The 57,671-nt window shown below is 72.7% G+C and carries 24 protein-coding genes (2 of these 24 only partly in view); 11 read left to right on the top strand and 13 right to left on the bottom strand.

Going from position 1 to position 57,671, the window contains the following annotated elements:
• The 3 genes in view from KOI35_RS10060 to KOI35_RS10175 are tightly spaced (at most 22 nt apart) and all read left to right on the top strand, a layout consistent with a single transcriptional unit that may run on beyond the window.
• Positions 1–2,860, top strand: partial view of a type I polyketide synthase gene (locus KOI35_RS10060; RefSeq protein WP_215785886.1) — the 3' end only. It extends 24,395 nt beyond the left edge of the window; only the last 2,860 of its 27,255 coding nucleotides appear in the window; its start codon lies beyond the left edge, outside the window; the stop codon is at positions 2,858–2,860.
• Positions 2,861–2,882: 22 nt separating this feature from the next.
• The gene (locus KOI35_RS47215; protein ID WP_246612869.1) at positions 2,883–32,537 is read left to right on the top strand and encodes a type I polyketide synthase; all 29,655 of its coding nucleotides are present in this window, start codon (positions 2,883–2,885) and stop codon (positions 32,535–32,537) included.
• The gene (locus KOI35_RS10175; RefSeq protein ID WP_215785888.1) at positions 32,537–33,589 is read left to right on the top strand and encodes a DegT/DnrJ/EryC1/StrS family aminotransferase; all 1,053 of its coding nucleotides are present in this window, start codon (positions 32,537–32,539) and stop codon (positions 33,587–33,589) included. The genes KOI35_RS47215 and KOI35_RS10175 overlap by 1 nt, the downstream gene beginning before the upstream one ends.
• Before the next feature lie 65 nt (positions 33,590–33,654).
• Here KOI35_RS10175 and ccrA read toward each other — a convergent pair whose 3' ends face one another.
• The gene (gene ccrA / locus KOI35_RS10180; protein ID WP_215785890.1) at positions 33,655–35,037 is read right to left on the bottom strand and encodes a crotonyl-CoA carboxylase/reductase; all 1,383 of its coding nucleotides are present in this window, start codon (positions 35,035–35,037) and stop codon (positions 33,655–33,657) included.
• Here ccrA and KOI35_RS10185 point away from each other — a divergent pair.
• Positions 35,015–35,707: an endonuclease/exonuclease/phosphatase family protein gene (locus KOI35_RS10185; protein ID WP_215785892.1), complete on the top strand. Its 693-nt coding sequence runs from the start codon at positions 35,015–35,017 to the stop codon at positions 35,705–35,707. The genes ccrA and KOI35_RS10185 overlap by 23 nt on opposite strands.
• On the opposite strand, the gene KOI35_RS10190 is transcribed toward KOI35_RS10185, so the two are convergent.
• The 3 genes from KOI35_RS10190 to KOI35_RS10200 all read right to left on the bottom strand — a co-directional run bounded on the left by KOI35_RS10190 (position 35,704) and on the right by KOI35_RS10200 (position 41,558).
• Positions 35,704–36,474, bottom strand: a complete 771-nt coding sequence (locus KOI35_RS10190; protein WP_215785894.1) for a thioesterase II family protein — start codon at positions 36,472–36,474, stop codon at positions 35,704–35,706. The genes KOI35_RS10185 and KOI35_RS10190 overlap by 4 nt on opposite strands.
• A gap of 78 nt (positions 36,475–36,552) precedes the next feature.
• Positions 36,553–39,102, bottom strand: a complete 2,550-nt coding sequence (locus KOI35_RS10195; RefSeq protein WP_215785896.1) for a hypothetical protein — start codon at positions 39,100–39,102, stop codon at positions 36,553–36,555.
• Complete coding sequence (locus KOI35_RS10200) at positions 39,093–41,558, bottom strand: helix-turn-helix domain-containing protein (RefSeq protein WP_215785898.1); 2,466 nt, start codon at positions 41,556–41,558, stop codon at positions 39,093–39,095. Before KOI35_RS10200 ends, KOI35_RS10195 begins: the two co-directional genes overlap by 10 nt.
• Before the next feature lie 349 nt (positions 41,559–41,907).
• On the opposite strand from KOI35_RS10200, the gene KOI35_RS10205 reads away from it, so the two are divergent.
• Complete coding sequence (locus KOI35_RS10205; protein ID WP_308120887.1) at positions 41,908–42,603, top strand: 4'-phosphopantetheinyl transferase family protein; 696 nt, start codon at positions 41,908–41,910, stop codon at positions 42,601–42,603.
• Between the two features lie 6 nt (positions 42,604–42,609).
• Here the strand turns inward: KOI35_RS10205 and KOI35_RS10210 are convergent, their stop codons facing one another.
• Positions 42,610–43,458: a metallophosphoesterase family protein gene (locus KOI35_RS10210; protein ID WP_438870594.1), complete on the bottom strand. Its 849-nt coding sequence runs from the start codon at positions 43,456–43,458 to the stop codon at positions 42,610–42,612.
• A gap of 76 nt (positions 43,459–43,534) precedes the next feature.
• On the opposite strand from KOI35_RS10210, the gene KOI35_RS10215 reads away from it, so the two are divergent.
• Both KOI35_RS10215 and KOI35_RS10220 read left to right on the top strand, forming a co-directional pair.
• Positions 43,535–44,194, top strand: a complete 660-nt coding sequence (locus KOI35_RS10215; RefSeq protein WP_215785902.1) for a response regulator transcription factor — start codon at positions 43,535–43,537, stop codon at positions 44,192–44,194.
• A 19-nt stretch (positions 44,195–44,213) separates the two neighbouring features.
• Complete coding sequence (locus KOI35_RS10220; protein ID WP_215785903.1) at positions 44,214–45,611, top strand: sensor histidine kinase; 1,398 nt, start codon at positions 44,214–44,216, stop codon at positions 45,609–45,611.
• Here KOI35_RS10220 and KOI35_RS10225 read toward each other — a convergent pair.
• The gene (locus tag KOI35_RS10225; protein WP_308120889.1) at positions 45,601–46,530 is read right to left on the bottom strand and encodes a TAXI family TRAP transporter solute-binding subunit; all 930 of its coding nucleotides are present in this window, start codon (positions 46,528–46,530) and stop codon (positions 45,601–45,603) included. The two genes, KOI35_RS10220 and KOI35_RS10225, sit on opposite strands and share 11 nt — an antisense overlap.
• A gap of 140 nt (positions 46,531–46,670) precedes the next feature.
• Here KOI35_RS10225 and KOI35_RS10230 point away from each other — a divergent pair, with 140 nt between their 5' ends.
• Positions 46,671–47,282: a hypothetical protein gene (locus KOI35_RS10230; protein WP_215785907.1), complete on the top strand. Its 612-nt coding sequence runs from the start codon at positions 46,671–46,673 to the stop codon at positions 47,280–47,282.
• 5 nt (positions 47,283–47,287) lie between these two features.
• Here the strand turns inward: KOI35_RS10230 and KOI35_RS10235 are convergent, their stop codons facing one another.
• From KOI35_RS10235 to KOI35_RS10245, 3 genes are all read right to left on the bottom strand, one after another.
• The gene (locus tag KOI35_RS10235; protein ID WP_215785909.1) at positions 47,288–48,295 is read right to left on the bottom strand and encodes a glycoside hydrolase family 26 protein; all 1,008 of its coding nucleotides are present in this window, start codon (positions 48,293–48,295) and stop codon (positions 47,288–47,290) included.
• 61 nt (positions 48,296–48,356) lie between these two features.
• Positions 48,357–49,559 (bottom strand): fatty acid desaturase family protein, encoded by a 1,203-nt coding sequence (locus KOI35_RS10240; protein ID WP_215785910.1) that lies wholly within the window; start codon positions 49,557–49,559, stop codon positions 48,357–48,359.
• Between the two features lie 8 nt (positions 49,560–49,567).
• A complete protein-coding gene (locus KOI35_RS10245) occupies positions 49,568–50,638 on the bottom strand; it encodes a ferredoxin reductase (RefSeq protein ID WP_215785912.1) in 1,071 nt (356 codons plus the stop codon).
• 111 nt (positions 50,639–50,749) lie between these two features.
• Here KOI35_RS10245 and KOI35_RS10250 point away from each other — a divergent pair, with 111 nt between their 5' ends.
• The 3 genes from KOI35_RS10250 to KOI35_RS10260 all read left to right on the top strand — a co-directional run bounded on the left by KOI35_RS10250 (position 50,750) and on the right by KOI35_RS10260 (position 53,253).
• On the top strand, positions 50,750–51,937 hold the full coding sequence (locus KOI35_RS10250) for a PucR family transcriptional regulator (protein WP_215785914.1): 1,188 nt from the start codon (positions 50,750–50,752) through the stop codon (positions 51,935–51,937).
• Positions 51,938–52,070: 133 nt separating this feature from the next.
• Positions 52,071–52,682 (top strand): DUF1269 domain-containing protein, encoded by a 612-nt coding sequence (locus KOI35_RS10255; RefSeq protein WP_215785916.1) that lies wholly within the window; start codon positions 52,071–52,073, stop codon positions 52,680–52,682.
• Position 52,683: 1 nt separating this feature from the next.
• Positions 52,684–53,253: an HdeD family acid-resistance protein gene (locus tag KOI35_RS10260; RefSeq protein WP_215785918.1), complete on the top strand. Its 570-nt coding sequence runs from the start codon at positions 52,684–52,686 to the stop codon at positions 53,251–53,253.
• A 6-nt stretch (positions 53,254–53,259) separates the two neighbouring features.
• Here KOI35_RS10260 and KOI35_RS10265 read toward each other — a convergent pair whose 3' ends face one another.
• The 4 genes in view from KOI35_RS10265 to KOI35_RS10280 are tightly spaced (at most 57 nt apart) and all read right to left on the bottom strand, a layout consistent with a single transcriptional unit that may run on beyond the window.
• Positions 53,260–54,447, bottom strand: a complete 1,188-nt coding sequence (locus tag KOI35_RS10265; protein ID WP_215785920.1) for a PucR family transcriptional regulator — start codon at positions 54,445–54,447, stop codon at positions 53,260–53,262.
• Positions 54,444–55,376: a tetratricopeptide repeat protein gene (locus tag KOI35_RS10270; RefSeq protein WP_215785921.1), complete on the bottom strand. Its 933-nt coding sequence runs from the start codon at positions 55,374–55,376 to the stop codon at positions 54,444–54,446. The genes KOI35_RS10265 and KOI35_RS10270 overlap by 4 nt, the downstream gene beginning before the upstream one ends.
• Positions 55,373–56,488, bottom strand: a complete 1,116-nt coding sequence (locus KOI35_RS10275) for a DUF4331 family protein (protein ID WP_215785923.1) — start codon at positions 56,486–56,488, stop codon at positions 55,373–55,375. The genes KOI35_RS10270 and KOI35_RS10275 overlap by 4 nt, the downstream gene beginning before the upstream one ends.
• Positions 56,489–56,545: 57 nt before the next feature.
• Positions 56,546–57,671 carry the 3' portion of a Dyp-type peroxidase gene (locus tag KOI35_RS10280; RefSeq protein ID WP_215785925.1) on the bottom strand. The gene runs 251 nt beyond the window's last position, so only the last 1,126 of its 1,377 coding nucleotides appear in the window; its start codon lies off the right edge, out of view; it ends in the stop codon at positions 56,546–56,548.

Raw genomic sequence — 57,671 nt, forward strand, 5'->3', positions numbered from 1 at the left:
CTCGCTCGGTGTCGAGCCGGACGCGGTCATCGGTCACTCCCAGGGCGAGATCGCCGCGGCCACTGTCGCGGGCGGCCTCACCGTCGCCGACGGCGGCATGATCATCGCGTTGCGCAGCCTCATCGCGCTCGACGCGCTCGACGGCGTCGGCAGCCTTGTCTCGGTGTCGCTGTCGCCTTCGGAGACGGCCGAGCGGGTCGCGAAATGGCCCGCCCTGCAGGTCGCGGCGTTCAACTCGCCGTCGTCCTCGGTGGTCTCGGGCCCGGTCGAGGAACTGACCGAACTGCAGGCCGACCTGCATGCCGACGGGGTACGCCACCGCCGGATCCCGGCCGCCTTCGCCTCGCACTCGCCGGCCGTCGAGGTCATTCGCGAGCGCGTTCTCGAGGCGTTCGCCCCGGCGCGGCCGCGCAGCTCGGAGATCCCGTTCTACTCGACGGTCACGGCCGGGCTGCTCGACACCGCCGAGCTCGACGCCGCCTACTGGTACAGCAACCTGCGCCAGACCGTGCAGTTCGAGCAGACCCTGCGCCTGCTGGTCGAGAACGGCCACCGCACCTTCATCGAGCCGAGCGCGCACCCGGTCATGACCAGCGCGGTCGAACAGATCCTGGAAGCGGCCGAGGTCGAGGGCGTCGTTCTGGGCTCGCTCAAGCGTGACAAGGGCGGCCTGACCCAGCTGTTCACCATGGCCGCGACCGGTTTCGTGCGCGGCCTGCCGGTCGACTGGAACCGGGTCGTGCCGGCGGGGCGGCGGGTTTCCCTTCCCACGTACGCGTTCCAGCGCCAGCTGTTCTGGCCGGAGATCGAGCACGCGTCGCCCACCACGGGTGACGCCGCCGACGCCGCGTTCTGGGAGGTCGTGCAGAACGGCGAGCTCGGCCTGGACGAGGGCGCGGTCCGCACGCTGATGTCGTGGCGCGACCGCAAGCGGGACGACGCGACGACCGACGGCTGGCGCTACCGCGATTCCTGGATTCCCGTACGGCCGCAGATCGCCCCCACGGGCCGCTGGCTCGTCGCGGTGCCTTCGGGGGTTGAGGCGCCGGAGATCGTGGCCGCGCTGGGCGCTACCCGGTTCGAGGTTCCCGCGGACATCGACCGCATGACCCTCGCGGCCCTGCTGCCGTCCGACGTGGACGGTGTGGTCAGCCTGCTCGGAATGGTCGCGGGCCTTGACGGCGCCGTGCCGCACGCGCTCACCGCGAACGTGCAGCTCGTCCAGGCTCTGGGCGACGCCGGGATCGACGCGCCGATCTGGGTCGCCACCCAGGGCGGCGTGTCGACGCGCGACGACGACCCGGTCACCAACCCCGAACAGACCACGGTCTGGGGCTGGGGCCGCGTCGCCGCCCTCGAGATCCCGCAGCGCTGGGGCGGCCTGATCGACCTGCCCGCCGTCATCGACGAGGCAGCGGCCGAGCGGCTCGCCGGCGTCCTGTCCGGCGACGAGGACCAGCTCGCGATCCGGGTCTCGGGCGTCGTCGCCCGCCGCCTGGTGAGCGCGCCGGCCACGCCGGGCGACCACGTCGACGGCTTCCGCACGAGCGGCACGGTGCTCATCACCGGCGGCACGGGCGGCATCGGCGGCATGCTCGCGCGCTGGGCCATCGAGCGCGGCGCCGAGCACTTGCTGCTCGCCGGCCGCCGCGGCCTGGAAGCCCCGGGCGCGGCCGAACTCGCGGCCAAGCTCAAGGCGAGTGGCGCCGACGTCACGATCGCGGCCGTCGACGTGGCCGACCGCGACGCGCTGGCCGCGCTGCTGGCGACGGTGCCCGAGGACCGGCCGCTGCGCGCGGTCATCCACGCGGCCGGGGTCAGCCACGGCGACGCCCCGGTCGGCGAGATCACCCACGCGCAGCTTGACGGGCTGATGCAGGCCAAGCTCACGGCCGCCCGGCACCTGCACGACCTCACAACCGACCTGCCGCTGGACGCGTTCGTCATGTTCAGCTCGGGCGCGGCGAGCTGGGGCAGCAGCGGGCAGGGCGGTTACGCGGCCGGCAATGCGTTTGCCGACGGCCTGGCCTCGTACCGGAAATCGCTCGGTCTGCCCGCCACCTCGCTCGCCTGGGGCACGTGGGGCGGCGTGGGCATGGCGACCGACGAGCGGATCCTGGAGCACCTGCTCAAGCGCGGCGTCGACGTCATGGACCCGAACCTGGCGATCGGCGTGCTGCAGCGGGCCATCGAGGACGGTCGCACCACGCTGACCGTCACGAACATGGACTGGGCCAAGTTCGCCCCGGCGTTCACGGCCAGCCGGCCCAGCCCGCTGCTGTCGGACATCCCGGCCGTACGGGCGGCGCTCGTGGTGGCCGAGCCCGCGGCTGATTCCGACGAATCGGTGCTGGTGCGCAAGCTGGCCGGTCTGTCGGCGGCCGAGGCGACCCGGGTGCTGCTGTCGGCCGTCCGGACCGAGGCGGCGGCCGTGCTCGGCCTGGAGAGCGCGGACGAGATGGGCGCCACCAAGGCGTTCCGCGACCTCGGCTTCGACTCGGTGACCGCGGTCGAACTGCGCAACCGGCTCCGCAAGCTGACCGGCCGCACACTGCCGGCCGCGCTCGTCTTCGACTACCCGACGCCGCGCGAACTCGCCGAGTACCTGCGCGGCGAGCTGGCGCCGGACGCCGGTGGGGCCGCGGCCGCGGACGACCCGGACGCCGAGATCCGGGCCGCCCTGGCCGCGATCCCGATCAGCAAGCTGCGCCGCGCGGGCCTGCTCGAGATGGTGCTCGAACTCGGCAACGCGGACGAGAAGACGAACGACGCGGAGGACGCCGGTGACGGCGAGGCCTCCATCGACGACATGGACGCGGCCAGCCTCCTGCGGCTGGCCATTGAAGGCACGACGGACTGACCGGGGAGCGAAGGACAGCGGAATGACGGACTCCACCAAGCAGTATGTCGAGGCGTTGCGTACCTCCCTGAAGGAGAACGACCGCCTGCGCCGGCAGAACGCTCAACTCGTCTCGGCCGCTGTCGAACCGATCGCGATCGTCGGCATCGGCTGCCGCTACCCGGGCGGGGTCGCCTCGCCGGAGCAGCTGTGGGATCTCGTCGAGCAGGGCCGCGACGCGATCGGGCCGTTCCCGGACGACCGGGGCTGGGACATCGAGTCGCTGCACAGCACCACCCACGAGGGCGGCTTCCTCAAGGGGGTGGCCGACTTCGACGCCGGGTTCTTCGGCATCTCGCCCCGCGAGGCCGTGGCGATGGACCCCCAGCAGCGGCTCGTCCTCGAAACGTCGTGGGAGGCCCTCGAGCGGGCGGGTATCGACCCGCTCTCGCTCAAGGGCAGCCGCACCGGCGTCTACCTCGGCACCACCGGTCAGGACTACGCGAGCCTTCTTGCCCGTACGGGCGAGGACAACACGGTCTACGCCACGACGGCCGCCGTGGCCAGCGTGCTGTCCGGCCGCGTGTCCTACTTCGCCGGTCTCGAAGGCCCGGCCGTCACCGTCGACACCGCGTGCTCGTCGTCGCTGGTCGCCACCCACCTGGCCGTGACCGCGCTGCGCCAGGGGGAATGCACGCTCGCCCTGGCCGGTGGCGTCGCCGTCATGACCACCCCGACCGCGTTCGAGGCGTTCACCGCCCAGGGCGGCCTGGCCCCCGACGGCCGGTGCAAGTCGTTCGCCGAGGGCGCCGACGGCACCGGCTGGAGCGAAGGTGTCGGCCTGCTCGTCCTCGAACGGCTCTCCGACGCGCAGCGCAACGGGCACAAGGTGCTCGCCGTCATCCGCGGCTCGGCAGTCAACCAGGACGGCGCGTCCAACGGGCTCACCGCCCCCAACGGGCCGTCGCAGCGGCGGGTCATCCGGGCCGCGCTCGGCAACGCCGGCCTGGGTTTTTCCGATGTGGATGCGGTGGAGGCGCACGGAACGGGCACCCGGCTGGGCGACCCGATCGAGGCCCAGGCGCTGCTGGCCACGTACGGGCAGGACCGGGTTTCCCCTTTGCTGCTCGGCTCGATCAAGTCGAACATCGGGCACCCGCAGGGCGCGGCCGGTGTCGCCGGTGTCATCAAGATGGTGATGGCGCTCCAGCACGGTGTGCTGCCGCAGACGCTGCACGTCGACGAGCGGACCTCCAACGTCGACTGGACCGCGGGCAACATCGAGCTCCTCACGTCGCAGCAGCAGTGGCCTTCGACCGGGCGTCCTCGCCGGGCCGCGGTCTCCGCATTCGGCGTCAGCGGCACCAACGCGCACGTCGTTCTCGAGCAGGCACCCGCGGTCGCGCCCCAGCCCTCGGTCGAGGCTGCGCCCAACCTCATCCCGTGGCTGCTTTCCGGCCGTACGGCGGTGGCGTTCGACGCGCAGTCCGCGCTCCTCGACGACTTCCTGGCCACCAACCCCGACCTGCGCCCGCTCGACGTGGCGTTCTCGCTGGCCACGTCGCGGGCGAGCCTCGAACACCGGGCCGTACGCCTCGACGGCGCCGACCTGGCGCGCGGCGTCACGTCCGAGGGCCTGCTGGCGTTCCTGTTCACCGGCCAGGGCTCGCAGCGGGCCGGCATGGGCGCCGCGCTGCACGCCCGTTTCCCCGTGTTCGCCGAGGCCTACGACGCGGTCGCGGCCGAGCTGAACCCGCATCTGGACCGCCCGCTCGGTGACCCCGGCGCGGACCTCGACCAGACCGGTAACGCCCAGCCGGCCATCTTCGCGCTCGAAGTGGCCCTGTTCCGCCTGGCCTCCTCGCTCGGCCTGAAGCCCGATTACCTGGCCGGCCACTCGATCGGTGAGATTGCTGCGGCCCATGTCGCCGGGGTGCTGTCGCTGGCCGACGCGTGCACGCTGATCGCGGCGCGGGCCCGGCTCATGCAGGCGTTGCCGGCCGGTGGGGCGATGGTGGCGATCCAGGCCGCGGAGTCGGCGATCTCCCTCACGCCGGGCGTCTCGATCGCGGCCGTCAATGGCCCCGACGCGGTCGTGATCTCGGGTGTTGCGGACGAGGTTCTTGCTATTGCGGCCGGGTTCGAGAAGACGAAGCAGTTGCGGGTGTCGCACGCGTTCCATTCGGTGCTGATGGAGCCGATGCTGGACGACTTCCGCGTGATCGTCGACGGTCTTACGTTCAACGAACCGCAGATCCCGGTGATATCCACAGGTGACGTGACGGATCCCGGCTACTGGGTCGCGCATGTGCGCGACACCGTGCGCTTCGCCGACAACGTCGCCACCCTGACCGAGGCCGGCGTCAACGGGTTCCTCGAGCTCGGCCCGGACGCGGTGCTCTCGGCGATGGTCGACGACGGCGTGCCGATGCTGCGCCGCGACCGCGACGACGAGCTGACGGTTCTGAGCGCGATCGCCCGCCTGCATGTCACCGGTGTCGACGTCGACTGGGCCGCGTGGTTCGCGGGCACCGGCGCCCGCCGGATCGACCTGCCCACCTACGCGTGGCAGCGCGACCGCTACTGGCCCAAGGTCCGCGCCGGCTTCGGCGACCTGCGCGCCGTCGGTCTCGGCAAGGTCGACCACCCGCTCTTCGGCGCCGGCGTGGAACTGGCCGGCACCACCGGATTCCTGTTCACCAGCCGCCTCGCGCTGTCGTCCCACCCGTGGCTCGCCGACCACGAGGTGCAGGGCCACGTGCTGCTGTCCGGCACCGCGTTCGTCGAGCTGGCCGTCCGCGCGGGCGACGAGGTCGGCTGCGGCCGCATCGAGGACCTGACGCTCACCGCGCCGCTCGTCATCCCGGCCGACGCGTCGGTGCAACTGCAGATCGCCGTCGACGCACCCGACGACAGCGGCCGCCGCGCGATCAGCATCCACTCGCGCCGCGACGACGTCTGGACCCAGCACGCCACCGGTTTCCTCGGGCTCGGCGCGACGTCGCTGCCGTTCGACGCCACGACCTGGCCCCCGGCCGACGCCACCGCGGTGGACATCGAGGGGGCGTACGAACGCTTTGCCTCCGGCGGTTTCGTGTACGGGACCACGTACGCGGGCCTGCGCGCGGTGTGGACCCGCGGCACCGAGGTGTTCGCCGAAGCCGCCCTCGAGTCCGGCGCCGACGCGTTCGGCCTGCACCCGGGCCTGCTCGACGCCTGCCTGCACGCCGCCGGGCTGGCCGACTTCGGCGCGATCAGCCGGGGCGGGCTGCCGTTCGCCTGGCGGGGCGTGTCCCTGCACGCGGCCGGCGCTTCCCACGTACGGGTCCGGCTCCGTCTCGACGGCGACGCGATCGACCTGGCCGTAGCCGACACCAACGGCGCCCCCGTCGCGACCGTCGAGTCCCTGGTCGTCCGCGAGATCAGCGCGACCCACCTCGACGGCCCGGCCGCGATCAGTCGGGACTCGCTGTTCCGCATCGAGTGGACGCCCGTCACCCCCGGCCCCGCCGCCACCAGCCTGGCCCTGCTGGGCGACGACCTCTTCGGCCTCGGCCTGCCCGCGTTCGATGCGGCCGCTTTCAGCGCTGCCGCGGCTGACGGCGGGCCCGCCGTCGCGCTTCCCGGCGTCGTTGTGCGCGCGGTGGAGACCGGCGGGGATCCGGTCATCGCGGCCCACGCCGCCACCACCGACGTGCTGACGACGGTCCAGCAGTGGCTCGCCGACGAGCGTTTCGAGGACACCCGCCTGGTCTTCCTGACCCGTGGGGACGGCCCGGCCGCCGCCGCGGTCGCCGGTCTGGTCGGGTCGGCCGCCTCGGAGCACCCGGGCCGCTTCGCCCTGATCGAGCTGGCCGTCGACCCCTCGCTCACCGCTCCGGCGCCGACCGGCGATGCCGCCGCACCCGCGAGCTCTTCGTCGTCGGCCTCGGTGATCGGCGCGCTCGCTACGGCCGTGACCGTTGACGAGCCGCGGCTCGCGTTCCGCGACGGGCAGCTTGTTGCGCCTCGGCTCGTGCGGGCCACCGTCCCGCAGCAGCCCGCGACCGTCGACGGGACGATTCTCGTCACCGGTGGCACCGGCGGTCTCGGCAAGCTCATCGCGCGGCACCTGGTCACGGACCTCGGCGTACGGGAAATCGTCCTGGCCTCTCGTCGTGGGGGTGCCGAGGAGTTCGTCGCCGAGCTGACCGAGCTGGGTGCGACGGCCACCGTGGCCGCCTGCGACGTCACCGACCGGGCCGCCCTCGCTGCCCTGGTCGAGCAGCACGGCATCACCGGTGTCGTGCACACCGCGGCCGTGCTCGACGACGGCGTCATCGACGCGCTCACCCCCGAGCGGCTCGCCACCGTGCTACGGCCCAAGGTGGACGCGGCCTGGCACCTGCACGAGCTGCTGCCCGACGCGACGCTGTTCGCGCTGTTCTCGTCGGCCGCCGCCAACTTCGGCGTGCCCGGCCAGGCCAACTACGCGGCCGGCAACGCGTTCCTCGACGCGCTCGCCCAGCACCGCCGGGCCGAGGGCAAGCACGCCGTCGCGCTCGCCTGGGGCGCGTGGGACCCCAGCACCGGCGGCATGACCGGCTCGATGACCGACGCCGACCTGGCGCGTATCGCCCGTACGGGATTGCCGTCGCTCTCGGCCGCCCAGGGCCTCGCGCTCTTCGACGCCGCGATCGCCTCCGCCCAAACCGCGGCGAGCACCGGCGCGGCTCTGAGCACCGACGCGGTTCCGGGTGACGGCGCGGTTCCGGGTGACGGCGCGACCGGCCGCGACGCCGCGTCGGCTGCCGACACGGCCGTCCTTCTTCCCATCCGGCTCGACCTGGCGACGCTGCGGACCCAGCCCGAGACCCCGGCCCTGCTGCGCGGACTCGTCCGGAGCCGGTCGCGGCGGCCCCGCACCGGGCAGGCCGACGGGTTCGCCCAGCGGCTGGCCGCCCTCGACCCCGAATCGCGCGTGGAGTCCCTGCTCGGTCTCGTCCGCGGCCAGGTCGCGTCCGTGCTCGACTACGCCGGCGCGGACAGCGTCGACCCGGCCCGCGCGTTCCAGGAGCTCGGCTTCGACTCGCTGACCGCGGTCGAGCTGCGCAACCGGCTGGCCACCGAGACCGGGCTGCGGCTGCCCGCGACGCTCGTCTTCGACTACCCGTCGTCGCTGGTGCTGGCCCGGCACCTCGACGAGGAGCTGTTCGGCTCGCTCGTCGTGGAGAGCGGCCCGACGACGACGGCCACCACGGACGACCCGATCGTCATCGTCGGCATGGCCTGCCGCTTCCCGGGCGGCGTCAGCACGCCCGAAGACCTGTGGAACCTCGTCCTCGACGGCACCGACGCGATCAGTGGCTTCCCGGTCAACCGTGGCTGGGACGTCGCCGGCCTCTACGACCCGGACCCGGACGTGCCCGGCCGCAGCCACGTCATCGAGGGCGGCTTCCTGCACGAGGCGGGCGAGTTCGACCCCGACTTCTTCGGCATGTCCCCGCGCGAGGCCCTCGCCACCGACCCGCAGCAGCGCCTGCTCCTCACCACGGCATGGGAGGCGGTCGAGCACGCCGGCATCGACCCGGCCACGCTGCGCGGCAGCCGCACGGGTGTGTTCGCCGGTGTCATGTCCAACGACTACGGCTTCCTGCTCGAGGGCGACGAGTTCGAGAGCTTCCGCGGCACGGCCAGCTCGATGAGTGTGGTCAGCGGCCGGGTCGCGTACACGCTGGGTCTGGAAGGTCCCGCCGTCACCGTCGACACCGCCTGCTCGTCGTCGCTCGTCTCCATGCACCTGGCCGCGCAGGCCCTGCGGCAGGGGGAGTGCACGCTCGCCCTCGCCGGTGGTGTCACCGTCATGTCGACGCCCGCGCCGTTCGTGGTGTTCTCGCGGCAGCGTGGCCTGGCCTCCGACGGCCGCTCGAAGTCGTTCGCCGACAGCGCCGACGGCGTGGCCTGGTCGGAGGGCGCGGGCCTGCTCGTGCTCGAACGCCTCTCGGACGCGCGCCGCAACGGGCACGAGGTGTTCGGCGTGCTGCGCGGCTCGGCCGTCAACCAGGACGGCGCGTCCAACGGCTTGACCGCACCCAACGGCCCGTCCCAGCGCCGGGTCATCCAGCAGGCGTTGGCTAGCGGCGGCCTGACGACGTCCGATGTCGACGTGGTCGAGGCGCACGGCACCGGCACGACGCTCGGTGACCCGATCGAGGCGCAGGCGCTGCTGTCCACCTATGGGCAGGACCGCTCGGGCGAGCCGCTGCTGCTCGGCTCGATCAAGTCGAACATCGGCCACTCGCAGGCCTCGGCCGGTGTCGCCGGCGTCATCAAGATGGTCATGGCGATGCGGCACGGCGTCGTCCCGAAGACCCTGCACGTCGACCGCCCGTCCCGGCACGTCGACTGGACCGAGGGCGCGGTCGAGCTCGTCACCGCCGAGGCCGAGTGGCCCGCGGTGGACCGCCCCCGCCGCGCGGGCGTCTCGTCGTTCGGCGTGAGCGGCACCAACGCCCACGTCATCATCGAGCAGCCCCCGGCGATGCCCGGCGACTCACCTGCGAACGCGCCCGTGCGGACGTCCGACGGTGTTGCGGCGGCGACTCCACCGGCCGTGGTCCGCACGATCGACGGCGTCCCGACGGTGGACGGCGTGGCGACGGTGGACGGCGTGGCGACGGTGGACAGCGTGGCGGCGGCGAAGATCCCGCTGATCGTGTCGGCCAAGACCGCGGCCGCTCTCGACGGCCAGATCTCGCGCCTGCCTTCGGACGCCGCGCCGCTCGACCTCGCGTACTCGCTGCTCACCACCCGCTCCCGGTTCGACCACCGCGCCGTCCTCATCGACGGCATCGAGGTCGCCCGCGGCAGCGTCACCGGCGCGCCGCTCGCGTTCCTCTTCACCGGCCAGGGCTCGCAGCGCGCCGGCATGGGCCGCGACCTCTACGCCCGCTTCCCCGCGTTCGCCGAGGCCTACGACGCGGTCGCCGCCGAGCTGAACCCGCACCTGGACCGCCCGCTCGGCGACCCCGAGGCCGATCTCGACCAGACCGGCAACGCCCAGCCCGCCATCTTCGCCCTGGAAGTGGCCCTGTTCCGCCTGGCCGAGTCGTTCGGCCTCAAGCCCGACTTCCTGGCCGGCCACTCGATCGGTGAGGTCGCCGCGGCCCACGTCGCCGGCGTGCTCTCCCTGAAGGACGCCTGCACGCTCATCGCCGCCCGCGCCCGCCTCATGCAGGCTCTGCCCACCGGCGGAGCGATGGTCGCGATCCAGGCCGCTCCCGACGAGATCGAGCTCACGGCCAACGTGAGCATCGCGGCGATCAACGGCCCGAACGCCGTCGTGATCTCGGGCGTCGCGGACGAGGTCCTGGCGATCGCCGCGCGGTTCGACAAAACGAAGCGTCTTACGGTCTCCCACGCGTTCCATTCGGTCCTGATGGACCCGATGCTGGACGACTTCCGCGTGATCGTCGACGGACTTACGTTCAACGACCCGCAGATCCCCGTCATCGCGTCCGGCGACATCACCACGGCCGACTACTGGGTCAACCACGTGCGCGACACGGTCCGGTTCGCCGACAACGTCGCGCGGCTGGCCGGCGCGAAGTTCCTCGAACTCGGCCCCGACGCGGTCCTCTCCGCGATGGTCGACGGCGGCGTGCCGATGCTGCGCCGCGACCGCGACGAGGAACTGACCACCCTGACCGCCCTGGCCCGCCTGTACGTCACGGGCGTCGCGGTGGACTGGACGAGGCTGACGACCGGCGGACGTAAGATCCCGCTGCCCACGTACGCGTTCCAGAACGAGTGGTTCTGGGCGCCGCCCGTCACCCGCGGTGCCGACGCCACCGAACTCGGCCTCACCGAGACCGGCAACCCGCTGCTCGGGGCCGGTGTCGAGCTGGCCGGCGCGCACGGCCACCTGTTCACCAGCCGCCTCTCCGTCCGCACCCACCCGTGGCTGGCCGACCACCAGGTCAACGGCCGGATCCTGGTGCCCGGCACGGCGTTTGTCGAGATGGCGATCCGGGCCGGCGACGAGTCCGGCGCCGACCTGGTCGAGGACCTGACGCTCACCGCGCCGCTCGTGCTGCCGGCCGGCGAGGCGGTGTCGATCCAGGTCACCGTGGACGCCCCCGACGCCAACGGCCGCCGCGTGTTTGCCGTCCACTCCAACCAGGACGGCGGCTGGGTCCAGCACGCGGCCGGCATCCTGGCCACCGCGACCACCCCGGCCGAGGCGTTCGACACGACCACCTGGCCGCCCGCGGGCGCCGAGCCGGTCGACATCACCGGCGTCTACGAGCGCCTCGCCGCCGCCGGTTTCGTCTACGGCCCGGTCTTCCAGGGCCTCAAGGCGGTCTGGCGCGCCGGCGACGACCTGTTCGCCGACGTGACCCTGCCCGACAGCGCCGGCGCCGAGGCGTTCGGCCTGCACCCGGCCCTGTTCGACGCCGTGCTGCACGCCGCCGGCTTCGGCATCCTCGAGTCCGGCGCGCTGCCGTTCTCGTGGGCCGACGTGCGCCTGCACGCCACCGGTGCCACCGCCGTACGGGCCCGAGTGACCCCGCTCGGCGACGGCGCGATGGCCCTCGCCCTGGCCGACCCGTCCGGCGCGCTCGTCGCTTCCGTCGGCGCGCTTGCCGTCCGCCCGGAAACCACGACCGAGACCACAACCGATTCCCTGTACGCCGTGAACTGGGTCCCCGCCTCCGCAGGCACCGAGGCCCCGGCCTTCACGACGTACGAGATCTCCGATGTGGCCGGCGCCCTCGGCCGTTTGCAGCAGGACGACGATCAGCTCGTCGCGTTCGTCTCGCGTCTTGGCGTCTCCACGGAGGGCAGCGCCGTTGCGTCCGCACAGCTCGACGCCGCGGCCGTACGGGGAATGGTCCGCTCGGCGCAGTCGGAGAATCCCGGCCGTTTCGTCATCGTCGAGAGCGACACCGACGACGACTCCCTGATCGCCGCGGCCGTCGCGACCGGCGAGCCTGAGGTGCGCGTCCGCAACGGCGAGATCCTCGTGCCCCGCCTCGCCCGCACCGCCCCCGGCACCCCGGTCGAGTGGACCGCCGACGACACGATCCTCATCACCGGCGGCTCCGGCGGCCTGGGCCGGATCGTCGCGCAGCACTTGCTCGACGCGGGCGCCGGCCACCTCGTGCTGGCGAGCCGCAGCGGCAACGGCATCGAGGACGAGCGGGTCACCAATGTGGCCTGCGACGTCAGTGACCGGACCGCCCTGGAGAGCCTGGTCGCCGAGCACTCCTTCACGGCCGTGGTGCACGCTGCCGCCGTACTGGAGGACGGGGTTGTCTCTTCTCTGACGCCCGAGCGGGTGGCCGCCGTCCTCGCGCCGAAGGCCGACGCCGCCCGCCACCTGCATGAGCTGCTGCCCGAGCTCAAGGCGTTCGTGCTGTTCTCGTCGGCTGCCGCCACGATCGGCTCGCCCGGCCAGGCCGCGTACGCCGCCGCCAACGCTTACCTGGACGCGCTGGCCGAGCAACGCCGCTCCGAAGGCAAGAGTGCCGTCTCGATGGCGTGGGGCGCCTGGACCGTCGGCCTGGCCGGCGACACCGACCTCGCCCGCGCCGCCCGCTCGGGCATGCCGGCGCTCGACGTCGAGCAGGGCCTCGCGCTGTTCGACGTCGCGATCGCCGCCGACCGGGCCGCCGTCCTGCCGTTCCGCCTCGACCTGGCCACGCTGCGGGCCCAGGGCGAGGTCCCGCCGCTGCTGCGCGGCCTTGTACGGGTATCCGCCCGCCGTCGCGCCAAGAGCTCGGCGGCCACCACCGGACTGGCCCAGCAGCTGCGCGCCAAGCCCGAGGCCGAGCGGACGACGTTCCTCACCGACCTCGTCCGCGTGGCTGTCGCCGCCACGCTCGGCCGTGACGGCGCGTCCACGGTGGACGCCAACCGCGCGTTCCGCGACCTCGGCTTCGACTCGCTGACCGCGGTCGAGCTGCGCAACCGCCTCGGCACCGAGACCGGCCTGCGCCTGCCCGCCACGCTCGTCTTCGACTACCCGACATCGTCGCTGCTCGCCGCATACCTGCTCGACGAGCTGCTCGGCGCCGACATCGTGGAGACCGCGCCGGTCGTCAAGGCGAACACCACCGACGACCCGATCGTGGTTGTGGGCATGGCCTGCCGGTTCCCGGGCGGCGTCAACTCGCCCGAGGACCTGTGGAAGCTCGTCCTCGACGGCACCGACGCCATCACCGAGTTCCCGTCGAACCGCGGCTGGGACGTCGACGGCCTGTTCAACCCCGACCCCGACCACGCGGGTACGACGTACACGCGGCACGGTGGCTTCCTGCACGAGGCCGACCAGTTCGACCCGGCGTTCTTCGGCATGAGCCCGCGCGAGGCGTTCGCGACCGACGCCCAGCAGCGTCTGCTCCTGCAGACCACGTGGGAGGCCCTGGAGCGCGCGGGCATCGACCCGGCAACGCTGCGCGGCAGCCGTACGGGCGTCTTCACCGGCGTCATGTACAACGACTACGGCCTGCTCCTGGCCGGCGGCGAGGGTGCCGAGGGCTACCAGGGCCAGGGCAGCTCGGGCAGCATCGCCTCGGGTCGCGTCTCGTACACGTTCGGCTTCGAGGGCCCGGCCGTCACGGTCGACACCGCCTGCTCGTCGTCGCTGGTCGCCATGCACCTCGCGGCCCAGGCCCTGCGGGCGGGGGAATGCTCGCTGGCCGTCGCCGGCGGCGTCACGGTCATGTCGACGCCGAACGCCTTCGTCGGCTTCTCCCGCCAGCGCGGCCTGTCGGTCGACGGCCGCAGCAAGGCGTTCGCCGACGGCGCCGACGGTGTGGGCTGGGCCGAGGGCGCGGGCCTGCTGCTCCTCGAGCGTGAGTCCGACGCGCGGCGCAACGGTCATCAGATCCTTGCTTTCGTACGCGGTTCGGCCATCAACCAGGACGGCGCGTCCAACGGCCTGACCGCCCCCAACGGCCCCTCGCAGCAGCGCGTCATCCGCCAGGCCCTGGCCAGCGCCGGTCTGCGCACGGGTGACGTGGACGTGGTCGAGGCGCACGGCACCGGCACCACGCTCGGCGACCCGATCGAGGCCCAGGCCCTGCTCGCCACGTACGGCCAGGACCGGGACGTGCCGCTGCTGCTCGGCTCGGTCAAGTCGAACATCGGCCACACCCAGGCCGCGGCCGGTGTCGCCGGTGTCATCAAGATGATCATGGCGATGCGGCACGGCGTCGTCCCGAAGACGCTGCACGTCGACGCCCCGTCGTCGCACGTGGACTGGGAAGAGGGCGCCGCCGAGCTGGTCACCGCCGAGACGGAGTGGCCCGCGGCGAACCGCCCCCGGCGTGCCGGCATCTCGTCGTTCGGTATCAGCGGCACCAACGCCCACGTGATCGTCGAGGCGGGCCCGGCCCCGCGCACGGCGGAGACGACGGAGGCGACCGGCCCGGCGCCGATGCTCGTGTCGGCCAAGTCCGCCGAGTCGCTCGACGCCCAGATCGCCCGCGTCGGCCTGGTCGACGCCGCCCCGGCCGACGTGGCCTTCTCGCTCGCCACCACGCGTGCCCTGTTCGACCACCGCGCGGTGCTGCTCGACGGAGCCGAGGTGGCTCGCGGCGTCGTCAGCGACGCCCCCCTCGCGATCCTGTTCACCGGCCAGGGCTCCCAGCGGCCCGGCATGGGCGCTCAGCTCCGCGACGCCTTCCCGGTCTTCGCCGCGGCCTACGACGCCGTGGCCGCCGAACTCGACCCCTACCTGGATCTGCCTCTGGGCGACGAAAGTGTCGACCTGGACCAGACCGGCAACGCCCAGCCCGCCATCTTCGCCCTCGAAGTCGCTCTCTATCGACTGGCCGAGTCCCTCGGCATCGAGCCCGACTTCCTCGCCGGTCACTCGATCGGTGAGGTCGCCGCGGCCCATGTCGCGGGCGTCCTGTCTCTCGAGGACGCGTGTGCCCTGATCGCGGCCCGCGCACGCCTCATGCAGGCCCTGCCGCCCGGCGGCGCGATGGTGGCGATCCAGGCCGCTCCGGACGACATCGAGCTCACCGCGAACGTGAGCATCGCCGCCATCAACGGCCCGAACGCGGTCGTGATCTCGGGCGCTGAGGACGAGGCCCTGGCGATTGCGTCGCAGTTCGACAAAACCAAGCGTCTTACGGTCTCCCACGCGTTCCATTCGGTGCTGATGGACCCGATGTTGGACGACTTCCGCGTGATCGTCGGCGGACTTACGTTCAACGACCCGCAGATCCCGATCGTGTCCACAGGTGACGTGACGGATCCTGAGTACTGGGTCAGCCACGTCCGTGACACCGTGCGGTTCGCCGACAACGTGGCGCGGCTGGACGGCGCGAAGTTCTTCGAGCTCGGCCCGGACGCGGTGCTGTCGGCCATGGTCGACAACGGCATCCCGGCCCTGCGCCGCGACCGCGACGAGGTCTCGACGATCCTCGGCGCGTTCGCCCGCCTGCACGTCACCGGCGTCGGCATGGACTGGGCGAAGCTGACGACCGGCGGCCACCGGGTCGACCTGCCCACGTACGCGTTCGAGCAGCACAGCTTCTGGCCCACCGCGGGCGCGGCCCCCGCCGGCGACGTCTCGCTCGCCGGTCTGCAGCCCGCCGGCCACCCGATGCTCGGCGCGGTCGTCGAGCTCAGCGGCGACGACGGCCACCTCATCACCGCGGCGCTCGGCGTCGGCGGCCACCGCTGGCTCGCCGACCACGTCATCATGGGCCGCACGATCCTGCCCGGCGCGGCGTTCGCCGAGCTGGCCATCCGGGCCGGCGACGAGGTCGGCTGCGACCGCCTCGACGAGCTGACCCTGACCGCCCCGCTCGTGCTGCCCGAGCGCGGCACGGTCCAGATGCAGCTGCGCGTCGGCATGCCGGGCGCGGACGGCCGCCGTACGGTGGGAATCTTCTCCCGCTCCGACGACGCCTGGCTCCAGCACGCCACCGGCACGCTCAGCGCCACGACCGAGGCCGCCGCCGAGTTCGACACCGCCGTCTGGCCGCCGCGCGGGGCCGAGGCCGTCGACCTGACCGGCGCGTACGACAGGTTCGCGGCCGGCGGTTTCGACTACGGCCCGGCGTTCCAGGGCCTGCGGGCGGTCTGGCGCGAAGGCGGCGACGTGTACGCCGAGGCGGCCCTGCCCGAGGGCGTGACCCCCGACGGCTACGGCATCCAGCCCGCCCTGCTCGACGCCGTGCTGCATGCCGCGGGCTTCGGCGAGGGCGCCCAGCGTGGCCTGCCGTTCACGTGGGAGGGCGTCACCCTGCACGCGACCGGCGCGTCGTCCGTACGCGTCCGGCTGCGCCCCGACGGCGACGCCGTGTCCATCGCGATCGCCGACCCGACGGGCGCCCCGGTCGCGACGATCGCCTCGCTGGTGACCCGCGCGGTCGACGGCGACCAGCTGTCCGGCCCCGAGCCGCTCTACGTCGTCGACTGGGTCGCTGTGAAGGCCGGCACCGACACCCCTGACTACGAGATCGCCGGCGGCGACCTGTCCGAGGCCCTGACCCGCCTGCAGCAGGACGACGACCGCCTCGTCGTGTTCGTCTCCCACCCCGACGAGCTGGCTGCGGCCCCCGTACGGGGAATGGTCCGCTCGGCCCAGTCCGAGAACCCCGGCCGGTTCGTGCTGGTCGACACCGACGACGACGCGCTGATTGCCGCCGCCGTCGCGACCGGCGAGCCCGAGCTGCGCATCCGCAACGGCGAGATCCTCGTGCCCCGCGTCGCCCGCACGACGGCCGGGGCAAAGGTTGCCTGGACCGACGGCGACACGATCCTCATCACCGGCGGCTCCGGCGCCCTGGCCCAGGTCATCGCCCGGCATCTGCTCGACCAGGGCGCCGGCCGAGTGGTCCTGGCCAGCCGGAGCGGCACCGGCATCGACGACGACACCCGTGTCACCACCGTGGCCTGCGACGTGTCCGACCGGGACGCCGTGGCCGGCCTGGTCGCCGAGCACGACTTCACCGCCGTGGTGCACGCTGCCGCCGTCCTCGACGACGGTGTCATCGCCGCGCAGACCCCCGAGCGCATCGCCGCCGTGCTGCGGCCCAAGGCGAGCGCCGCCCGGCACCTGCACGAGCTGCTGCCCGACCTCAAGGCCTTCGTGCTGTTCTCGTCGGCGGCCGGCACGTTCGGCAACCCCGGCCAGGCCGGTTACGCCGCCGCCAACGCCTACCTGGACGCGCTCGCCGAGCACCGGCGTGCTGAGGGCAAGCCCGCCGTGGCGATGGCCTGGGGCGCCTGGGAGGGCGTCGGCGGCATGGTCGGCGAGATGAACGACGTCGACCTGGCCCGCATCCGCAACTCCGGCATGCCGCCGCTGACCGTCGAGCAGGGTCTGGCGCTGTTCGACACCGCGCTCACCGCCGACCGGGCCGCCGTGCTGCCGCTGCGCATCGACCTGCCCGGCCTGCGCGCCCGCACCGACCTGCACCCGATGCTGCAGGGCCTGGTCCGCAGCCGTACCCGCCGTTCGGCCGCCGGTTCCCAGCCCGCCCGCGATCTCATCCAGCGGCTCGCCCCGCTGGCCGAGGCCGAGCGCCTGGAGACCCTGCTCGACCTCGTACGCCTGGAGGTCGCGGCCGTGCTGGGCCACGCCGGACCGGCCACGGTCGACCCGGCCCGGGCGTTCCGCGAGCTCGGCTTCGACTCGCTCACCGCCGTCGAGCTGCGCAACCGCCTCGGCACGGTCACCGGCCTGCGCCTGCCGTCCACGCTCGTCTTCGACTACCCGACGGCGACCAGCCTCGCCGGCTACCTGCACGACGAGCTGTTCGGCGCTCTGCTGGCCGAGGAAGCCGCACCGGTCACGACGCCCACGACCGACGACCCGATCGTGATCGTCGGCATGGCCTGCCACTACCCGGGCGGCGTCAACTCGCCCGAGGATCTGTGGAACCTCGTCCTCGACGGCACCGACGCGATCACCGAGTTCCCGGCCAACCGCGGCTGGGACGTCGACTCGCTGTTCAACTCCGACCCGAACCACCCCGGCACCACGTACACGCGGCACGGCGGCTTCCTGCACGACGCCGACCAGTTCGACCCGGCGTTCTTCGGCATGTCCCCGCGCGAGGCCCTGACCACCGACTCGCAGCAGCGCCTGCTCCTGCAGACCACGTGGGAGGCCCTGGAGCGCGCGGGCATCGACCCGGCCGGGCTGCGCGGCAGCCGTACGGGCTTCTTCACCGGCGTCATGTACAACGACTACGCCCACATGCTCGACCCCAAGGACTTCGACGGCCAGCGCGGCACCGGCAGCTCGCCGAGCATCGCATCGGGCCGCGTCTCCTACACGTTTGGCTTCGAGGGCCCGGCCGTCACCGTCGACACCGCCTGCTCGTCGTCGCTCGTGGCCATGCACTGGGCCATGCAGGCGCTGCGGGCGGGGGAGTGCACGCTCGCGCTCGCCGGCGGCGTCACGGTCATGTCGTCGCCCGGCACGTTCGTCGAGTTCTCCCGCCAGCGCGGCCTGTCCGCCGACGGCCGCTGCAAGCCGTTCGCCGACCAGGCCGACGGCGTGGGCTGGGGCGAGGGCATCGGCATCCTCGTGCTCGAGCGCGAATCGGACGCACGGCGCAACGGCCACACCATTCTTGGCCTCGTACGCGGTTCGGCCATCAACCAGGACGGCGCGTCCAACGGACTGACCGCCCCCAACGGCCCGTCCCAGCAGCGCGTCATCCGCCAGGCGCTCGCCAGTGGCGGCCTGACCACCGCCGATGTGGACGTGGTTGAGGCGCACGGCACCGGCACGACGCTCGGTGACCCGATCGAGGCCCAGGCGCTCATCAACACGTACGGGCAGGATCGCGACCACGCCCTGCTGGTCGGTTCGGTCAAGTCGAACATCGGCCACTCGCAGGCCGCGGCCGGTGTCGCCGGTGTCATCAAGATGGTCATGGCGATGCGGCACGGCACGGTCCCGCGCACACTGCACGTCGACGCCCCGTCGTCGCACGTGGACTGGACCACGGGCGCGGTCGAGCTGGCCACCGCCGAGACGCCGTGGCCCGAGCTGGGCCGCCCGCGCCGCGCGGCCGTGTCGTCGTTCGGCATCAGCGGCACCAACGCCCACGTCATCATCGAGGCCGTCCCCGACGCCGCCATCGAGCCTGCCGGCAACAAGACCACGGTCATCGCGGCCGGCGGCAACAAGGTCATCGACGCCGACGGCAGCGAGGCCGTGACGACCGAGGCTGCGACGACCGAGGCTGCCCGCCCGGTGCCGATGATCGTGTCGGCCAAGTCTGCCGCCGCCCTGGACGAGCAGATCGCCCGCCTCGGCCTGGTCGACGCCGCCCCGCTCGACATCGCCCACTCGCTCCTCACGACGCGGGCCCGTTTCGCCCACCGCGCCGTGCTGCTCGACGGCGCCGAGATCGCCCGCGGCACCACGACCGACGGCCCCCTCGCCATCCTGTTCACCGGCCAGGGTTCGCAGCGCGCCGGCATGGGCCGCGAGCTGTACGCCCGCTTCCCGGCCTTCGCCGAGGCGTGGGACGCGGTCGCCGCCGAGCTGGACCCGTACCTGGACCTGCCCCTGGGCGATGCCGATGCCGACCTGGACCAGACCGGCAACGCCCAGCCCGCCATCTTCGCCCTCGAAGTGGCCCTCTACCGCCTGGCCGAGTCCCTCGGCATCAAGCCGGACCACCTGGCCGGCCACTCGATCGGTGAGGTCGCCGCGGCCCACGTCGCCGGGGTGCTCAGCCTCGAGGACGCGTGCACGCTCATCGCGATGCGCGCCCGCCTGATGCAGGACCTGCCCGCAGGCGGCGCGATGGTCGCGATCCAGGCCGCCCCGGACGAGATCGCGCTGACCGCCAACGTGAGCATCGCGGCGATCAACGGCCCGCGGGCAGTCGTGATCTCGGGCGCCGAGGACGAGGTCCTGGCGATCGCTTCGCAGTTCGACAAAACCAAGCGTCTTACGGTCTCCCACGCGTTCCATTCGGTCTTGATGGACCCGATGTTGGCCGACTTCCGCGCAGTCGTCGGCGGACTTACGTTCAACGATCCGCAAATCCCGATCGTGTCCACAGGCGACGTGACGGATCCCGAGTACTGGGTCAACCACGTCCGCGACACCGTCCGGTTCGCCGACAACGTCGCCAAGCTCGAAGGCGCCAAGTTCCTGGAGCTCGGCCCCGACGCGGTCCTGTCCGGCATGGTCGACAACGGCATCCCGATGCTGCGGCGCGACCGGGACGAGGTCCGCACGACGATGACCGCCCTGGCCCGCCTCAGCGTCACCGGCGTGCCGGTCGACTGGGCGAAGCTGACCACGGGCGGCAAGAAGATCGACCTGCCCACGTACGCCTTCGAACGCCACAGCTTCTGGCCCAGCGGCGCCGCCCCGATCGGTGACGTCGACGTCGCCGGTCTGCAGCCCGCCGGTCACCCCATGCTCGGCGCGTTCCTGCACACCCCCGACGGTGGACTCGTCGCGACCGGCCGCATCGGCATCGCCCGCCAGTCCTGGCTGGCCGACCACGTCGTGCACGGCTCGCCCGTCCTTCCCGGCACCGGCTACGTGGAGCTGGCCCTGCGCGCTGCCGAGGAGGCCGGCTGCGGCGTCCTCGACGAACTGACCATGTCGGCCCCGCTGGTGCTGCCCGCCCGCGGCACCGTGCAGGTGCAGGTCGTGGTCGGCGCGCCCGACGACCGGGCCCGCCGCTCGCTCGGCATCCACTCCAGCCCGGACGGCCAGATCTGGACACTGCACGCGCTGGGCACCCTGTCCGACGCCGTGCTGCCCGCGCCGGACGAGCTGACCGCGTGGCCGCCGGCCGACGCGATCGACGTGCCGGTCGACGACGCGTACGAGATCCTGCGCGAGTCCGGCTTCGCCTACGGCCCGACGTTCCAGGCCCTCCGTGCGGCCTGGCGGGTCGGCGAGGACCTGTTCGCCGAGGCGGTCCTGCCCGAGGACGCCGGCGCCGACAAGTACGGCCTGCACCCGGCCCTGTTCGACGCGGGCATGCACGTCGCGATGATCGAAGGTGTGCGCCTCGGCGGCGAGGACACCGTCATCCCGTTCGTGTGGAACGACGTACGCCTGCACGCCGTCGGCGCCCCCGCCGCCCGCGTCCGCCTGGCTCGCGGCTCCGGCAGCCTCGGCATCACCGTCGCCGACGTGACCGGCCGCCCGGTGCTGACCGTCGGCGCGATGGCCGGTCGCCCGATCGCCGCCGAGCAGATCGGCACGGCCCCCGAGCCGGTCTACGGCATCGACTGGCAGAAGCTGACCGCCGAGATCCGCGACGACATCCCGGTCCTCGACTGCATCACGCCCGGCGGCGACGTGCCAAGCGCCGTCCGTGCGCTCACTGCTCAGGTGCTGGCCGCGCTGCAGAACGCCGAGGGCCCGCTCGTCATCAACACCCACCGCGCGGTCGCCGTGCTGCCGGGTGAGGACGTCGACGTCGTCCAGGCGCCGATCTGGGGCCTCGTGCGTTCGGCCCAGGCCGAGACGCCGGGCCGGTTCACGCTCGTCGACACGGCGGGCCCGGGCGAGCGTCCGGTCGTCACGGACGAGCCCGAGGCGGCCGTACGCGACGGCGAGCTCCACGTGCCGCGCCTGCGCCGCATCGCAGAGCCGGCCACCCCGGTCGCGTTCGACGGCACGGTGCTCGTCACGGGTGGCACCGGCGGCATCGGTGCCGCGGTCGCTCGCCATCTGAAGACCCTTCCCGGCGTACGCGGCCTGGTCCTCACATCGCGCCGCGGCCTCGACGCCCCGGGGGCCGCCGAGCTGGCCGAGGAACTGGGCGCCCGCGTGGTGGCCTGTGACGTCGGCGACAAGGCGGCCGTGGCCGAGCTGCTCGACGGCATCGACGACCTCACCGCGGTCGTCCACGCGGCCGGCGTCGGCGACAACGGCCTGCTCGCCGCGATCACGCCCGAGCGCCTCGACACTGTGCTCACGCCGAAGGCCGACGCCGCCTGGCACCTGCACGAGCTGACCGCGGGCCGCGACCTGGCCGCGTTCGTCCTGTTCTCGTCGGCGGGCGGCCTGGTCCTCACGGCGGGCCAGGCCGGTTACGCGGCCGCCAACGTGTTCCTCGACGGTCTCGCCGCCCACCGCCACTACCGCGGGCTGCCGGCCACCTCGGTCGCGTTCTCGCTGTGGGACGTCGAGGGCGGTCTCGCGCAGTACATCGGCGACGCCGACCGCACCCGCATGGCCGCTCAGGGCCTGCCCGCGGTGTCCGGGGACGAGGGCCTGGCCCTGTTCGCGTCCGCGCTCGGGTCGCCCCGGCCCACGGTCGTCACGGTCAAGGTGGACACGGCCGCGCTGCGGGCCCGCACCGACACGGTTCCGGCGCTGCTGCGGGGCCTGGCTCCCGGCGTACGGCGGGCCGCCGCGGCCGTGGCGGACGGTGCCCTCACCCGTACGGTCGCCGGTCTGATCGGAGCCGAGCGCACCCGCGCCCTCCTGCAGCTGGTCCGCACCGAGGTCGCCGCCGTGCTCAGCCACGCCGGCCCCGAGGCGGTCGAGCCGGCTCGCCCGTTCCAGGAGCTCGGCTTCGACTCCCTGGCCGCGATCGAGCTGCGCAACCGCCTCAACACCGTCACCGGCCTGACGCTGCCCGCCACCATCGTCTTCGACCACCCCAGCTCGCAGGCCCTGGCCGCGTTCCTGGAGGGCCTTCTCGAGGGCCCCGCCACGCTGGAAGAGAAGCAGCCGGCCGTAAAGGTCGACATGGATGAGCCCATCGCGATCGTCGGCATGGCCTGCCGCTACCCGGGCGGCGTCAGCTCGCCCGAGGACCTGTGGCGACTGGTCATGGCCGAGACCGACGCGACCGGCGACCTGCCGTCCGACCGCGGCTGGGACCCCGACCTCTACGACCCCGAGATCGGCAAGGACGGCAAGAGCTACACCAAGCGCGGCAGCTTCCTCTACGACGCCGCCGACTTCGACCCGACGCTGTTCGGCGTCGCGCCGCGCGAGGCGCTGTTCATGGACCCGCAGCAGCGCCTGCTGCTCGAGGCGTCGTGGGAGGTCATGGAGCGCGCCGGCATCGATCCGGCCTCGCTGCGCGGCACCGACACGGGCGTCTTCGCCGGCGTCATGTACCACGACTACGCGCTCAACACGTCGCCCTCCGGCACGTCCGGCGGCAGCGTGGTCTCCGGCCGCGTCTCCTACACGTTCGGCTTCGAGGGCCCGGCCGTCACCGTCGACACCGCCTGCTCGTCGTCCCTGGTCGCCTTGCACCTGGCCGCCCAGGCCCTGCGCAGCGGCGAATGCTCCCTGGCCCTCGCGGGCGGCTCGACGGTCATGGCCACGCCCGGCATGCTCGTCGAGTTCAGCCGCCAGCGTGGTCTCGCCCCCGACGGACGCTGCAAGGCGTTCGGCGCGGGCGCGGACGGCGTGGGCTGGTCCGAGGGCGTCGGCGTCCTGCTCGTCGAGAAGCTGTCCGACGCGCGCCGCAACGGGCACGACGTCCTGGCCGTCATCCGCAGCACCGCGGTCAACCAGGACGGCGCCTCCAACGGCTTCACCGCCCCCAACGGCGCGTCCCAGCAGCGGCTCATCCGCCAGGCGCTCGGCACCGCGGGCCTGACGGCCGCCGACGTGGACGTCGTCGAGGCGCACGGCACCGGCACCACGCTCGGTGACCCGATCGAGGCGCAGGCCCTGCTCGCCACGTACGGGCAGGACCGCGAGACGCCGCTGCTGCTCGGCTCGATCAAGTCGAACATCGGCCACCCGCAGGCCGCCGCCGGCGTCGCGGGCATCATCAAGATGGTGCAGGCCATGCAGCACGGCGTCGTGCCGCGCACGCTGCACGCCGACGAGCCGTCGCCGCACGTCGACTGGGCCGCGGGCTCGGTCTCGCTCGCGTCGGCCACCGTGCCGTGGCCGTCCGTAAGCCGTCCGCGCCGTTCCGGCGTCTCGTCGTTCGGCATCAGCGGCACCAACGCCCACGTCATCCTGGAACAGCCCGATGCGCCGGCTCCCGCGCCGGCGCCGGTCCAGGAGCCCCCGGGCACCCTCCCGCTGCTGCTCTCGGCCGCGACCCCCGAGGCGCTGCGGGCCCAGGCCGAGCGCCTGGCCCCGGTCACCGACGACCGCAACCCGCTCGACGTCGCGTGGACGCTCGCCACGACCCGCTCGGCCCTCGAACACCGGGCCGTCGTGCTCGGCGACGGCCTGCGCGAGCTGGCGTCCGGCATCAACTCGGCCTCCGTCGTCACCGGGCGGGCCAAGCCCGGCGGCGCCACCGCGTTCCTGTTCACCGGCCAGGGCTCGCAGCACGCGGGCATGGGCGCGGCGCTGCGGGAGAGCTTCCCGGTCTTCGCCGAGGCCTACGACGCCGTGGCGGCCGAACTCGACCTCTACCTGGACCTGCCGCTCGGCGACCCGGGCGCCGATCTCGACCAGACCGGCAACGCCCAGCCCGCCATCTTCGCGCTCGAGGTGGCCCTGTTCCGCCTGGCCGAGTCGTTCGGCGTCAAGCCCGACTACCTGGCCGGCCACTCGATCGGTGAGGTCGCCGCGGCCCACGTCGCGGGCGTGCTGTCCCTTGAGGACGCGTGCATGCTCATCGCCATGCGGGCCCGTCTCATGCAGGACCTGCCCGCGGGCGGGGCCATGGTGGCGATCCAGGCCGCCGAGGACGAGATCCCGCTCACCGACAACGTCAGCATCGCGGCGGTCAACGGCCCGAATGCGGTCGTGATCTCCGGCGCCGAGGACGAGGTCCAGGACATCGCGGGCCTGTTCGAGAAGACGAAGCGGCTCATGGTCAGCCACGCGTTCCACTCGGTGCTGATGGACCCGATGCTCGACGACTTCCGCGATGTCGTCGCCGGGCTCACGTTCAACCCGCCGACGATTCCGCTGGTGACCACCGGCGACGTGACCGACCCGGCGTACTGGGTGGATCACGTGCGCGACACCGTGCGGTTCGCCGACAACGCGGCCACCCTGCGGGCGCGCGGCGTCACCCACTTCCTCGAGCTGGGCCCCGACGCCGTGCTGTCCGGCATGGTCGAGGGCGCGGTGCCGATGATGCGCCGCGAGCGCGACGAGGAGCTCACCGCTCTCACCGCGCTGGCCCGCCTGCACGTCGAGGGCGTGCCGGTCGACTGGACCCCGCTCATCGCCGGGGGCCGCAAGACCGACCTTCCCACGTACGCCTTCCAGCACCAGCGTTTCTGGCTCGAGGCGACCACCGGTGCCGACCTGGGCGCGGCCGGCCTCGCTCCGGTCGACCACCCGCTGCTCGGCGCCGTGCTTCGCGCCCCCGACGGCGGCGCGGTGTTCACCGGCCGGGTCTCGCTGAGCACCCACCCGTGGATCGCCGACCACACCGTGCTCGGCAGTGCCCTCGTCCCGGGCTCGGCCCTGGTTGAGATGGCCCTGCGCGCGGGCGAGGAGGTCGGCGGCGCCGCGGTCGAGGAACTGGCCCTGGCCGCGCCGCTCGTGCTGACGGGCGACGAGACCGTACGCCTGCAGCTCACCGTCGACGCGCCCGACGCGTACGGGCGCCGTCGTTTCGCCATCCACTCGCGCACCGGCGAAGCCTGGCTGCAGCACGCGTCCGGCGTGCTCGCCGCGCAGGCCGCCGCGCTCGCGTTCGACCTCGCCGCCTGGCCCCCGCCCGGTGCCGAGCCCGTCGAGAACGCGGACCCGTACGGCACGATCGCGCAGAGCGGCTTCGGCTACGGCCCGGCGTTCCAGGGCCTGCGGGCCGTGTGGCGCGACGGCGACGTGCTCTACGCCGAGGTGTCGCTGCCCGAGGTCGCGGCCCCGGCCGGCTTCCTCGTGCACCCGGCCCTGCTCGACGCCACCATGCACCCGGCGATCCTGGTCGGCACGGGTGACCAGGCGGTCATCCCGTTCGCGTGGAACGACGTACGCCTCGCGGCCGTCGGCGCCACCGACGTGCGGGTGCGGGTGACCCACCTGCCGACCGACAACAGCATGCGCATCGAGGTCGCCGACGCCGCCGGAAACCCGGTCCTGGCCGTCGGCACCATGACCGGCCGCCCGGTGTCCGAGCAGCAGTTGCGCGCCACCGAGCCGGTCTACGCCGTCTCGTGGCGCCCGCTCACCGTCGCCGCGGGCGGCGGTTCCGCCGGGTGGTGGGGCACGCTCGGCGATTCAGTTCCGCCGCTCGTCGCGTACGCCGGGAAGACGGCCACGGGCACAGTCCCGGCCGCGACCCGGACGCTCACGCACCAGGCGCTCGCAGTCGTGCAGGAGTTCCTGGCCGGGGACCGCTACGCGGACTCCCACCTCGTGATGGTGACCCGTACCGCGGTCGCCGTGACCGAGGGCGACCCGGTCGACGTCGCGCAATCCCCGATCTGGGGTCTGGTGCGCGCGGCCCAGGCCGAGAACCCGGGCCGCATCACGCTCGTCGACGTCAACGGCGATCCCAGCGACGAGACCCTGGCCGCCATCGCCGCGGCGGGCGAGCCCGAGGCCGCGATCCGCGACGGTGCGGTCTTCGTGCCGCGCTTCGCAGCTGTCACCGAGCCGGGCACCCCGCCCGCGTTCGACCCGGAGGGCACGGTCCTCGTCACCGGCGGCACCGGCGGGCTCGGCGCGGTCGTGGCCCGCTACCTGCTCGCCGAGCGCGGCGTTCGCGAGGTCGTGCTGACCAGCCGCCGCGGCCTCGACGCCCCGGGCGCGGCCGACCTGGCCGCCGTTCCCGGTATCCGCATCGAGGCGTGCGACGTCACCGACCGGGACGCGCTCGCGGCCCTGCTCGGCGGCATCGACAACCTCACCGCAGTGGTCCACGCCGCCGGTACGGGCGACAACGGCCTGATCGGCACCATGACGCCCGAGCGGTTCGACGCCGTGCTCGCCCCCAAGGCGGACGCGGCTTGGCACCTGCACGAGCTGACCGCGGACCGCGACCTGGCCGCGTTCGTCATGTTCTCGTCGGCCGGCGGCCAGATCCTCGCCGCCGGACAGGCCCCCTACGCCGCGGCCAACGTGTTCCTGGACGGCCTGGCCTCGCACCGCCACTCGCTCGGCCTGCCCGCCACGGCCATGGCGTTCTCGCTGTGGGACGTCGGCGCGGGCCTCGTCGAGTACCTGACCGACGTCGACCGCACCCGCATGGCCATCCAGGGCGTCCCGCCGGTGCCCGCCGAGGAGGGCCTGGCGCTGTTCGCGACCGCGCTCGACGCGGGCCACCCGGCGGTCGCCCCGATCCGCGTCGACACGTCGGCCCTAGGGTCGCGTACCGACTCCGTTCCGGCTCTACTCCGTGGACTCGCTCCGGCGGCCCGCCGGTCGGCCGCCCGCAAGGTCGCGCCCGTGACCGACCTGAACGAGGCGGACCTGCTCGACCTCGTCCGGGGCCAGGTCGCCGCCGTGCTCGGCCACCCGAACGCCGACGCGATCGAGCCCGACCGAGCGTTCAGCGAGATGGGCTTCGATTCCCTCGCCGGCGTCGAGCTGCGCAACCAGCTCAACGAGGCGACCGGCCTCAAGCTGCCGGCCACGCTCGTGTTCGACTACCCGAACTCGATCGTCCTGGCCGGGTATCTGCGCGACGAACTGTTCGGCGGGGTCACCGAGATCGCGGCCGACGAGCTGATCCCGATGGTCACCACGACCGACGACCCGATCGTCATCGTCGGCATGGCCTGCCGCTACCCGGGCGGCGTCGACTCGCCCGAGGCGCTCTGGCGACTGGTCGCGGGCGGCGGCGACGCCATCAGCGCCTTCCCGGTCAACCGCGGCTGGGACGTCGAGGGCCTCTACCACCCGGATCCGGACCACCCCGGCACCTCGTACGCCCGCGAAGGTGGCTTCCTGCACGACGCCCCCGAGTTCGACCCGGCGTTCTTCGGCATGTCCCCGCGCGAGGCCCTCGAGACGGACTCGCAGCAGCGCCTGCTCCTGCAGACCACGTGGGAGGCGATCGAGCGCTCCGGCATCGACCCGTCCACCCTGCGTGGCAGCCGCACCGGCGTCTTCGCCGGCCTCATGTACAACGACTACTCGGCCCTGCTCGAGGGCGCGCAGCTCGGCGGCGGCCAGATCACCGGCACCTCGCCCAGCGTCGCCTCGGGCCGCGTGTCGTACACGTTCGGCTTCGAGGGCCCGGCCGTCACCGTCGACACCGCCTGCTCGTCCTCCCTGGTCGCGATGCACTGGGCCATGCAGGCCCTGCGCGACGGCGAATGCACCTTGGCCGTCGCCGGCGGCGTCACGGTGATGTCGTCGCCGAGCGCGCTGATCGGCTTCTCCCGGCAGCGTGGCCTCGCCCCGGACGGCCGATCCAAGGCCTTCTCGGACGCGGCCGACGGCGTCGGATGGTCCGAGGGCGCGGGCCTGATCGTGCTGGAACGCCAGTCCGACGCCATCCGCAACGGTCACCACATCCTGGCCGTCGTGCGCGGCTCGGCGGTCAACCAGGACGGCGCCTCCAACGGCCTCACCGCCCCCAACGGCCCGTCTCAGCAGCGGGTCATCCGGCAGGCGCTGGCCGGCGCGGGCCTGCGCACGAGTGACATCGACGCGATCGAGGCGCACGGCACCGGCACCACGCTGGGTGACCCGATCGAGGCCCAGGCCCTGCTGGCCACCTACGGCCAGGACCGCGAGCGGCCGCTCCTGGTCGGCTCGATCAAGTCGAACATCGGTCACGCCCAGGCCGCGGCCGGTGTCGCCGGTGTCATCAAGATGGTGATGGCCATGCGGTACGGCATGCTGCCGCAGACCCTGCACGTCGACCAGCCCTCGACCCACGTCGACTGGACGGCGGGCGACGTCGAACTGCTCACCGAACAGCAGCCGTGGCCCGAGACCGGCCGCGCCCGCCGCGCCGGCGTCTCGTCCTTCGGCATCAGCGGCACCAACGTCCACCTGCTCCTGGAGGGCGCCCCCGCCACCCCGGCGACTGCGGCCCAGCCCAGCAGCGCGGCGAGCACAAGCGAGCCCGGCAGCCTGAAGGCTGGGGATGAGCGGGTCGTGCCGTGGGTGGTGTCGGCTCGTTCGGAGCGGGCGCTCGACGGCCAGATCGAGCGGATCACCGCGGTCACCGGGGAACGCCCGGTCGACGTCGGCTTCTCGCTGCTGACCACGCGGACCCGGTTCTCGCACCGCGCCGTCCTGCTCTCCACCCCGGACGGCGTCCGCGAGGTGGCCCGCGGCTCGGCCACCGACGGCCCGCTCGCCTTCCTGTTCACCGGCCAGGGCTCCCAGCGGGCCGGGATGGGCCGCGAGCTGTACGCCCGCTTCCCGGTGTTCGCCGAGGCCTACGACGCCGTGGCCGCCGAACTCGACCCCTACCTGGACCTGCCGCTGGGCGACGAGAACGTGGATCTGGACCAGACCGGCAACGCCCAGCCCGCCATCTTCGCGCTCGAAGTGGCCCTGTACCGCCTGGTCGAGTCCTTCGGTATCCGGCCCGACCACCTCGCCGGCCACTCGATCGGGGAGATCGCCGCGGCCCATGTCGCCGGTGTCATGTCGCTCGAGGACGCGTGCGCGCTGATCGCCGCCCGCGCCCGCCTGATGCAGGCCCTGCCGGCCGGCGGCGCGATGGTCGCGATCCAGGCCTCCGAGGCCGAGATCGAGACCGAGCTGACCGCCAACGTGAGCATCGCGGCGGTCAACGGCCCGAACGCGATCGTGATCAGCGGCGCCGAGGACGAGGTCCTGGCCATCGCGGCGAAGTTCGAGAAGACCAAGCGACTGACGGTGTCGCACGCCTTCCATTCGGTGCTGATGGAGCCGATGCTGGCCGACTTCCGCGCAGTCGTCGACGAACTTACGTTCAACGAACCGCATATCCCGCTGGTATCCACAGGCGACGTGACGGATCCCGGCTACTGGGTCGACCACGTCCGCGACACCGTCCGGTTCGCCGACAACGCAACCAAGCTCGAAGGGGCCAAGTTCCTCGAGATCGGCCCGGACGCGGTCCTCTCCGCCATGGTCGACAACGGTGTGCCCCTGCTGCGCCGGGACCGCGACGAGGAGACCACCGCGCTGACGGCCCTGGCCCGCCTGCATGTCTCCGGTGTCACGGTCGACTGGTCGCCGCTCCTCACCGACGGCCGGAAGATCGACCTGCCCACCTACGCCTTCCAGCGGGACGTGTTCTGGCCGGTCGCCGTGCACCAGGCGGGCGACGCGACCGGTCTCGGCCTGGCCGACGCCGCCCACCCGCTGCTCGGCGCGCTGCTCGACACCCCCGACGGCGCGCTGGTCGCCACCGGTCGCCTGTCGCTGAAGACGCACGCCTGGCTGGCCGACCACCGGGTGATGGGCGCGACCCTGCTGCCCGGCACCGCGCTGGTCGAGATGGCCGTCCGGGCCGGCGACGAGGCCGGGTGCGACCGCATCGAGGAACTCACCCTGGCCGCGCCGCTGGTGCTCCCCGAGACCGGCGCGATCCAGCTGCAGGTCACGCTGGGCACACCCGACGACCAGGGCGGCCGCACGATCGGCATCCACTCCCGCCCCGAGGGCGCCGACGGCGCCTGGATCCAGCACGCAACGGGCCGCCTGAGCACCGAAGCCGGCCGAGCCGCGACAAGCAGCGCCGACGACTTCGACGCGACGACCTGGCCGCCCGCGGGCGCCGAGGCCGTGGCGGTCGACGGCGGCTACGAGAAGCTGGCCGAGATCGGTTTCGACTACGGACCGGTCTTCCGGGGCCTGCGCGCCGCCTGGCGGTCCGGGGACGACATCTACGCCGAGGTTGCCCTGCCCGGCGAGAACAATCCGGAGCGGTTCGGGCTGCACCCGGCCCTGCTCGACTCGGTGCTGCACGCCTGGATGCTGGCCGGTGACGAGGACGGCGGCGGTGGCCTCCCGTTCTCGTGGAACGGCGTCTCGCTGCACACCGCCGGAGCCGGTTCGGTCCGAGTCCGGCTGCGCAAGTCGGGCGACGCCATGGCCATCGCCGTGGCCGACCCGTCCGGCCGCCCGGTCGCGTCGATCGAAAGCCTCGCGGTCCGCGCGGTGGCGCCCGGCCAGTTCGCCGGCCCCGACCGCGGCGAACTGTTCGAGCTCACGTGGACGCCGACACAGAAGACCTCGAAGACAGTCACCGCTGCGACTGTGCACGGCGACGACCCGTACGGGCTGGGAACGCTCTTCGAACGAGAGGGTGACGTCGTTCTGGTTCCGGTCGCGGGCCTGACCGACGTGCACTCGGCCACCGTCTGGGCGCTCGGCCTGCTGCAGGAGGAGCGGCTCGGCGGTGAGCGGCTGGTGTTCCTCACCCGCGGCGCCACCACCGGCGACGACCTGGCCGCGGCCGCGATCTGGGGTCTGGTGCGCGCGGCCCAGTCCGAGAACCCGGGCGTGTTCGGCCTGATCGACCTGCTGGACGACAACGTTCTCGCGCTGCCCGCGGCGCTCGCCCTGGACGAGCCGCAGCTGGTGCTGCGCGAGGGCGAGGTGCTGGCGGGCCGGCTCGCCCGCGCCGAGCGTCCGGAAGCGCCGGAACTGCCCGCGGGCACCTACCTTGTCACCGGTGGCACCGGCGGTCTCGGCCGCACGATCGCCCGGCACCTGGTCGACCGCGGGATCCGGGATCTGCTGCTGGTCAGCCGCAGCGGGGGCGCCGCCGATCTGGTCGCCGAGCTGGACGAGCGGGGTGCCCGGGTAACGGTCGCGGCCTGCGACGCCGGTGACCGCGAGGCGCTGGCGAAAGCGATCAGGGGCCACCAAATCACCGGTGTCATCCACGCCGCCGGTGTGCTCGACGACGGTGTCATCGGCTCGCTCACCCCGGAACGGCTCGACACCGTGCTGCGGCCCAAGGCGGACGCGGCCCGGCACCTGGACGAGTTGCTGCCCGACGCCGAGGTCTTCGCGCTGTTCTCGTCGGCCGCGGGCACGTTCGGCAACGCCGGCCAGGGCAACTACGCGGCCGCCAACGCCGTGCTGGACGCCCTCGCCGCCCGTCGCCGCGGGGCCGGGAAGCAAGCCGTCTCGATGGCCTGGGGCACCTGGGACCAGCCGGGCATGCTGAGTGAGAAGGACAAGATCCGGCTTTCCCGTACGGGCATGCCGCCGCTCTCGGTCGAGCAGGGCCTGGACCTGTTCGACGTCGCACTGGGCGCCGGATCCGCGGCAGTGCTGCCGCTGCGGCTCGACCTCGCGGTGCTGGGCGGTGCCCCGAGCGTGCCCGCCCTGTTGCGCGGTCTCGTCCGCAGCCGCAACCGTCGCGACACGGCCGCCCCGGAAGCGGCCGACGGCCTGATCGAGAAGCTCACCGCGATGGGCGAGGCCGAGCGGACCGGCGTGCTGCTCGACATCGTGCGGCGGCAGGTGGCGGTCGTGCTCGACCACGCCGGCCCGGAGACCATCGAACCCGACCTGGCCTTCAAGGAGCTCGGCTTCGACTCGCTGACCGCGGTCGAGCTGCGCAACCGACTCGGCGCCGCCACCGGCCTGCAGCTCAGCGCGACCGTGGTGTTCGACTATCCGACCGCCACCCAGCTCACCGAGCACCTGCTCGACGAGCTCGCGCTGGGCGCGCCCGACGTGGCCGGCGCCCTGCTGGCCGACCTCGACCGCCTCGAGCAGGTGCTGGCCGGCGCGAGCGTGGACGAGCAGCTGTTCCGTAAGGTGGCCGGCCGGCTCGACGTGCTGCGCAGCCGCTGGGCCGAGACCAAGTCGGCGGGGGAGCGGGACGAGGTGAACCTCGACTCGGCCTCCGACGAGGACATGTTCGCGATGCTCGACGAGGAACTGGGGAACTGATGTCGTATACGTACCAGGTGTCGAAGCCGTTTCTGGCCGAGCGGGAGCTGGAGTACGTCAGCGAGGCGGTGCGCACCGGCTGGATCTCGTCGCAGGGCCCGCTGGTGCCCCGCTTCGAGGAGGCGTTCGCCGCCTTCCACGGCAGCGCGCACGGGGTGGCCTGTTCGTCCGGCACAGCGGCCATCACGCTCGCGCTGCGGGCGCTGAACATCGGCCCGGGCGACGAGGTGATCGTCCCCGAATTCACGATGATCGCCACCGCGTGGGCGGTCACCTACACCGGCGCGACGCCGGTGTTCGTCGACTGCGGCGACGACCTCAACATCGACGTCAGCAAGATCGAGGAGAAGATCACCGCGCGGACCCGGGCCATCGTGCCGGTGCACATTTACGGCCGGAAATGCGACATGGAGCCGATCCTGCAGATCGGCTACGAGTACAACCTGCACGTGGTCGAGGACTCGGCCGAGGCCCACGGCGTCAAGCCGACCGGTGACATCGCCTGCTTCTCGCTGTTCGCCAACAAGATCATCACGTCCGGCGAGGGCGGCATCTGCCTGACCGACGACAAGCGGCTGGCCGGGCAGATGGCCCACCTGCGCGGCATGGCGTTCAGCAAGGAGCACAACTTCCTGCACAAGAAGGTCGCCTACAACTTCCGGATGACCAACATGCAGGCCGGCGTCGCCCTCGCGCAGACCGAGAGCCTGGACGAGATCCTGGCCCGGCGCGCGAAGATCGAGGCGTACTACGACGCCGGGCTGTCCGGGGTGGACGGCATCACGCTGCTGCCCAAGCGGGACGTGCTCTGGATGTACGACCTCCTCGCCGACCGCCGCGAGGAGCTGATGGACCACCTGGCCGCGGCCGGCATCGAGACCCGGCTGTTCTTCAAGCCGATGAGCCGGCAGCCGATGTACCTCGACGACATCTGGCCGACCCTGAACGCGCACCGGTTCGCCGAGCGGGGGCTCTACCTGCCCACGTACACCGGTATGACCGAGCAGGACCAGGACGTCATCATCGGCAAGGTGCGCGAGTTCTACGCCTAGAAAAAAGGCAAGACCGAGAGAAGAGGGCCGGTTCCCCGTACGGGAAACCGGCCCTCGAAAAATGGTCAGCGGAAGAGATTGATCTGCTTCTCGTACCGGGCCCGCATCTCGTGGTCCTCGACCCCGAGACCCGGTGAAGGAGCCAGGCACAGCACGCCCACCTTCCCGTCGTGCCGGTTGGCGTGCACCTTGGACACCGCCGTGCCGGTCTCGTCGAGCTTGTAGACGGCCGACACCGTCGGATGCACCATCCCGCGAGCGATCAGCCGGTTCGCCTCCCACGCCTCGCGGTAGTTGGCGAAGTGCGTGCCGACGATCCGCTTGAGCCGCATCCACAGGTGCCGGTTGTCGTAGACGTGGTCGTAGCCCGACGTCGACGCGCACGTCACGATGGTGCCGCCACGGCGGGCCACGTAGACGCTGGCGCCGAACGTCTCACGGCCCGGGTGCTCGAAGACGATGTCCGGGTCGTCGCCGCCGGTCAGATCGCGGACCAGGCCGCCGAACCGCTTCCACTCGCGCGGGTTCGGGGTGTGCTCGTCGCTCCAGAACTCCAGCCCGGCCGCCCGCCGGTCGATGACCAGTTCGGCGCCCATCGAGCGGACCAGTTCGGCCTTGCGCTCGCTCGACACCACGCAGACCGGGATGCCGCCGCCGTTGAGCACCAGCTGGGTCGCGTACGACCCGAGCCCGCCGGCCGCCCCCCAGATGAGCACCACGTCGCCCTGCTTCATCCGCGCGCCGTTGGGGGAGACCAGCTGCCGGTACGCGGTGGAGTGCACCAGCCCCGAGACGGCCGCCTCCTCCCACGACAGGTGCCGCGGCTTGGGCATCAGCTGGTTCGCCTTGACCAGGGCCAGCTCGCCGAGCCCGCCGTAGTTGGTCTCGAAGCCCCAGATCCGCTGCTCCGGGTCGAGCATGCTGTCGGCGTGCCCCTCGGGCTCGGTCAGCTCGACGTTGAGGCAGTGCGCGACGACCCGGTCGCCCGGCTTGACGTTACGGACCGCGACGCCGGTGCGCAGCACCACGCCGGAGAGGTCCGAGCCGACCACGTGATACGGCTGGTCGTGCTTGCGGGCGCCGGGCACGCTGGCCCCGTAACGGCTCAGGAAACCGAACGTCGGCATCGGTTCGAAGATCGCCGACCACACGGTGTTGTAGTTGATGCTGCTCGCCATCACGGCCACGAGCACCTCGTCCGGCCCCACTTCGGGCGTGGGCACCGCGCGTACGTGCAGCGCCTTGGACGGATCCCGGTCGCGCGTCGCCATGCCGGCGAACATCTCGGTCTCCTCGGCCAGCACGACCGCGCCCCGATACCACTCGGGAACCGGCAGCGCGCCGACCTCCTCGGAGGGGGCTCTCTCCAGGGTGTCCAGCAGGTCGTTCACGATTGTCCCCTTCCGCGAGTTAAGATCCGGTCCCGTGGTCTTCAGCCTGGCGAGCATCAACCTGCACTGCGGTCTCGATCACCGAGGCCGCCCCTTCGCGGTCAAGGACGCGATCGCGGCCCTCGACACCGATGTCGTTCTGGTGCAGGAAAACTGGTCCCGCACCGGCGCCGACAGCCTGGCCGCGCAGGCTGCGGCTGATTGCGGCTACACCGCGTACGGGGAAATCGCCCTGACCGACGAGGTCCGTCTCGCCGATCTGGAGATCTCCCGGGGTGCGGTGCCGGACGAGACCGGCACCTGGGGGCTGGCCCTGATGAGCCGCCTCCCCGCCTCGTTCCCGGCGGCCGTCGCGATCGGGTCCGCGCCGCGTGACGTGGTGGGGGAGCGCGCCGCCCAGGTGGCCCACATCGAAGGTGTGCGCCTGGTCAACGTCCACCTGACCCACCGCGTCCTGCACGGCCCCCGGCAACTGCGACGACTCGTGTCCGGCCTGAGAAGCGATGACCGACCGACCGTGGTGGCGGGCGACTTCAACATGTTCCGGCCCACGATCGCGTTCGGACACCCCTATCGGCCGGTCGTACGCGGTCGCACCTTCCCGGCGCAGCGCCCGCTCCTGCAGCTCGACCATGTGCTGGCCGGGCCGGGGGTGCGGGTGGTCCGGGCGGAGGTGCTGCCGTCGTGCGGCAGCGACCACCGGCCCGTACGCGTGGAACTGGGTTAGACCCCGGCCAGGGCGGACAGTTCGCGGTCGACCTCGGCCATCACCGGCGCCGGCTTCTCGACCAGATAGAAGTGCCCGCCCGGGAAGGACGCCAGCCGGAACGCACCGGTCGTGAAGTCGCGCCATTGCTCCACCTCGTCCAGCGTCGCCTGCGGGTCCTCGGTGCCGGTGAGCGCGGTGATCGCGGCGTCCAGGCGGCGGCCCGGCTCGCTGCGGTGGGTCTCGACCGCGCGGTAGTCGTTGCGGATGGCCGGCAGGGTGAGCCGGCGCATCTCCTCGTCCTCCATCAGGCTCATCGCCGTGCCGTTGAGCTTCTCCAGCTCGGCCAGGAACGTGGCGTCGTCCTGCAGGTAGATCTGCGCGTCGGGCCGTCCGGCCGAGGGCGCCCGGCGCCCGGAGACGATCACCGTGCGCGGGGCGTGGGTGCTGCCCCGCTGCTCCAGGCGCCACGCGACCTCGTACGCGAGAACCGCTCCCATGCTGTGGCCCAGGAAGACCGTGGGCTTGTCGCTCAGCTGGAGCAGCTCGTTGGTGATCCGGTCGGCCAGGGTGGCGATGTCGGGCACCATCGGCTCGGCCCGGCGGTCCTGCCGGCCCGGGTACTGCAGTGCGACCACGTCGATGGTGGGGCCGAACCGGGTCGCGACCGGATAGAAGAAGGTGGCGGCGCCGCCCGCGTGCGGGAAGCACACGAGACGACCGGTCTGGTCCGTGCCCGACCGGAACCGCCGGAGCCAGCTCGTCGTGGTGTCATCGGCAATGGTCAAGGTTCGTCCTCGGGGTCGCGCTCGTCAGTCGTTGCCGTTGAGCACAACGCACGAAGCGCTGAATATCCCCTAGATAATTCAGGTGGTCGGGAACTCCCCGGTCAGCACGGCGGCGGCCAGATCGACCCGGCTGCGGTAGCCGGTGCGGGTGAACAACCGCCCGAGCATGCCCTCGACGCTGCGGGCGCTGGTCATCAGCACGGTGGCCAGTTCGCGATTGGAGGCGCCGTCGGCCACCAGCGTGGCCAGCAGCCGGTCGTTCTCGCTGACGGTCACGGCCCGCTGCGGCACCGGGATGTTGTGCCGGCGCATCAGCCCGCGCAGCCGGTAGCGGTCGAGCAGCGCCTCCAGGCCGTTCAGCGCCTCGTACGCCTCCGGCAGCAGCGCGGGGTCACCGCCGGTCTCGACCACGGTCGCCAGCGCCACCGAGAGCATCCAGGGCTGTTCCAGCCGCCGGGCCACGGCGACGGCCTCGGCCCCGAGTTCCGGTGTGGGCTCGACCGAGAGCCGGGTCAGCAGGGCCAGCAGCCGGCTGCGGTCGGTCTGCTGGCGAGCGGCGTTGTCCGCCGCGGCCTCGGCGGCGGCGTGTCCCGCGGACGGGGCCAGCTGCGCCGACAGCAGCAGGAGTTCCTCGGTGCCGGCCACCGTCCCGCGCTCGGCCGCCCGCATCAGCCCCTCCCGGACATGGCGCGCGGCCAGCTCGTGGTCGCCGAGAATCTGGGCGATCATCGCGTCGATCGCGTCCAGCAGATGCGGCATCGGGCAGAAGTCGGTGCGGGCGTCGGCCACCGCCTGCCGGGCCGCGGTGAGCCGGCCCCGGCCCAGCAGCAGGGCCATGAACCCGTGCGGCACGTCCGGATCCGGACCGGCCAGGGCCATCCGGACGTGGTGCATGGCCTCGTCCCAGCGCCCGCTCTGCCAGGTCAGCAGCACGCGGTCCTGGGCCGGCAGCTGGTCCAGGGCGAGTCGTTCGCCGCGCAGCAACCGCTCGGCGCCGACCGTGTCGCCCAGCATGAGCAGGGTGCGGGTCACCATCCGGATCATCATGAGATGGGACCGGTGGTCCGGCCGCGGGTGTGCGATCAGTTCGCGCAGGTGCTCCGGGTGGCCGACCATGGCGCCGGACGTGGCGTGGACGATGCGAGCGTGCTCGCGCCCCTCGTCCCGCTGCCACGCTCCGAAATCGTTTGCGAGCATCCCGTACGCCTCGGCGTAGCGCCCGAGACAGGTCAGCGCGTGGGCCCGGTAGATCAGCCGGTGCACCGGTGTCCGCCCGAACGCGTCCCCGCTGATCACCGCGGGATCGCGGCTGCCCCACAACCCGGCCACGTGGATCAGTGAGATCTCCAGCATGTCGAGATCGGACATCTCGGAGCCGAGTCCCAGCAACCGATCGGTGCCGAGCCGGGCCGCCTCGTAGTCGCCGTAGGCCGCGTTCGCCCCGGCCGCACCGGCCAGCGCGGTCCAGCGCGGCGGACCGGGCACCATCTCGGCCGCGGCGGCCAAGCGGCGGGCCGCGACACCGGTGTCACGGCGGATGGCGACCAGGCCCAGCCGTTCCAGTTCGGCCGCCGCCCGTACGGGTTCGGCCGCCCCGCCGCCGCGCATCAGCTGCTCGGCCAGCACGGTGTCGGGCACCGAAGCGCCGTCGTTCCACACCGCCTCGACCAGCGCACGGGCCAGTTCGCCGCGCTCGTAGGGGGCGAGGGACCGGCCGGCCGCCCCGGCCCAGTAGGGCACCGCGAACCGCCATCCGGGGACCAGCACGCCCTCGGTCACCAGTTGGCGCAGCGCCGACCGGACCGTGGCCAGGTCGAGCCCGTAGGCCCGGGCGGCCAGCGCGGGCAGCCGGTCGCCGGTCGGATGGAGGACGGCGGCCGCCTTGGCCACCAGGCGCACCGGCTCGGCCGCCCCGGCCAACCAGTCGATCGACGGTCCGCCGGCCGGCGCCGGGAGGAAGTAGGCGTGGCCGTCCAGCACCCGGACGGCTCCGGACCGCTGCCACTCGTCGAGGGCGGCCACGACCGCGGCCGGGACTCCCCGGCACTCCCGCTGGACCCGTCCGGCCAGCGAGGCGTGCGGCCGGGCCCCGCCCAGCCGGGCCGCCGTCAGCTCCACGGTGGACGCCCGGGTCAGGGCCGGCAGCGGCACGATCCGGGCCAGCCGTCCGGTGACCAGGCCGCGCAGGACCGTGCCGTTCTCGTCGTCGAAGAGGTCCGGCCCGGGCCGCACCGGGGCGCGCATGGTGAGCACCCAGCGGGGGCCGGTCGACCGGACCATCCGCTCGAGCACCGCTCGCGATTCGTCGTCGACCAGATGCGCGTCGTCGACCAGCACGGTCAGGCCGGGCCGGGCGGCCAGCAACTCCTCCACCCTCTCCTCCCCGGAGAAGGAGTGCGGAGTCAGGCGGCTCACCGCGTTGGCCAGCCGGGCCAGCACGGCGCCGGGCTCGTCGCGGTCGTGCCGGGTGAGCGCGATGCGCACGACCGGGCCCTCGACCTGCCGGGCGATCTCGGTCAGCACCGCGCTGCGCCCGATCCCGGCCGGCCCGGTGACCACCGTGACCGCCACGGTGCCGAGCGAGTCCAGGATGCGGCCGACGACGGACGCCCGGCCGATCAGGCGCATCCGGTGCCGACCCGGCCCGCCAGCACCGCGGTGGCCAGCTGCACCCGGCTGCGGCAGCCGGTGCGGGCCAGCAGGCGGCTGACGTGTTCCTCGACGGTCTTCTCGCTCAGCCGCTCGCGCCGGCCGATCTGCCGGTTGGTGCGGCCCGCGCTGATCATCCGGAGCATCCGTTGTTCCACGGGGGAGAACCCGTCCGACGCGCTCCGGGCGGCCGGCACGCTCAGCCCGTGCTTGCGCAACGCCGAGGCCACCCACGCCTGCAGCGGTGCGGCGCCCAGGTCACGGGCGATCCCGTACGCCTCCACCAGGTGATCGGAACCGGCCACCATCAAGGCGGTCAGCAGCGCGGGCCGGTCGTCGCGGTCGCGGGCCAGCGCCACGGCTTTCGCGGCGGCGGCCGGATCGCCGAGCACCGCCGCCCGCGTCAGCAGCCGCGCCTCGGGATCGTCGACCTCGTCGAGCAGGCGCTGCGCCGTCTCGGTGGCGCCGCTGCGGACCGCAAGCTGGGCCAGGCGGGGCACCAGCCGGGCCCGGCCGCGACGACTGGGTGAGGCGATTTTCCCGTACGCCGTCAGCACGCTCGCCAGATCGGCCGCACCCAGCTCGACCGGCCCGCACGACGCCCACGCGACCAGGGCCGGGTCGGCCGGTCCGCCGTTGTCCGGACGCTCGCCGCCGGTCCCGGTCATCCGGCCCATCTCGACGGCCCAGACCCGCGCCAGCTGGTGGACCGGGGTCACGCCGGACCCGGTCAGTTCGACCTCGCGGGCCGCGGTCCGGGCCGCCTCGAAGTCGCCGCCCGTGAAACCGCGCAGCACCCGCCGGTACGCGGCCGGCAGGCTGCCCTCGGGGCAGTGGTAGCGCTCGCCGAGCACCGCCTCGAACGCGCTCGCCCAGTCACCCGGGTAGGTCTGCGCCTCCTCGCACCGCCCGATCGCGCCCAGCTCGGCCGTCGTCACCAGCCCCGATTCCGGCCGCGGCCCCGGCTCGCCGGCGGGCCGGGCGCCGGCCGTAACCAGTCCCGGCTCGGGAGGCTCACCGGCGAACCATCGGCGGGCGAACTCCAGTGCCGCCGGCACCCGCCCGTCGATCAGCAGCCGGTCCCGGGTGGCGTCGGGCACCGGGATCCCGGTGTGCACCGCGGCCAGCATCGCCGCCGCCGCGAGATCACCGGCCATCTCCGGGGCCGGTCCGGTGGCGAGCACCGTCTCCACCGCGTCGCCCAGGTCGGACAGCCGGCCCGCGCGGAGCAGCTCGCGCAGCCAGCCCGCGGCGAGCCGGGATCGCAACCGGGGGTCGGTGGCCCGTTCCCAGGCGGCGCGGATCCAGTCGGCCCGGCGGCCCGGGCCGGTGTCCGGCCGGGCGATCAGGGTGAGCAGCAGCCGCATCGCCTCGTCGCCGGGGTCGGGTGCGCCGCGGTAGCCGGCGATGCGGTCGCCCAGCGCGCCCGGTTCGATGCCGGCCCCGTTCCGGCGGGCGGCCAGCATCGCCACCGCCAGGGCCCGCCGCCGCCCGGCCACGGCCCGCGAGCCGAGCCGGCGCAGCAGATGCGCCGCCACCGCGGGCGAGCTGCAGCGCAGGCGGCCCTCGTCGTCCTGGGTCAGCACGCCCGCCTCGGCCAGCCGGTCGGCCCGGCGGCCGTGCACACTCGTCGCGACTCCGGCCAGCCCGGCCGGCACGGCCAGTTCGGCCGGGCGCACCGGGTTCACCGCGAGGTCGGCCAGCACCGGGTCGCCGGGGGAGCCGAGCAGATCGGCGGTCCTCTCGGTGACCGGCAGCGGCCGGTCCGGCCGGGCCAGGCAGAGGCGGTCGTCCAGGGTGACCAGCCGGCCCGCCCGGTCGAGCTCGGCGCACGTGTCGAGCACGGCCGCGGGGCAGCCGGCCAGCGGGCCCAGCCCGGCGTCGAGGGCGGCGTCCAGGGTCGCGTCCGGCCCGGCGCCGTAGTGATCGAGCAGCATCGCGGCCCGGTCGGCAGTGGTCAGCGGCGGCACATCGAGGACGATGTCGGCCCAGGCCGCCAGCCGTTCGCCGGCCCCGGTGCAGGCGGCGACGACGAGGACGCCGGGACGCCGGACCGCGTCGAGCGCGGTCGCCGCATCGGTGGCCGCGCAGGCGTCGTCGGCGATCAGGACGAGGGGGCGGCCCCCGGCGAGCCGGTCGATCGCGGCCCCGACCCGCAGGCTGGTGCGGACGAGGCCGCCGGTGGTGCGGGCCGCGTCACCCAGGTGCTCGCGGAGCGCGCCGAAGATCGACCCCGCGGCGCCGGGGCGGACCGACAGGACCGCGGCGCCGTCGGCCCGCCAGGTCTGCTCGGCCGCGCGCAGCACCGTGGTGCGTCCGGTGCCACGACGCCCACGGAGCAGCGCGAGCGCCCCGCCGGCGGGCAGTTCGCCCGGTGCCCGGCGCAATGCCGCCAGGTGTTCGTCGCGGCCGTGAATCGTCCCGTTCGCTGGCATGTCCCGATCTCCCCGGGGTCGCTCGCCAATGGACGATCGGGGCGCCCGGAAAAGGCATCCATCGCCATTGTCGAATATCCCGGCATTAGCGCCGGGCGAGGTGATTGGCGTGGTGAGCCCGGTGCCGGTCCGCGGTCGGAGGGCTCGATAATGGGCGCCCGGTCAACGAATGACATTGCTCGGGCGGCCATGATCGAAAGGCTATCCGCGGTATCCCGGCCCCGCAACCAGTGACTTCCGGGGTCGTATTTCGCTGACCGTAATTAGTATCTGATCTTGCATAAATCAAGGTTTTATCGACCGGTTCCGCGTGGAATTCCCGCCAGCTGTGCCCGAAATACCATCCGCGGTGACCGTCGCGTTCATCCGGTTCGGCCGGGCCGGTGTATCGTGCGCCGCGATGTCCGAGATCCTGCGCACTGTGCTGCCCTCCACGGTCACCTGGGTCGAGACCCGCGACGATCGTGGCGTCACCGAGTTGTTTCCCGAGGAAGCCGCGGTGGTCGCGCAGGCGGTCGCCAAGCGGAGGGCCGAGTTCGCGACCGTGCGCTGGTGCGCCCGCACCGCGCTGGCCCGCCTGGGCGTCGCGGCCGCGCCGATCCTGCCGGGCCAGCGGGGTGCGCCGGGCTGGCCCGACGGCATCGTCGGCAGCATGACGCACTGCGACGGCTATCGGGCCGCAGCCGTCGCGCGCCGCGGTGAGGTCTCGGCCCTCGGTGTGGACGCCGAGCCCGCGGCTCCGCTGCCCGACGGGGTGTTCGAGGCGATCGCCCGGCCGGCCGAGGCCGAGATGGTGAGCAAACTCTCCGTCCGCTCACCGGACGTCCACTGGGATCGCCTGCTGTTCTCGGCCAAGGAGTCCGTCTACAAGACGTGGTTCCCGGTGGCCGGCGTCTTCCTGGAGTTCGAAGAGGCCGAGCTGGTGTTCGATCCGGCCGCCGGCACCTTCCGGGCCCGGCTGCTGGTGCCCGGGCCGTGGCCTGAGCTCAGCGGGCGCTGGGCTCAGACCGGCGGCCTGGTCGTCACCGCGATCGCGCTCGCCTGAAGAGATTCACTCCGCCGGTGCGGGCAGGATCGGCCGCAGCAGCGGCGGCTCCTCACCGAAGCGGGCCTTCCACTCGCGCGGATAGCCGAGCGAGACCTCCTCGAAGCGCACGCCGTCGCGCCGGGTGGTCCGCCGGATGTGCAGATGACCGTAGACGGCGACCTCGGCCCGGAAGCGTACGTGCCAGTCGGCCGTGCGCTCGGTGCCGCACCACTGGGCGAACTCGGGGAACCGGAGGATCTCGGTCGGGTGCCGGTGCAGCGGCCAGTGGCCGGCCAGCACGGTCGGCATGGCCGGATCGATGTCCAGCAGACGCTTCTCGGTGTAGGCGATCCGGGCGTCGCACCACGCCTCGCGGGTCGGGTACGGGTCCGGGTGCAGCAGCACCTCGTCGGTGCAGACCACGCCGGTGCGCTCGGCGTAGGCCAGTGACGCCGCCTTGGTCGTGGTGCCCGGCGCGCGCCACGTGTAGTCGTACAGCAGGAACAACGGCGCCACGGTCACCGGGCCGCCCTCGCCGTCCCAGACCGGGTACGGGTCCTCGGGTGTCACGACGCCGAGCGTCCGGCAGGCGGACACCAGCTCGCGGTAGCGATGTTCGCCGCGTAGCTTCACCGGGTCCTGCGGGTGGGTCCACAACTCGTGGTTGCCGGGTGCCCAGATCACCTTGGCGAACCGGTCGCGAAGCCGCTCCAACGTGGCGGTCACCTCGTCGAACAGTTCGCCGACATCGCCCGCGACGATCAGCCAGTCGTCGTCGGTGCCGGGGGTGAGGCGGTCGGCCAGCGACCGGTTCTCCTGATACGCCACGTGCAGGTCGCTGATCGCGAAAATAGTTCGGGACTGGGAATTCACAGGCTTCACGGTACCCATCCTGGAATACGAGTGATCTAGGTTCTTCCCGAGACGAAGGAACGATGGGCCGGAGCGAATGCGAATATTGCTCGTGGAAGACGACCACCGGGTCACCGCTGCCATGATCTCGATGCTGGAGCGGCGCGGATACCAGGTGGAACACGCGGCGACGGTTGCCGCCGCGCTGGCCGCCGCGCCCTGCGATCTCGTGCTGCTCGACCTCAACCTGCCGGACGGCGACGGCATGGAGGTGTGCCGGGCGCTGCGCGAACGTAACGAGCATCTCGGCATCATCGCGGTGACCGCCCGGGGCGAGGAGCGTGATCGCGTCGTCGGTCTGCGGTCGGGGGCCGACGACTACGTGGTGAAGCCGTTCTCGATGGTCGAGCTGCAGGCGCGCATCGAGGCCCTGTTGCGCCGGACCGCCCGTACGGGACCCCCGGCTCGGGAGATTGTCGAATTCGGACCGTTACGCATTGACTACTCAGCGCGCACGGTGGAGGTGGACGGCGAGCCGGTGACGCTGACCCGCAAGGAGTTCGACATCCTGGCCTCGCTCGCCCGCCAGCCCGGCGTGGTGGTGCCCCGCGAACGGATCCTGCTCGACGTCTGGCGCACCACCTGGTCGGGCAAGCACACCCTCGAGGTGCACGTGGGATCGCTGCGGGCCAAGCTCGGCCGCCCGCAGATGGTGCAGGCCGTCCGGGGCGTGGGCTACTGTCTGCGGGCCGGATAACGGTGGTCGGGAGGGTGCGTTGCGCAGGCGGCTGGTGACCAGCTATGTGCTGCTGTTGTGCTTGGTCCTGCTCGCGCTCGAGGTGCCGCTGGCCATCACGCTGACCAACCGGGAGACCCAGCGGGTGCTGGCCGACCGGACCGCCGACGCGACCCGGTTCGCCTCGCTGGCCGCGCCCGCGATGCGCACCAACGAGCTCGGCGCGGTGGTCGACGAGTTACGCCGCTACCAGGAGCTCTACGGCATCGGCACCATGCTCGTCGACCAGGACCAGCAGGTGCTCAGCGTGTTCGGCGACAGCAACCCCGACCCCGACCGCGCGAGTCTGGTCATCCGGGGCGCGCTGGCCGGCCGCATGGTGGGCACGCCGGCGACGCTGTGGCCCTGGCAGACCCACCCGCTGGTGGTAGCCGTGCCGATCAACGAGGGCGGCGCCGTGCTGGGCGCCGTCGTCACCATCTCGGCGACCGGCCACAACCGCCGTACGGTGCTGATCAGCTGGGCGCAGCTGCTGTTCGTCGGCTTCCTCGCGGTGGCCGTCTGCGTGTTCACGGCTCTGCTGCTGGCGGGCTGGGTGCTGCGGCCGGTGACCCGGCTCGACGCGGTGGTGCACGAGATCGCGGCCGGCGACGACGGCGCCCGGGTGCAGTCCGGCCTGGGCCCGCCCGAGTTGCGCCGGCTCGCCGACAGCTTCAACGAGATGGCCGACGTCGTGGCCCACAACATCGAGCAGCAGCGCTCGTTCGTGGCCCACGCCAGCCACCAGCTGCGCAACCCGCTGACCGTGCTGCGGCTGCGCATCGAGGATCTCGGCAGCCGGATGACCACCGAGGAGGCCCAGGCCGACGCGGCGATCGCACTCGAGGAGACCGACCGGCTGGCCGACGTGCTGGACGGGCTGCTGGCCCTGGCCCGGGCCGAGCGCGGCCAGCACAAGACCGAGGTGGTCGACGCCGTGCAGATCGCGCTGAACCGGGAGCAGGCGTGGATGCCGCTGACCCAGCGGCGCGGTGTCTTCCTGCGGACGGTGGTGCCGAAGGAACCGCACTACGCCCGGCTGGTCGCGACCGCGCTCGACCAGTCGCTCGACGCCCTGATCGACAACGCGCTCAAGTTCACCCCGGCCGGCGGCTCGGTCGACGTCGAGGTCGCCGCGCGCGACGGCGGCGTCGAGGTGACCGTGCGCGACACCGGCCCCGGGATGACCGAGGAGCAGTGCCGTCAGGCGACCGAGCGGTTCTGGCGGGCCCCCGACACCCAGAACGTCGACGGCGCCGGCCTGGGCCTGCCGATCGTCACCGTGCTGATCGAGGCCTCCGGTGGCCGTCTGACGCTGGCCCCTTCGCCGCCGCGCGGCCTGGCCGCCCGCATCTGGCTGCCGACGGCCGTCCTGGCCGGGGGGAAATCTACGGCTTGACCGACTGGTAATAGCGGGCCGCGCCCGGGTGCAGCGGCACCGGCAGGGTCGAGATGGCCGAGCGCAGGTCGAGCCGCTCGGCCGCCGGATGCGCGGCGGCCAGCAGGTCACGCCGGTCGAGCAGCAGCCGGGTCAGGTCGAAGGCCAGGCTGTCGGGCATGCTGGTCGAGACGACCAGCAGGTTGGGAACGGCCACAGTGGAGGACGCGGTCACCTTGTAGGCCGAGGTCGGCACGTCGCGGACCACATAGACGTCGCTGTAGACCCGGCGCAGCTCGTAGGCCCAGTCGGCCAGCCCGACGATGCGGATCGGCAGGTTCTGGCTGAGCTTCTCGATGCCCGCCACCGGCAGCCCGCCGGAGAAGAAGAACCCGTCGATGGCCCGGTTCCGCAGCGCGGCCATCGAGTCGTCCAGGTTGAGCTCGCGGCGGGTGATCACGCCGGGCCCGGCCATCTTGGCCGCCGACAACAGGCGCTGCACCGTCACCGCCGTGCCCGAGCCCTTGCCGCCGATCGACACCCGCTTGCCGCGCAGGTGCTCGAGCTTGCTGATGCTGCTGTCGACCCGCACCACCAGATGCAGCAGGTCGTCGTAGACCCGGGCCAGCGCGGCCACGTCGTCCGGCGGTCCGTCCGCCGCGGCCAGGATGTCGGCCTGGCTGAACCCGATCTGGGCGTTGCCGCTGCGCACCCGCTCGACATTTTCGGCCGAGGCGGCGGTCACCACGACCGACGCGTGCGAGTTCGGCAGATATTGGTCGATGACCTTCGCGTACGCCGTGCCGACCGCGTAGTAGACGGCGGTGGGACTGCCGGTGGCGATCCGGATCGACCGGTAGCTCGGCTCGTCGTCGACGCAGGCGCCGGTGGCCAGCGCGCCGAGAGCGCCGAACAGCAGGGCGCGACGCGAAGAACTCACCTGGACAGCCACCCGAATCCTCCACCCCACTGACCGTGGCAGTGACCGCGCAAGTTTTGCACAAATCCGGGCCGGTAGAGGTGCGCTGACGTTTCCGATTGGCGACGGTGTCATGACACGACGAAAAGGAGATCATCGAGGTGGGCACCGATGCACTGGGTATGGCGTTCGAGTCGGCCTGTCTCGTCCGTTGCGCCCGATCCCTCGCGCCGGTTCCGGCCCGCCGCCGCGAGGTCCGGCTGACCACCGTGCCGCGTCCGGCCGGACCGCTCGCCGAGTTCGGTCACCCGGCCGCCGCCGACCGGCTCGCCGGACGGCTGGCCGCGCTGGGCTTCGCCGCCACGACCGAGATGCACACCGGTGGGGTGGCCCGCACCTACGAGTTGCAGCGGGTGCTGGTGCCCGAGCACGAGCGCGCCGCCCTGGAGCGCCGGCTGACCGTCGCGTGGCAGTGGGGCCGCCAGCAGCTGCTCGCCGACGGCCCGCGGGTGCCCCTCGCGACCGACCACACCCGGCGGCTCACCCTGGCCCGCTACGCCTGGCAGGCCGCGTTGCTGGCCGGCGGTCCCCGGCGGCGGGCCGGCACGCTGCGGGTCAAGCTGGGCGACCCCGAGACGGCCGAGGTGCTGCTGCGCGGGGCCCGCCTGATCGGCGTGTCCGGCGAGGTGATCCGGCGGCAGGGCTGCTTCGCGGTGGCGGTCGCCAACTCGGCCGTCCCGCTGCTGACGACCGCTCCGCACCTTCGTCCCTGACACCTTCAGCGGCAGGCGATGCGGGCGAGCTCGCCGCCCCGGCCCCGCATCGAGCGCTCCCGTACCCAGGCGGTGAAGGCGGCCAGCGCGCCGGGGGAGGACCCCGGTGACCACGCCTCCTCCTTGACGGTGTCGAACCAGGTGAGCAGCCGCAGGTCGGGATAGGCACCCGAGCGCAGCGCGGCGGCCATGTCCGCGATCCACTGCGCCTTGCCGCCGCCGTCCTCGGACGAGGCGAACTCGCCCAGCATCACCGGCCGGCCCGGGGCGATCAGACGGGCTTTCCCGTACGCGGTGGCAAAGGTCTGCTCGAAGCTGGTCCAGTGGTCGCCGGCCGGATCCCAGGACGGCCCGAATCCCCAGTTGTAGCCGTCGATCCCGACCCAGTCCACGTAACGGTCACCCGGGTAGGCGAGCGCCGGGTCGTTGTACGGCTCGTCCGGCGACGACCCGTTGTTGTAGGCCCAGACCCACTGCACGTTGCCGCCGCCGCTGCGCACCACCAGGTCGTGGACGTGCCGGTACGCCCGTACGTAAAGCGAAGGGTCCTGGTCGTTGTTGGCGATGCCCCACGGATACCAGTTGCCGTTGAACTCGTGACCCCAGCGCACCAGGATCGGCCGGCGGACGGCGGCGAACTCGCGGCCGCGGGCCTTGATGTAGGCGTCCCACCGGCCGTCGAGGATGTCGCTGAGGTGGATCTGGGCCGGGTCGGTCGCGCCGAGTGCGGTGTCCCACGGCTCCCACGTGTAGTGCGGCATGATGCCCTGACGCCACATCTCGCGCGCGGTGCCGACCGGGAAGGGCCGGCCGGTGCCCCAGGCGTCGAACCACATCACGCTGGCCGGGGTGACGCCGTAGAGGCGGTGGACGTCGGCCGCGACCGTGCCCGCGTCCTGTTCCCGGAACATGCCGAGATAACGGGTCCGGGGTGCCGCATCGGCCGGTCCCGCGAAGCCGGCCACCGATGCGATGGTGGCCGACGCGGCGTACAGGAATCCTCGCCTTTTCATGGGGACCCACGATGGTCGTACCGATCGACCAGGGTCAATGAAAAGGTGAGGATCGTGCACGTTAGGGCAGTGCGGGCTCCTTGGCGTCCGCCAGCACGGCGGGAGCCTGGGCCCGGCGCCAGCGGGTCGACGGCGCGGGGGCCTTCCTCTCGACCGGGCGCCGCACGGCCGCCTCGCCACGGTTGGGCAGCGCGAGCCGGAAGACCTTGTACCAGGCCGACGCGACCTGCTTGGGCAGGGGGCCGCTGACGTACGAGAGCCCGTACCGCTGGAACAGGTCCTGGATCTTGGGCGCGATCTCCTTGTAGCGGTTGCTCGGCATGTCCGGGAACAGGTGGTGCTCGATCTGGTGGGACAGGTTGCCGGTCATCAGGTGGATGGCCTTGCCGCCGCTGATGTTGGCCGAGCCGAGCATCTGGCGCAGGTACCACTCGCCGCGCGTCTCGCCCTCGATCGACGTGCGCTCGAAGGTCTCGACGCCGGTGGGGAAGTGGCCGCACATGATGACCGAGTGGCTCCAGATGTTGCGGATCAGGTTGGCCGTGGCGTTGGCGGCGATCGTGTGCAGGAACGACGGGCCGGACAGGGCCGGGTGGATCACGTAGTCTTTGAGCATCTGCTTGGCGATCTTGTTGCGGACCTTCTTGAGGTCGGCCCGGAACTTCGGGTTCTGCCGCCGCTTCCTGGTGGCCAGGTTCTTACCCAGTTCGAGGTCGTACGCGGCGATGCCGTACTCGAAGAAGCACATGTTGAGGAAGTTGTAGAACGGCTGGCCCAGGTGCGCCTTGGTCCACCGCTGGTCCTCGTCGACGCGCATGATGCCGTAGCCGAGGTCGTTGTCGCGGCCGACCACGTTCGTATACGTGTGGTGCAGTTCGTTGTGCGAGTGCTTCCACTGCTCGGCCGGCGACGCGTGGTCCCACTCCCACTTGGTCGAGTGGATCTTGGGGTCGCGCATCCAGTCCCACTGGCCGTGCAGGATGTTGTGGCCGACCTCCATGTTCTCGAGGATTTTGGCGATCGACAGGCCCGCCGTGCCGACCAGCCACGCCGGCGGGAAGATGGAGAACAGCAGCACCCCGCGGCTGCCGAGTTCGAGCCCGCGCTGCCACGCGATCACCCGCCGGATGTACGCGGCGTCCTTCTCACCCCGGCTGCCCATCACCTCGTCACGGATGGCGTCGAGCTCGATGCCGATCTGCTCGATGTCCTCGGCGCTCAGGTGGGCGATCGGGTTGGACTTCTTGCGCTGGATCGTCGTCATGCGGGTCCTCAGTTTCCGATCTTGCAGGGGCCGGCGGCGGCCGAGATGCAGGTCTGGACGGGGATGCTGTCGCCCGGCTCGGCGACGGTGAGCTGCCCGTCGCGCAGGTCGCGCACGGCGCCCTCGCGCAGCGGCAGCACGCAGCTGAAACAGATGCCCATCCGGCAGCCGGACGGCATCAGCACGCCCGCGTTCTCGCCGGAGTCGAGCAGCGGCTCGGAGCCGTCGGTCTCGACGACGGTGCCGCATTCGGTGAAGGTGACCGTGCCGCCCCCGCCGCTGGAGATCAGCGTGGGGCGGAAGCGCTCGGTGCGCAGCAGGTGCGCGGCCTCGCCGTCGGCCCAGTGGGTCTCCAGGGCGTCCAGCATCTCGTTCGGCCCGCACGCCCAGGTGTGCCGTTCGAACAGGTCGGGCACGAGTTCCTCGAGGTCGGCGGGCTTGAGCCGGCCGTCCGTGCGGGTGTGCCGCTCGATCAGCGTGATCCGGCCCTCGGCGGCCAGCGTGCGCAGTTCGTCGCCGAAGACCACGGCGGCCCGGGTGCCCGCCGAGTGCACGACGACGACGTCGGAGAGCTCGTGCAGCGTGCTGCGGAGCATGCCCATGACCGGAGTGATGCCGCTGCCCGCGGTGACGAACAGCGCCTTGGCCGGCCGCGGCGCGCACAGCTGGAACTCGCCGGTCGGCACGTCCAGATGCAGGATCATGCCGCGCCGGGCCTTCTTGACGAGGTGGGTGCTGACCACGCCGTCCGGCACGGCGTTGACCGTGATCGTGATCCGGCCGTCACGCCGCGCCGGTGAGCTGGTGATCGAGTACGAGCGCCACAGCCGTACGCCGTCCACGTCCACACCCACACGGACGTACTGGCCGGGCTCGTGCCGCACCCAGCCCCGGCCGGGCCGCAGCACCAGCGTGACGCTCCGGTCGGTCTCGGGCCGGACCGCGTCGACCTTGGCCCGCAGCACCCGGGCGTTGCGAAGCGGAGCGATCACGTCGAGGTAGTCGGACGGGACCACCGGCGTAGTAATCAGCTCGACGACGCGCCAGGCGCCGGTCCGCAGGTTGTTGATAACAGCCACGTAACAAGGGTCCTGCGTTTCTGGGGTAGATTCCTGACCATACGAAGTGAATCGGACCGTGTATTTTGTTCGCCGGGAACAAGAGCCATGGGTGAAACCGGAGTAACCGCCGTGACCGAAAGCCTGCCCGACGTGCGGACGTACCGGCTCTCGCCGGAGGTGGTCGCGCCGCTGCGGCAGCGGCTGCCCCACGTGGCGACGCAGACCATCGACGCCATCATGGCCGAGGTACCGGCCTACGCGGTGGCGTTCGCCGGAGATCTGGGCGTGAAGATCGCGCGCGCGGTGCGGGCCGCCCTGGGCACGTTCCTCGAACTGGTGGCCCGGGCCGACGGCCCCGACCAGCAGTCTCCGCTCGGGCCGGCGCTCGAGGGGGCGTACGCGCTGGGCCGCGGCGAGGCGCGCAACGGCCGCAGCCTGGACGCGCTGCTCGGCGCCTACCGGGTCGGCGCCCGGGTCTCGTGGCACGAACTGGCCAAGATCAGTGTGAGCACCGGCCAGCCCGCCCCGGTCATCGCCCACTTCGCCGAGCTGGTCTTCGCCTACATCGACGAGCTGTCCGCGGCCAGCGTGGCCGGGCACGCCGACGAGCTGGCCTCCTCGGGCCGGGCCCGGCTGCGGCACCTCGAACAGCTCACCCAGGCCCTGCTCGCGGGCGAGGCCGAGCACACGATCGAGGTCGCCGCCGAGCGGGCCGACTGGTCGCCCCCGCAGACCCTCACCGCCGTCCTGGTGCCCGAGCACGCCGCCCGTACGGTGGTCGACCTGCTCGACCGGCGCACACTGCGGCTCAGCGAGGCCGGACCGGCCGCCCCCGACCACTCGGTGCTGCTGGTGCCCGACGCCTCCCGCGGCGCCGTGGCCGGCCTCCTCCGGGGGCAGAGCGCCGTGGTCGGCCCGGCCCGGCCGTGGCTGGCGGTCAAGTCTTCCTACGACCGGGCCGTGCGCACCCTGCGCCTGCCCGGCATCGAGACCGCCCGCACGGTCGTCGACACCGAGGACCACCTGGCCGCGCTCGTGCTCACGGCCGACCGGCAGGCCCTGGCCGACCTGCGGGCCAAGGTGCTGGCGCCGCTGACCGCCGCGCCCGGCCTCACCGTCGACAAGCTGATCGAGACCCTGCGCAGCTGGCTGCGTCATCAGGGCCGCCGCGAGGACGTGGCGGCCGAGCTCTTCGTGCACCCGCAGACGGTCCGCTACCGCATGACCCAGCTGCGCGAGCTCTACGGCGACCGCCTGCGCGACCCCGACTGGATCAGTTCCCTGATCATCGCCCTCACCCTGCCCGATCCGGTTTAGCCGGCGTTCCTTGGGCCGGGGCCCAACCACGGCGCGAGGTGCCGTGAGACGTTGGGCCGCGTGACATGTCGGGGCCGGGGGTGGTTTCGGTTGACTTCGTGGTGACGGAAGAACTGCGAAGGGAGCTCGCATCATGACCGAGATCCACAATGTCGTCGCGGTGACGTTCGCCGACGACGCCTCGGCCTACCAGGGCCTGAGCACGTTGCGGACGGCCGCCGCGGACGGTCGCATCGACCTGATCGGGGCCGCCGTGGTCAGCCGGGATGCCGGGGGCCGGCTGTCCATCCCGGAGGCCGGCGACACCCGGATCGGCGAGGGCATCGCGGGCGGCGGCCTGATCGGTGTGCTCGTCGGCATCCTCGGCGGGCCGCTCGGCATGCTCATCGGCTGGGGCACCGGCGCCCTGATCGGCGGGGTCATCGACCTCGACCGGGCCAGCCGCGGCGACGAGCTGCTGGCCGGCTTCAGCCGCGCGGTGCCGCCCGGCTCGACCGCGCTGATCGCCGAGGTGCGCGAGCCCGCGATCGAGGTGGTCGACACCGAGATGGGCAAGATCGGCGGTACGGTCGTCCGCCGCCCCGCGTCCGAGGTGCTCGCCGAGCTGGAGGCGGCCGAGGACGCCAGCAAGGCGGCCGAGGCCGAGGCCCGGCGGGTCGTGCGGGAGCAGAAGAAGCAGGCCCGCGAGGAGAAGTTCGACGAGCGCAAGGCCAAGCTGCGGGCCCGGTTCGGGCTGGACGACTGACATGAGCAGCGTCGCGCGGGAAGTGAAGAAAGTATCCACGGGCGCGATCATCGGCGGCATCCTGCTCGCGCTGCTCGGCGCGCTCGGACTGGCCTACACGTGGATCGCGACCATCACCTCGGTCGCGCTCTTCGGGTGGCTCATGGTCGGCGCCGGCGTGGTCGCCACGATCGCCGCCATCGTCTCGGTCCGGCGGGACAACCGGCCGAGCTTCGGGGTCGTGCTGCTCACCGGTCCGCTCACGATCGTCGGCGGCGTGGTCATCCTGTCCAACCTGGGCGCGTCGATCGCCGGGATCACCCTGGCCGTGGCCGTGGTGCTGATCGGTATCGGGATCATGCGCATCGTCACCCCGATGGTGCTGAACGGTGGTCGCTCGGTGTGGTCGATCATCTCGGGTGTCTGCTCGATCGTGCTCGGTGTGATGGCCATGTTCCAGTGGCCGGAGAGCAGCCTCTATCTGATCGGCACGCTGGTCTCGGTCAACGTGCTGATCGACGGCATCAACCTGCTCACGGTCGGTTCCCTGGGCCACCGGACGAGCGGCGCGATCGCCGCGTTCGCCCGGTAGCCCGCTTCACCAGGCGATCCGCTCGCGGTAGGCCAGGGCCAGCGCCAGGGCCAGACGATCCGGGTGGGGCTCGGGCACCAGGTCGAACGCCCGGGTGACGCGGTAGAGGACCGTATTGCGATGGACGAACAGCTTGCGCGCGGCGACGGCAGCATTGTCGCCGCGCGCAATGTATTCGCTCAGCGTCTGCCGCAGCCGGGCCGCCTCGTCGCTGTCCACGGCCAGCGGCCCGAGCACACTCCGGATCCAGGCCCGGGCCGCGACCGGGTCACGGGCCAGGAAGGTCAGCGGTGCGACATCGTGATACCAGGTGATGGCCGGCTTGTCGGCCGGGGCGAGCACGGCCAGATCGGCGGCGGCGAGCGCGTTGCGGTGCGAGGCCCGGAAACCGTCGAAGCCGTCGGCCGCCTCGCCGACCGCGATGTGGGTGCCGGTGCCGTCGACCGCCTGGCGCAGCTGGTCCTCGGTCACCGCCCGGGTCGTGACGCTGAGCCATCCGTGCGCCCGCGACTCGTCCTGCGGGGCGTAGAGCACCCCGCGCACCCCGTTCAGCAGGCGCAGCCGGTGCGCCATGGCGGGCAGGGCGGCGTCCGGCTGCCACAGCACCAGCGCCTGATGGCGCCCGCCGACGTCGTAGCCGAGGGCGGCCGACGCGTCCCCGGCGGTCAGGGCCCTGGTCTCGAGCACCTCGGCCACCCGGCGGGCGTGCCCGACCGAGACCGACCGGGCCCATTCCTGCTGGGCCTCGGCGTGGGCCAGCAGCGCGGCGTTGGACGAGCGGTAGATGTGCCGTCCGGTGTAGGTGAGCACGTCGCGCAACGCCGCCGTGAGCTCGTCCGGCCCGGCGACCAGCGCGACGACGTCGACCACTTCGTCGGCCGTCATCGCCTGGCCGACCTGGAAGCCGCGCATCAGGTCCTCGGCCGAGATGCCCCGCTCGGCCAGCCGTTGAGCCAGGTCGAGCAGGGCCGACGTGGGCGGCCGGTCGTTGATCTCGTACCCGGCCAGCCCGGCCGCGAGGTCGTGCAGGTTGGCGCTCAGCAGCTCCTCGATCCGGGCGCGCAGGGCCTGATCGAGATCGGACAGGGCCGGGATCTCGCGGACGAGGCGGGCCAGCATGCGCTCGTTCAGCGCGGCCTCGCGGGCGAGCACTTCGGCGGCCACCCGGGCCAGCACCTCACCGGAGCCGATCATGAGAGACCGGCCCGGTGCATCAGCCGGCGGGCCCGCGGGGTGTCCCGGTTGGCCAGGTTGAGCGCGGCCAGCTCGCGGGCCCGCTCCGGATCGCGGCCCGCGGTCAGATAGAAGTGGGCGGCGTGGTCCGCGTACGCCTCGGGCCAGTCGGCCAGCAGCCGCTCGTAGCCCGACCGCGCGCGTTCCACGAGCGGCTCGACGACCGTACGGTCCGCCTGCTCCCGCTCCAGGACGGTGGCCAGGGTCGCCGGATATTCGGGGTCGTCGGAGATGTCGAGCAACGGGGTCAACAGGATCCTCGCCTTCACCGTGGCGCCGCGTTCGAGGTGGACCTCGGCCAGATGGCCCTGGGCCGGGACGTGCCCGGGGATCAGCTCGAGCACGGCCCGGAACCCGGCCGCGGCGGTCTCGAGATCGCCCTCACCCAGGGCGGCCGCCGCCCAGCCGAACAGCAGTTGGGCGGCGGCGAACGGGGACGTGCCCCGATCCGCGGCGAGGGCCGACCGCATCGCGTCGCGGGCCTCGCCGGGCCGGCCGAGTTCGACGAGCAGCACGGCGAGCCCGCCCCACGTCGGCAGCCCGGGCCGCTCCGCGACGGCCTCTTGGCGGAGCCGGAGAGCGTCGTCGAACCGGCCCTGGGCCTGCCACAGCGCGGCTCGCTCGTCGGTGACACCGATGTCACCGGTGGGCGCCCGGTCAAGGAACCGGTGTGCCGAGTCGAACCGGTGCAGCCGGCCGGCCGCGCGGGCCCGGGCCATCGGCGCGAAGTCACCGGTGTCATCCAGGAGAGCCAGGGCCCGGCGGGTGTCGGCGATCCGGCCCCGCACGTCGGCGCGGAGAAACAGCAGGTCGGCCAGGCCGGTCCGGGCGGTGCGGATCGACGCGTCCAGGTTCGACAGGGCGATGCGGCCGTGCGTGTAGCGCCTCATGACCCCGGCAGCGCGGGCACCGGCAGGTCGACTGCCAGGTTCGGCGCTACGACGTACGGGAAGAAATGCGAAGCCGGAACGGTCGGACCGTCGACGCCATCACTGAGCGTGCGGCGCCCGGCGGTGGTCACGATGGTCAGGAACGTGTCGAAGAAGTCGTCGTCCAGCCACCGCCCGCCCGACGTGCGGTGCGGGCGGCCCTCGAGCAGCGCCCGCTCGATCTCGAAGTAGCCGTCCGGGGCGAACGGCAGATGCGGGTCCACCACCAGGAAGTCGGCCATCAGCAGCGGCCGCAGTGGGTGCGCGCCGTCCGGGGCGAGGGCCCAGTCGTTCGAGCCGTCCAGGGTGTCGAGGAACGACAGCTGGGCGTCGAAGCGCGACTCGTAGACCGTCCGGTAGACCGGTGAGATCGCGAACGGATCCTCCCGGTTGTAGAGGTCGCGGATCTCGAGCCCGGCGAACCGCTGGTCGTGCTCGGACCCGCTGAGCACGTAGTTCTTGATCTCGGGCCGGCCCAGCCGCTCGATCCGGACCGGCTTGCGGCCCGGCGTCGACACCACCTCGGCCGCGACGCCGACCAGGCCGGTGCCCAGGGCGGCGTCGATCGGCACCTCCACCACGAGGCTGAGCACGTCGAAGCGGTCCAGCGCGTTGCTGCCCGGCGCCGCGTAGAGCAGGCGGCCCTCGGTCTCGGACTGCAGGGCGGCGATCACATCCATGAAGAACGGATCGGACCGCAGCCCCGCGTACGCCCGCAGCCCGCCCGACTCGACCGGATCGCCGCCGAGGGCGATGTCGACGAACGCCCCCGACGACGACACGATCCGGCCCGCCTGGACACCGGTGACATCGTCCGGTGGCGTGAACCGGGCCGTCACGGTCACGCCGGAGTCACCGGTGACATCGAAGCTGCGGCCGGCGGCGGCGATCGGCCGGACCAGGACGCGGTAGTCGACCGCGTCGCTGAACAACGATTCCGACGTCGCCTGTGGGAACACGTTGGCGACGACCGTTAGCCAGCCGGGTCGTTCCGGGCTGACGAAGGCGTACAGGTCGGTGAGGTCGACCGAGGGGTCGCCCATCACCGCGGGACCGCTGAAGTGGTCCGACATGGCAGGCTCCTTACTGAGGGCGACGAGTCTGAGGGCGACGAGTCTGAAGGCGACGAGTCAGAAGCGGCGGTCGATGATGCCCCGCAGGGCGCTCAGGCCGGGGACGAAGAGGTACTCGGCGCCGCGGGTGGCGGTGAAGGCGGGCAGGTCGAAGAGCACGGGCCGCCGGGTGCCGGGCACGGTCATCCGCGCGTCCGGCCCGCCGTCGCCGAGGATCGGGTCCTGCTCGGCCGGGTCGAGACCCATGAACGAGCCGCCCTTGAGCCACTCGCTCTGCACGAACTCGAACTGCCGCTCGATGTCGGCGTTGATGATCAGCACGCACAATCCGCGATCGACGCCGTCGTCCTCGATGACGTCGTCCGGCACCAGCGGCCCGTACTCGACCGAGCGCCGGATCAGCCGGTGCCGCTGCACGACCGTATTACGGGCCAGGGGAGTGGCCCGCGGGTTGCTGCGCCGCAGATGGGCCCCGAGCGGGCAGCGGCGCCCCTCGTCGTCCCCCTCGTACGTGAAATCGTTGCGCCGCGTCAGGTCGTGCGCCAGCGACGGGTCGTCGTGGTCGGGGGAGAGGTCGACCGGGCAGCCGCTGGGCCAGCGCCCCATCATCTTCGCCGCCACCCGGTCCTGGTCGGGCCGGGCGTCGCTGCCATAGAGACGCGCGGCGGTCGTGGCGACGAACCGCCGGAAGCCGGCCACGTCCTGCCGGAGCTTGCGGAACACCAGGAACGTCCCGTTCCGCTTGAGGTCGAACGGCTCCGGACCGGAGATCGTCTCGCCCACCTCGTCCTCGTAACCGAGGAGGAACTCGCCCGGCTTGACGGCCCGCCAGGATCCGTCCGGCTCGAGCACCCCGTCCCCGGCGTACGAGGGTTCGGCGTTGCCCTCGACCGGCGGGTTCGAGATGGGGTCGACGAAGCCGAAGTGCTCGCCCTCGGCCCCGGTCCCGTCCTCGTGGACGAGCGCGTCGGTGTCCTGCACGAAGCGGACCGTGACGCCGCCGGTGGCCCGCATGCCGTCGCGCAGGATCCGGGTGGCCAGCTCGCGGGCCTGCTCGGTCGGTGTGCGGACGAGCACCAGCGCGTGGATGTCCGGCCCGCCCAGGCCGCCCTCCCAGTGCTCGGGTGCGTGCACCCCGACATCACCGAGCCGGGCCGCGCGTGCCCGCGGGCCCTCCCGGAAC

This window comes from Paractinoplanes bogorensis, from assembly GCF_018829635.1.
GTDB classification, from domain to species: domain Bacteria; phylum Actinomycetota; class Actinomycetes; order Mycobacteriales; family Micromonosporaceae; genus Actinoplanes; species Actinoplanes bogorensis.

Coding starts and splice junctions, on each gene's coding strand:
- KOI35_RS10175 (WP_215785888.1), top strand. CDS start 32,537: ATGTCGTATACGTACCAGGTGTCGAAGCCGTTTCTGGCCGAGCGGGAG.
- KOI35_RS10275 (WP_215785923.1), bottom strand. CDS start 56,488: ATGTCGGACCACTTCAGCGGTCCCGCGGTGATGGGCGACCCCTCGGTC.
- KOI35_RS10265 (WP_215785920.1), bottom strand. CDS start 54,447: ATGATCGGCTCCGGTGAGGTGCTGGCCCGGGTGGCCGCCGAAGTGCTC.
- KOI35_RS10215 (WP_215785902.1), top strand. CDS start 43,535: ATGCGAATATTGCTCGTGGAAGACGACCACCGGGTCACCGCTGCCATG.
- KOI35_RS10200 (WP_215785898.1), bottom strand. CDS start 41,558: ATGCCAGCGAACGGGACGATTCACGGCCGCGACGAACACCTGGCGGCA.
- KOI35_RS10270 (WP_215785921.1), bottom strand. CDS start 55,376: ATGAGGCGCTACACGCACGGCCGCATCGCCCTGTCGAACCTGGACGCG.
- KOI35_RS10255 (WP_215785916.1), top strand. CDS start 52,071: ATGACCGAGATCCACAATGTCGTCGCGGTGACGTTCGCCGACGACGCC.
- KOI35_RS10240 (WP_215785910.1), bottom strand. CDS start 49,559: ATGACGACGATCCAGCGCAAGAAGTCCAACCCGATCGCCCACCTGAGC.
- KOI35_RS10195 (WP_215785896.1), bottom strand. CDS start 39,102: ATGCGCCTGATCGGCCGGGCGTCCGTCGTCGGCCGCATCCTGGACTCG.
- KOI35_RS10235 (WP_215785909.1), bottom strand. CDS start 48,295: ATGAAAAGGCGAGGATTCCTGTACGCCGCGTCGGCCACCATCGCATCG.
- KOI35_RS47215 (WP_246612869.1), top strand. CDS start 2,883: ATGACGGACTCCACCAAGCAGTATGTCGAGGCGTTGCGTACCTCCCTG.
- KOI35_RS10260 (WP_215785918.1), top strand. CDS start 52,684: ATGAGCAGCGTCGCGCGGGAAGTGAAGAAAGTATCCACGGGCGCGATC.
- ccrA (WP_215785890.1), bottom strand. CDS start 35,037: ATGCTCGCCAGGCTGAAGACCACGGGACCGGATCTTAACTCGCGGAAG.